At 65.9% G+C, this 53,798-nt stretch carries 42 protein-coding genes and 1 pseudogene; 18 read left to right on the top strand and 25 right to left on the bottom strand.

The window, feature by feature from the left end:
• The first annotated feature begins 177 nt into the window (after positions 1-177).
• From ACIBI6_RS31775 to ACIBI6_RS31755, 5 genes are all read left to right on the top strand, one after another.
• Positions 178-1,029 carry a TIGR02569 family protein gene (locus ACIBI6_RS31775; protein ID WP_364356906.1) on the top strand — a complete coding sequence of 284 codons (852 nt, stop codon included), beginning with the start codon at positions 178-180 and terminating at the stop codon, positions 1,027-1,029.
• A 296-nt stretch (positions 1,030-1,325) separates the two neighbouring features.
• Complete coding sequence (locus tag ACIBI6_RS31770) at positions 1,326-3,170, top strand: SCO2524 family protein (protein ID WP_364356903.1); 1,845 nt, start codon at positions 1,326-1,328, stop codon at positions 3,168-3,170.
• Between the two features lie 3 nt (positions 3,171-3,173).
• Positions 3,174-4,088, top strand: a complete 915-nt coding sequence (locus ACIBI6_RS31765) for an SCO2523 family variant P-loop protein (RefSeq protein WP_364356900.1) — start codon at positions 3,174-3,176, stop codon at positions 4,086-4,088.
• A gap of 47 nt (positions 4,089-4,135) precedes the next feature.
• Positions 4,136-5,152 (top strand): SCO2522 family protein, encoded by a 1,017-nt coding sequence (locus ACIBI6_RS31760; RefSeq protein WP_364356897.1) that lies wholly within the window; start codon positions 4,136-4,138, stop codon positions 5,150-5,152.
• A gap of 1 nt (position 5,153) precedes the next feature.
• Positions 5,154-6,260, top strand: a complete 1,107-nt coding sequence (locus ACIBI6_RS31755) for an SCO2521 family protein (RefSeq protein WP_364356894.1) — start codon at positions 5,154-5,156, stop codon at positions 6,258-6,260.
• Positions 6,261-6,274: 14 nt separating this feature from the next.
• Here ACIBI6_RS31755 and ACIBI6_RS31750 read toward each other — a convergent pair whose 3' ends face one another.
• From ACIBI6_RS31750 to ACIBI6_RS31735, 4 genes are all read right to left on the bottom strand, one after another.
• Positions 6,275-7,117 carry a hypothetical protein gene (locus tag ACIBI6_RS31750; protein ID WP_364356891.1) on the bottom strand — a complete coding sequence of 281 codons (843 nt, stop codon included), beginning with the start codon at positions 7,115-7,117 and terminating at the stop codon, positions 6,275-6,277.
• 67 nt (positions 7,118-7,184) lie between these two features.
• Positions 7,185-7,724, bottom strand: coding sequence for a GNAT family N-acetyltransferase (locus ACIBI6_RS31745; protein ID WP_364356888.1), 540 nt, complete (start codon positions 7,722-7,724; stop codon positions 7,185-7,187).
• A gap of 252 nt (positions 7,725-7,976) precedes the next feature.
• Positions 7,977-9,461, bottom strand: coding sequence for a nitrate/nitrite transporter (locus ACIBI6_RS31740; RefSeq protein ID WP_364356885.1), 1,485 nt, complete (start codon positions 9,459-9,461; stop codon positions 7,977-7,979).
• A 189-nt stretch (positions 9,462-9,650) separates the two neighbouring features.
• A complete protein-coding gene (locus ACIBI6_RS31735) occupies positions 9,651-10,322 on the bottom strand; it encodes an FCD domain-containing protein (RefSeq protein ID WP_364356882.1) in 672 nt (223 codons plus the stop codon).
• A gap of 65 nt (positions 10,323-10,387) precedes the next feature.
• Here ACIBI6_RS31735 and ACIBI6_RS31730 point away from each other — a divergent pair, with 65 nt between their 5' ends.
• From ACIBI6_RS31730 to ACIBI6_RS31705, 6 genes are all read left to right on the top strand, one after another.
• The gene (locus ACIBI6_RS31730) at positions 10,388-11,647 is read left to right on the top strand and encodes an MFS transporter (RefSeq protein ID WP_364356879.1); all 1,260 of its coding nucleotides are present in this window, start codon (positions 10,388-10,390) and stop codon (positions 11,645-11,647) included.
• Positions 11,648-11,935: 288 nt separating this feature from the next.
• The gene (locus ACIBI6_RS31725) at positions 11,936-13,399 is read left to right on the top strand and encodes a nitrate/nitrite transporter (RefSeq protein WP_364356918.1); all 1,464 of its coding nucleotides are present in this window, start codon (positions 11,936-11,938) and stop codon (positions 13,397-13,399) included.
• A 26-nt stretch (positions 13,400-13,425) separates the two neighbouring features.
• Positions 13,426-15,975 carry a nitrite reductase large subunit NirB gene (gene nirB / locus ACIBI6_RS31720; protein WP_364356876.1) on the top strand — a complete coding sequence of 850 codons (2,550 nt, stop codon included), beginning with the start codon at positions 13,426-13,428 and terminating at the stop codon, positions 15,973-15,975.
• Between the two features lie 64 nt (positions 15,976-16,039).
• Positions 16,040-16,486: a nitrite reductase small subunit NirD gene (nirD, locus tag ACIBI6_RS31715; protein WP_364356873.1), complete on the top strand. Its 447-nt coding sequence runs from the start codon at positions 16,040-16,042 to the stop codon at positions 16,484-16,486.
• 2 nt (positions 16,487-16,488) lie between these two features.
• Entirely contained in the window at positions 16,489-17,730 is a 1,242-nt protein-coding gene (locus tag ACIBI6_RS31710) for a uroporphyrinogen-III synthase (protein ID WP_364356870.1), read from the top strand.
• Positions 17,727-18,569 (top strand): sirohydrochlorin chelatase, encoded by an 843-nt coding sequence (locus ACIBI6_RS31705; protein ID WP_396958752.1) that lies wholly within the window; start codon positions 17,727-17,729, stop codon positions 18,567-18,569. Before ACIBI6_RS31710 ends, ACIBI6_RS31705 begins: the two co-directional genes overlap by 4 nt.
• 151 nt (positions 18,570-18,720) lie before the next feature.
• On the opposite strand, the gene ACIBI6_RS31700 is transcribed toward ACIBI6_RS31705, so the two are convergent.
• Positions 18,721-19,065 carry a hypothetical protein gene (locus ACIBI6_RS31700; protein WP_364356864.1) on the bottom strand — a complete coding sequence of 115 codons (345 nt, stop codon included), beginning with the start codon at positions 19,063-19,065 and terminating at the stop codon, positions 18,721-18,723.
• Between the two features lie 199 nt (positions 19,066-19,264).
• Positions 19,265-20,224 (bottom strand): helix-turn-helix domain-containing protein, encoded by a 960-nt coding sequence (locus ACIBI6_RS31695; RefSeq protein ID WP_364356861.1) that lies wholly within the window; start codon positions 20,222-20,224, stop codon positions 19,265-19,267.
• 128 nt (positions 20,225-20,352) lie between these two features.
• Here ACIBI6_RS31695 and ACIBI6_RS31690 point away from each other — a divergent pair, with 128 nt between their 5' ends.
• Positions 20,353-21,264, top strand: a complete 912-nt coding sequence (locus tag ACIBI6_RS31690; protein ID WP_396958751.1) for an NAD-dependent epimerase — start codon at positions 20,353-20,355, stop codon at positions 21,262-21,264.
• Between the two features lie 81 nt (positions 21,265-21,345).
• Here ACIBI6_RS31690 and ACIBI6_RS31685 read toward each other — a convergent pair.
• From ACIBI6_RS31685 to ACIBI6_RS31675, 3 genes and pseudogenes are all read right to left on the bottom strand, one after another.
• Positions 21,346-21,539, bottom strand: a pseudogene (locus ACIBI6_RS31685) (Txe/YoeB family addiction module toxin).
• Positions 21,540-21,875: 336 nt separating this feature from the next.
• Positions 21,876-22,328 (bottom strand): VOC family protein, encoded by a 453-nt coding sequence (locus tag ACIBI6_RS31680; protein ID WP_396958750.1) that lies wholly within the window; start codon positions 22,326-22,328, stop codon positions 21,876-21,878.
• 108 nt (positions 22,329-22,436) lie between these two features.
• Complete coding sequence (locus ACIBI6_RS31675) at positions 22,437-22,856, bottom strand: pyridoxamine 5'-phosphate oxidase family protein (protein WP_396958749.1); 420 nt, start codon at positions 22,854-22,856, stop codon at positions 22,437-22,439.
• 165 nt (positions 22,857-23,021) lie between these two features.
• Between ACIBI6_RS31675 and ACIBI6_RS31670 the strand changes: the two genes are divergently transcribed.
• Positions 23,022-23,147, top strand: coding sequence for a hypothetical protein (locus ACIBI6_RS31670; protein WP_396958748.1), 126 nt, complete (start codon positions 23,022-23,024; stop codon positions 23,145-23,147).
• A gap of 133 nt (positions 23,148-23,280) precedes the next feature.
• On the opposite strand, the gene ACIBI6_RS31665 is transcribed toward ACIBI6_RS31670, so the two are convergent.
• Positions 23,281-23,727 carry a cupin domain-containing protein gene (locus ACIBI6_RS31665; protein ID WP_396958747.1) on the bottom strand — a complete coding sequence of 149 codons (447 nt, stop codon included), beginning with the start codon at positions 23,725-23,727 and terminating at the stop codon, positions 23,281-23,283.
• 287 nt (positions 23,728-24,014) lie between these two features.
• On the opposite strand from ACIBI6_RS31665, the gene ACIBI6_RS31660 reads away from it, so the two are divergent.
• Positions 24,015-25,715 (top strand): metallophosphoesterase, encoded by a 1,701-nt coding sequence (locus tag ACIBI6_RS31660; RefSeq protein ID WP_396958746.1) that lies wholly within the window; start codon positions 24,015-24,017, stop codon positions 25,713-25,715.
• Between the two features lie 3 nt (positions 25,716-25,718).
• Here ACIBI6_RS31660 and ACIBI6_RS31655 read toward each other — a convergent pair whose 3' ends face one another.
• The 6 genes from ACIBI6_RS31655 to ACIBI6_RS31630 form a co-directional block, all read right to left on the bottom strand.
• Entirely contained in the window at positions 25,719-26,057 is a 339-nt protein-coding gene (locus ACIBI6_RS31655; protein ID WP_396958745.1) for a TfoX/Sxy family protein, read from the bottom strand.
• Positions 26,058-26,104: 47 nt separating this feature from the next.
• Positions 26,105-27,091 (bottom strand): alpha/beta hydrolase, encoded by a 987-nt coding sequence (locus ACIBI6_RS31650; RefSeq protein ID WP_396958744.1) that lies wholly within the window; start codon positions 27,089-27,091, stop codon positions 26,105-26,107.
• A 187-nt stretch (positions 27,092-27,278) separates the two neighbouring features.
• A complete protein-coding gene (gene narI, locus ACIBI6_RS31645; protein WP_396958743.1) occupies positions 27,279-28,019 on the bottom strand; it encodes a respiratory nitrate reductase subunit gamma in 741 nt (246 codons plus the stop codon).
• On the bottom strand, positions 28,016-28,696 hold the full coding sequence (narJ, locus tag ACIBI6_RS31640; protein ID WP_396958742.1) for a nitrate reductase molybdenum cofactor assembly chaperone: 681 nt from the start codon (positions 28,694-28,696) through the stop codon (positions 28,016-28,018). Before narJ ends, narI begins: the two co-directional genes overlap by 4 nt.
• Before the next feature lie 25 nt (positions 28,697-28,721).
• On the bottom strand, positions 28,722-30,467 hold the full coding sequence (gene narH / locus ACIBI6_RS31635; RefSeq protein WP_396958741.1) for a nitrate reductase subunit beta: 1,746 nt from the start codon (positions 30,465-30,467) through the stop codon (positions 28,722-28,724).
• Positions 30,468-30,529: 62 nt separating this feature from the next.
• Positions 30,530-34,309 carry a nitrate reductase subunit alpha gene (locus tag ACIBI6_RS31630; RefSeq protein ID WP_364356825.1) on the bottom strand — a complete coding sequence of 1,260 codons (3,780 nt, stop codon included), beginning with the start codon at positions 34,307-34,309 and terminating at the stop codon, positions 30,530-30,532.
• Positions 34,310-35,247: 938 nt separating this feature from the next.
• Between ACIBI6_RS31630 and ACIBI6_RS31625 the strand changes: the two genes are divergently transcribed.
• Positions 35,248-36,042, top strand: a complete 795-nt coding sequence (locus ACIBI6_RS31625; RefSeq protein WP_396958740.1) for a helix-turn-helix domain-containing protein — start codon at positions 35,248-35,250, stop codon at positions 36,040-36,042.
• 49 nt (positions 36,043-36,091) lie between these two features.
• Here ACIBI6_RS31625 and mtnC read toward each other — a convergent pair whose 3' ends face one another.
• From mtnC to ACIBI6_RS31605, 4 genes are all read right to left on the bottom strand, one after another.
• A complete protein-coding gene (mtnC, locus tag ACIBI6_RS31620) occupies positions 36,092-36,775 on the bottom strand; it encodes an acireductone synthase (protein ID WP_396958739.1) in 684 nt (227 codons plus the stop codon).
• Entirely contained in the window at positions 36,772-37,347 is a 576-nt protein-coding gene (locus ACIBI6_RS31615) for a 1,2-dihydroxy-3-keto-5-methylthiopentene dioxygenase (RefSeq protein ID WP_396958738.1), read from the bottom strand. The genes mtnC and ACIBI6_RS31615 overlap by 4 nt, the downstream gene beginning before the upstream one ends.
• A 4-nt stretch (positions 37,348-37,351) precedes the next feature.
• Positions 37,352-39,046, bottom strand: coding sequence for an S-methyl-5-thioribose-1-phosphate isomerase (gene mtnA, locus ACIBI6_RS31610; protein ID WP_396958737.1), 1,695 nt, complete (start codon positions 39,044-39,046; stop codon positions 37,352-37,354).
• 99 nt (positions 39,047-39,145) lie between these two features.
• Positions 39,146-41,458: an arylsulfatase gene (locus ACIBI6_RS31605; RefSeq protein ID WP_396958736.1), complete on the bottom strand. Its 2,313-nt coding sequence runs from the start codon at positions 41,456-41,458 to the stop codon at positions 39,146-39,148.
• Between the two features lie 100 nt (positions 41,459-41,558).
• On the opposite strand from ACIBI6_RS31605, the gene ACIBI6_RS31600 reads away from it, so the two are divergent.
• Positions 41,559-41,738, top strand: coding sequence for a hypothetical protein (locus tag ACIBI6_RS31600; protein ID WP_396958735.1), 180 nt, complete (start codon positions 41,559-41,561; stop codon positions 41,736-41,738).
• A 366-nt stretch (positions 41,739-42,104) separates the two neighbouring features.
• Here the strand turns inward: ACIBI6_RS31600 and ACIBI6_RS31595 are convergent, their stop codons facing one another.
• The 5 genes from ACIBI6_RS31595 to ACIBI6_RS31575 all read right to left on the bottom strand — a co-directional run bounded on the left by ACIBI6_RS31595 (position 42,105) and on the right by ACIBI6_RS31575 (position 46,122).
• Positions 42,105-42,287, bottom strand: coding sequence for a hypothetical protein (locus ACIBI6_RS31595; protein ID WP_364356804.1), 183 nt, complete (start codon positions 42,285-42,287; stop codon positions 42,105-42,107).
• A gap of 92 nt (positions 42,288-42,379) precedes the next feature.
• Complete coding sequence (locus tag ACIBI6_RS31590; protein ID WP_396958734.1) at positions 42,380-44,164, bottom strand: NTP transferase domain-containing protein; 1,785 nt, start codon at positions 44,162-44,164, stop codon at positions 42,380-42,382.
• Between the two features lie 96 nt (positions 44,165-44,260).
• Positions 44,261-45,001, bottom strand: a complete 741-nt coding sequence (locus ACIBI6_RS31585) for a VOC family protein (protein ID WP_364356798.1) — start codon at positions 44,999-45,001, stop codon at positions 44,261-44,263.
• 39 nt (positions 45,002-45,040) lie between these two features.
• Positions 45,041-45,337, bottom strand: a complete 297-nt coding sequence (locus ACIBI6_RS31580; RefSeq protein WP_364356795.1) for an MGMT family protein — start codon at positions 45,335-45,337, stop codon at positions 45,041-45,043.
• Complete coding sequence (locus tag ACIBI6_RS31575; RefSeq protein ID WP_396958733.1) at positions 45,337-46,122, bottom strand: alpha/beta fold hydrolase; 786 nt, start codon at positions 46,120-46,122, stop codon at positions 45,337-45,339. Before ACIBI6_RS31575 ends, ACIBI6_RS31580 begins: the two co-directional genes overlap by 1 nt.
• A gap of 109 nt (positions 46,123-46,231) precedes the next feature.
• On the opposite strand from ACIBI6_RS31575, the gene ACIBI6_RS31570 reads away from it, so the two are divergent.
• Complete coding sequence (locus ACIBI6_RS31570; RefSeq protein WP_396958755.1) at positions 46,232-50,359, top strand: PD-(D/E)XK nuclease family protein; 4,128 nt, start codon at positions 46,232-46,234, stop codon at positions 50,357-50,359.
• On the top strand, positions 50,356-53,798 hold a 3,443-nt coding region (locus ACIBI6_RS31565; protein ID WP_396958732.1), incomplete at its 3' end, for an ATP-dependent helicase. The genes ACIBI6_RS31570 and ACIBI6_RS31565, both read left to right, overlap by 4 nt.

Here is a 53,798-nt window from a genome sequence, read left to right as displayed (position 1 = left end):
GCGGCGGCCCGTCCGGGCGCCCCCCCCGCCCAGGCCCCCGCCCCCAGGGGCGCTGGGGGGGGGGCGGGCCCGCGAGACACCAGGGGGCCGCGAACCCGCCGTGCCGCAGGCGCGGCCAAAGACAGAGCCCACGGCGCGCCGCAGGCGTGCCAAATTCAACACAGGTACCGTACGGCCGTGACTTCTGTGGAACCCCCCGAGCACGTGCGCGCCACGTTCGGACTGCGCGAAGTGACCCCGGTTTCGCTGGGAGACTGGGATGGCGGCTGGCGGCTCGGCGACGTGGTGCTGAGCCCGATCGCCGATCACGCCAGGGCGGCGTGGTCGGCGAAGGTCCGTGAAACCCTGAAGGTGGACGGTCTACGCCTGGCTCGCCCCGTGCGCGCCACCGACGGCCGCTACGTGGTATCCGGTTGGCGCGCGGATACCTATCTGGAGGGTGTGCCCGAGCCACGCTATGACGAGGTCGTCTCGGTATCGCTGCGGCTACACAAGGCCACGGCGCAGTTGGAACGACCACGGTTCTTGGTCCAGCCGCCGGTCGCACCCTGGGTCGATGTCGATGTTTTCGTCGCCGCCGATCGTGCCGCTTGGGAGGCGGTGCCGCTGCGAAGCCTGCGCGCCGGTGGCATCACTCCGGCAACTTCTCCCGACGGCCTGCGCAGCATGGAACTGATCGGCCAACTGGCTACCCTGCGCAAGCCGGTCCAAACCCCTGCGCAATTGGTGCACGGAGACCTGTTCGGCACGGTACTTTTCGCCGGAGTCTTCACCCCCGGCCTCACCGACATCACCCCGTACTGGCGCCCGGCAGCCTGGGCTGCCGGTGTCATTGTCATCGACGCACTCGCCTGGGGCGGCGCCGACGACGGCCTTCTCGACCGCTGGTCCGATTTACCCGAGTGGCCGCAGATGTTGTTGCGCGCGGTCATGTTTCGGCTTGCTGTACATGCGCTGCACCCGCGCTCGACCCCCGAAGCGTTTCCGGGGTTGGCGCGGACTGCGGATATGGTTCGTCTGATGCTCTGAGTTTCGTCTCAACCGCGCGACCGCCCTGTTACTCGATCTGCGTCGTGTGCCGCATCGGCTGCTTTATGCTCGGACGACCGCCATCAGGTGGCGATTGCTTTACCTGCTTTGCGGGCTATCGGATGCTGTGTGGTTGCCCGTGCTCGGACGGCTTTGCGACCGATTCAGGTGATGCCGGAATGGAACCGGATCGGACTCTCGTGGAGCCAGCGTAAGCGTTGTGCCCGTGCTAATTTGACGTTCGTGGACGCGGTGAGGAGCGGCGCGCCTGCGACTTGGGGTGAGGACGGCGGCAGGTGAGAATCCAACCGAGACAACAGATTCTGGATGTGTGGCGCGCCATGCTCGCCGCGTGCTGGGATGGTGAGGAGTGGCGCTGGGGCGGTCGGATGGAGGCCAACTCTATCAGCGATTCCGAACAGTTGCTCTGCCTGCTGTATCCGGCTACCGAGATAGATATCTTCGCACTGGACAATCCGGATCGCATGGAGGACGACGTCAGTTCTGTCCTCGAACCGCTCGGTGGTCCGAAGCAGATCGGCAGCTTCGTTGTGTGGCTGCTCGAGCGTTATATCGAGCAGAACACCCGTGACGACGGGCAGCCGAATTTCTCCGCGGGCAGTTATTTGCGCTCCGCCGATGAGCGCGAACCCAATGCGGCACAGCGCGGCATCGAGGTCGTCGACTCGTATTCGATGTCGCTGACTGTCTGTATGGCGGGCTTGCGCTTCCTGCGCGCCTTCCGCGGTTGGGCGCGACCCGGGGAGCTGACAGAGCGGATCGATTATCTCTCCGGTCAGCTCAGTGCGCGGCTCACCGCGGCGATGACCGGACTGGTCCGCAGCTTCGTCGTCAATACCGTTAAGCCGAAATCGCGTGAGGGACAGGCGATTCTGGGAATGCTGAACCAGACCGGCGAACCCGAGCAGGCCATGGTCGACGGTGTGCGGCGCAGTCTGGAACGGGTGCGGGCGCGGTTGCGCAGCGATGTCACCCTGGGCCAGGAGAAATCGGTCAAGGAGCTCGAGGACGAGAATCTGCTGTTCGAATGCGGGTGGAGTTGGGGGATTGCCAGCGACGCTACCGAGGTCGACTTCGTCGAGGCGCAGATCGCGAGTGAGAAGGGGATCGCCGATCCGCGCCCGTACCTCTATTTCACGGTCGTCGCACTGGACGGCATCAACGACCTGGTCTCCCCGCGCACCGGTGAGCTCGGTCTGCTCGACGAGAAACAGCATCGGCTGGCCCAGGCCTTGCGCACCCGATGGGAGCTGACCCAGCGCTATTGGTCGACGGTCGCGCGCTTCGGCTCCGGCAGTTGGCCACTGGAGGATATTCCGTGGCGTACCTCCGACGACGAGCAGTCGGACTACTTCAGTCTCATCGTCTCTGCGGTACTGATCCAGGATCTGGTCGCGCGCACCGCATCCGATGACGACTTGACAAGGGCCGTGGCCATTTTCGACGAATTGGCCGGCCGGGGCAGGATCATTCGCCGGACCATGCGCGAGGACCCCGCGGTCGCGCTGCACACTCCGGGCGTGCGACTGACCCTGCGGGGCAGTGAGGGCATCGATGACGGACCGACGCTGCAGTGGGAGGTTTCGGACTTCTCGGCGGTGCTGCTCAAGCGAATGCTGCAGGCGGCCAGGCTGTCCAACAATGTCGCGGCCCGTGACAAGCTGATGGAATTGGCCAGATCGGTGATGGAGCATCTGGATCGGCGCATGCTACGGGCCGGAGCGCCCGGACTATGGGACGATCCGGCGGGCGCGTTCGGCGAGAACGGTGATGCCGAGGTCACAAAGCCGTCGTGGTACATGACCGAACGAGTCATCGAATGCCTGGTGGCCGCGGACCGGACCTATCGTGAACCGCCGCCCAACTGGCCGGATCTGCAGGACGTCGCACGGGTCATGCTGAATACCGCCGAGCATCGGTTCGATCAGGAAATGCTCGGTGTGAGCATCGATGACACCTCGGGAAATCGGGCCGCGCTCGATCGCGTGGAGGACCATATCGACCAGGCGAGGCGCTTGGTGCGCGAGGATTCCGCGACCACCTTTGTGCACGCCCTCGACGCCCTGCGGGAACTGGACCGACTGGCCGCCGCCCGCCGCGATGCGACAAGGAACCCCTAGCGCATGATCGTGTTCGCGACCTCCGACAAGGGCGGCACCGGCCGCTCGGTGACCAGCTGCAATCTCGCGTATCGGATGTGTGTGCGGGGTAAGCGGGTCGCCTATCTGGATTTCGATTTCGGTTCCCCGACCGCGGGTGCGCTTTTCGAGATCAGTGGTGCGGAGCGCGGCATCTCCAGCGGCGACGGGCTGCATTCCTATTTGCTCGGTAGGGCAGGTGTCGCGACGCGAATCGATGTGCGCGACAACACCGATCGACGCGAACTACGTAAGATGCGCACGCGCACCGGCAAACTGTTCCTGTTGCCCGGCGATGCCGGTGGCGCGGAATTCACCAAAATCGAGGACCGCACCCTCGACAACTGTGCCAAGCTGCTGCTCGAGCTCGATCAGGACTTCGACGTCTGCATTGTCGATCTCAGCGCGGGGCGCTCGGTGGCGATGGAAATCGCGCTCAAGGCAACGGCCTTGCCGCAGCTGGCTGCGCGAACGGTGCGCTGGTTGGTATTTCATCGTTGGACCCGTCAGCACATCATCGCCGCACACGGTCTGGTACGCGGCCGGTACGGACTGCTCGATTGCGGCGCGGGCGCGGGCCACGATCCCGAGATACTGCTGGACAACATCCGGTACGTGCGCACCGCGGTGCCGCAATTGAACGAGGCGACCGAATCCCCTGGGCCGCAGGCGGCCTGGTTGCATCAACAGGACTCCATGTTGAAACGGCTGGCATCGACGAACAAGGTCGGTGCGAGCGCGATGCTCGGCGAGACCCCGGTCGAGCCGGTATTGCAATGGCGCGAACAGCTGATTCTGGATATCGACGTGCAGAAGGAAATTGCCAACAAGGCAACCGTCGAGGCCTTCGACACGCTCGCCGATCGCGTGCTCGATCCAGCCACCTGGCGCCGAATCTGAATCGACCGAACTCGAGAACACCATCGGAGGAAAGGGATTTCGAGCACATGGAGCATGCCGCAGGCTACAGCGAGGCCACCGAGCACCCGCGCGTCGCCAAGGTGCCGCTTTCCCATGTGTCGATCGAGGTCGGACACTTCTATATGCACGATCTGGCCAATGGTGAGGAGAAGATTCGCGCGCAGTTTCGTCGGATAGTGCCGCTCGTTACGGCATTCACCGAGGCCACGAAAATCGAATTCGGGCCACGTGCCCGGGTGAGCACCTGCTTTCTGGTCGACGACTATTTCCGATCCGATACCAATCCCGGGGAAATCCTCGACAAATTGCTGCGCAATGCCGACGAATGTGGTTTGACCATCGACTATTTGGCGCGCGAGGCGGGCTGCTGGGAGGTGCCGGCCGCCGAATACGGCGCGGTGAGCGCGCCGCGTATCGAACTGGCCGAGTTGGTCCGGGCCCGTATCGTGGCCGAACCGCCCGAGGGTGCGAACGGCCGCAGGCCACCCACCGCGGAATCCGGCTGGCTGTGCAATGGGCGACGCGCATCCGATGATCCCTCGGAGCAGGCCATGCACGACGAACCGTACGAACCGGCCGAGGAGTTCGGGCGGCGCGAGCATTCGATTTTTCTCGATGTCGAAATGTGGAGTAAGCAGTCCCGAAAGGTGAACGGACGCAAGGAAGTCTTCACCAAATGGTCCTGCCCGTATCTGGCCGCCATCTGGCAGTTGCTGCGAATGGGCATGCTGCGTTTCGACGGTATGCCGGTGGTCGAGCCGCAGTTGTGGGAGCCGGATATGCCATGGCCCGGCAGTTGGTGGGAGATGCCCGCGGTGGTCCAGCTGAATCCGCGGGCCAAACCATTTGCCGCATATCGGTCACTTTCGCTGCTGCCGCAGCGATATCTGGGTATCGAGCACGCGGTGCGGGTAATACTCGATCACATCCAACTCGACGACGAAGTGGTCGATCAGATCGTCGCCAGGGGCCATGAGGAGGGAATCGACGTATCGCGCAAGGTGACCGAACGCCTCACCCACTTCCTGCTGGACGGATCCTGACGTGAACGAACCGAACGATGCGGCCGCGCGCCGCATGCGCGCGGCCCGCTCGACGCCGCACCTGCGGCAGCTGCGCCGCGGCCGAGCCGTGCGCCTGCTGGTGCGTGCCGGTGCGGCACAGGCCAGGACTCCCGTCGGCCCGCTCATCGTGTTCGGTGAGGTGGACACCTGCCTGCTGCCCGCGGCGACGCCGCTGTCGCGCGGTGATCTCGAGGAACTGCTCGAATTGGTGCCGGGCCGTCCGATGCTGTGGCGGGAGCGGCCGATGTCGCTCGCGGTTTCGCCCACCACCGCCGAGGGGGTGGATTGCCGGTTGGCGGCGCCGTCGCATACCGATGTGCGGGCGATCGGCACGGTGGCGACGCATGCGGTTGTGGTCGGTGGGCGAGTATTGCAGAGTTCGGCACGGACCAGGGTCGTTCGAGCCGCGGGCGATCAGCGCCGGACGTGGTCGCACTATTTGAGCCAGGTCGGCGTATCCGAGGTGATCACCAAGGTCACTCCGGAAACCGGCGCCCGGCTGGCGGAAGGCTTCCTGGCCGCGGGGCCGCCGCCGGGGGGCACCCTCGATCTCGCGTCGATCGCCAATCGGCTGCTCGGCCGCATCCGGATGGATCATCGCCTGGACCAGAACACGCCGGTGCAATCGGGGGCGACCAGGTTGCGCTGGGCGGCGCGGATCGGCGATCCGGCGCAGCCGGTGGTGTGGTTCCGGTTGCAGAACGATACGGTGCGCACCGCGCTGATCACCGTGCGCACCGAGGCGGAACTGGCCGACGTGCAGCGGTTCTGTGAGGATCTCGCGGTGCACGATTGGCTGCTGTCGGTCACCGCCGCGGCGCTGGAGCAGTCCGATCTGTTCGCACCGGGCAGTCCGGAGTCGGTGGCGGTGCTGGCCCCGGTGCTGCACCACCTGGCACATCTGTGGGTCCCCGGCGTGCATACACCACCGGCGCTGCGTGGACTGTGGACGCAGCTGAACACCGATCCGGATTTCACCGCGGGACGGCGGGCCTTGATCGATCAGCTGCACAATCGGGTGCTGGTGGCGACACTGGATGCGGTGCGCCACACCAGGATCGGCACCGAGGACTACAGCGCGGACTAGCCGCCGCGGCGGCATCAGATCCGGAACCATCGCCGGACCAGCAGCGCGAAGAACAGCGAGTTGAGCACGAGTCCGGCGTAGGCCTCGATGACCAGGAGTGTCCGTCCGGCGCCCCTGATGTCCTCGAGATCGCCGAGACCGAGTGGATTCAGGTAGTTGATCAGGCACATGTGCAGCGCGGTCGGGATGGGCTGGCCGTCGGTGGTCCACAGTACGAAGGTGCCGATGAGTAGCACGGCGGCGATCCAGCCGAGCAGCCGGAACGGCCGAAAGCCATAGCCGCACAGCACTTCCAGGGTCCAATGCGGGATCCGCTTCCAGACCGGGTCGACGGCGCGGCAGCGCGCCTGCGCCAAGGCGTGCCCGCAGCGGTCCTGCGCGTCGAAGTCCTCCTCGACCCGGTGCAGTCCAACCCCGCGTTTGAAGGCCAGTACGGCATGTTGGGGCAGGTCGGCGCCGACCAGCGCGCGGCCGAGATGCTCATAGATCTCGGCGATCCGGATGTTCTGGGTGCGACTCAGCCGTCGTGGTCCGCGGAATTCGACCTCGGCTGCGAGCAGCGCCGTCAGGGCGCGCAGCGCTCCGTCGCCGTCCGCGGCGGGTTCCTGCGCCGCCGCGTAGATATGGGAGAAGACCAGGCTGTCACCGGGCTGAGAGATCTTCACCGGGTCGTAGTCGAGCTCCAATGTCTCGACGTGGGTGTTGAAGGAGTCGAGGAGCCGCTGTTCGGATCCGGCTCCGGCCTGTTGGAAGTATTCGGCGATCTCACCGGCGTACCGGTCGGCGTGTCGATCGATCAGCATGGTCATCGAATTGACCGCAGCTGGTAGTTGGGATAGGCCCGCGTATTCGGTCATCGTGTATTCCCCCGGGAGCAGCCGTCGCCTTCGACGTGATATCCACCATACCAACGTGATTCGACTATCAATCTGGTGCGCGACCCCCCTTGAGCCACCGCTTGTCGTTCGGTCCGGGGAATTGCGAGGTGGTCGGCCAATGATCGATGCGGTGCACCAGCACATCTCGCGGTTCGTTCGCGCCGAAATAGCGCTGTTCATGTCCGGCCCAACGGAATCCGGCGTTCTTGTACAGCTTGACTGTGCGCTGGTCGGTAGGTCGCACCGTGAGGTACACCGAATCCGCCTGTGCGGTGCGGCAACTCGTCACCGCCCGATCCAGCAGCGCGCGGCCGAGGCCGCGGTTGCGGTAGTTCGGTGCGACCGCGAGACCCATTACCCAGCCGCGTCGGCGGGTGCCGACGCCGACGAGTGCGTAGCCGCGCACTCTGCCGCCGATTTCGGCCACCACCCAATCGGGTCCGTGCAGGTCGAACAGTTGCCGCAGCGTCACATATGGGTAGCACAGATCGCCGAAGTGCTCCCGCTCCAGCGCGGCGATATCGTCGAGATCGGCCAATCGCGCGGTCCGGAACACCGGTTCCCCCGCCCCCTCGGATTTGTCCAATGCTCACTCTCCCGGTGTGAGTCTGCTTTCCAGCGTAAAGTGCTGGCGCAGTTGACGGACCGAGACCGCCAAATGCGATCCCTACTCAGTCGCGGGTGGTGATGCGGATGTGTGCCATCTCGCCGGAGCCCCCTCGTGCTGCCTACTGACTTGGCGTGATATCCACCATAGCAATGTGATTCGACACCGACGGCCGAATGCCGCGCTGGGGACCTCTTCCAGCGCGGCATTCGGGTCTTGCGGGTGATGTGGTTATACGTTCGCGTAGGCCAGGGAGGGTACGCGGGTCATGGCGAATGAGGAGCGCAGGTAGAAGAACCAGGTGACCGCGGCCATGACCAGGAAGGCGCCGGCGTAGGCCCAGAAGGCCGGGTTCATGCTGTGGAAGTTGATGTTGGACAGGCGAAGTGCCTGCTGGAGCAGGTAGCCGCCGGACGCGCCGATCGCGCCGATGACACCGATCGCGGCACCGGCCTGACGCTTGGCCGAAGCCGTGGCGTCGGTGAGATCGAGTCCGTGTTCGGAGGCGTACTTCTTGGCCTCGGCGCTGAAGATGGACGGGATCATCCGGTAGGTCGAGCCGTTGCCGATACCGGTCAGCACGAACAGCAGCAGGAAGGCGATCAGGTAGAGCGGGAAGCTCTTGGCCTGCAATCCGGCCATGATCAGCACGCACGCTACCGCCATGCCACCGAAGACATAAATGGTCATCTTGGCGCCGCCGACCTTATCGGATATCCAGCCGCCGAACGGACGGCTGAACGAGCCGACCAGCGCGCCGAGGAAGGCGAGGTTACCGAGAGTGGTGATCCAGCCGATCTTGGCGAGATCCGGGAAGTTGGCCTTGATCAGCGTCGGGAACGCGAAGGAGAAGCCGATGAACGAACCGAAGGTGCCGACGTAGAGGAACGACATCACCCAGGTGTGCTTATTGGTCAGCGCCAGTTTGTAGGATTTGCCGTCGGCCTTGGCGGTGCTGATGGCGTCCATATACCGCAGCGCACCGAACATGGCGATCAGGATGAATGGCACCCAGACCAGCACCGATAGCGTTATACCGAAGCGGTAGCCCGCCGCATCCTTGGCCATGATGTGCGTGCCGAGGGTGATCAGCAGTGGCAGCACCAACTGGGTCTGCGCCACACCGAGATTGCCGCCCGCGGCGTTGATACCGAGGGCCGCCCCCTTCTTCCCTTCCGGGAAGAAGAACGAGATATTTGCCATCGACGAGGAGAAATTGCCGCCGCCGAAGCCGGCCAGCGCGGCCAGGATCATGAACACCCACATGGGGGTGCCGGGGTGGTTGACGAAGTAGGCCAGGCCCAGCGTCGGGATGAGCAGCATGGCCGCACTGAACGCCGTGAATGCGCGTCCGCCGAACTTCGGAATGGCGAAGGTGTACGGAATGCGCAGTGCCGCACCGACAAGCGTCGGGGTCGAGGTCAGCAGCAGGGCATTGCTCACCGCGGTCGGATTGCCCTTGCCGAGCCCGGCCAGGAAGTCGAAGCCCGCCAGACCCATGCTGGTCACCACGGTGCCCCAGATGACCCAGATGCTGAAGCCGAGATTCTCGGCGAAGACGGAGAAGATCAGGTTTTTGCGGGCGGTGAGTTTGCCGCCCGATTCCCAGAATTCGGTGTTGTCCGGCTCCCAGTGATCCAGCCAGCGGCCCCTTTTCTGGTGCGTAAATGCTGGGGTTTCCGACTGCTGGCCGGTGGCAGCTACTGCGGCAGTCATCGGCTTCCTCTCGATCTGGCTCGGTGGGTTCGCCGAGCTGCGGTCGAGACAAAGGTATGAGCTGGTTGTTGCGTGTGAATGGCCCCGAGTGACGTTCCAGGCAAATCCGACTCACATGGTGGCGAGCCGCTCGGTGACCTATTGGTTACCTCGTCGGACGCAAACGTTCTCGGTCGGTTGACCAGAAGTCTAGCGGTCCGGGTATTCGGCGATCAGCGAGGCGAGGAAGCATTGTGCGGCCTGCGCCGCTCGGTCCGGATCGCCATCGATAACGGCCTGCACCAATTCATTGTGCTCGGCGTCGTAGGCATCGTCGGATTTCGCGGACCGTGCCCGGATCACCTGTTCGATAATCGGCAGCAGCGAATCGTAGAACTCGAGATATACCGCGTTGTGGCTGGCGACGACGATCGCGCGGTGCAGTTCCACATCGGCTTCGATGGCCGCGAGATTCTGTTCGTCCCAGTGCTGTTGGCTACGTTCCTCCAGCAGCCGCCGCAGATTCGCGATATCGGTCTCGTCGCGTCGACGCGCGGCCAGTGCCGCGGCATTGGTGTCCAGGGCCATGCGCAGCTCCAGCACATCGCGTTCCTCCGCATCGGCGAAGTACTTCGCGAGGGTGCCGCCGACTTCCGAGGCCGCTATGACATAGGTGCCCGAGCCTTGGCGACGCTCTAGCATCCCGGAGTGGACGAGAGCCTGCACGGCCTCGCGTACCGTATTTCGCCCGGTTCCGGTGAGCTCGGTGAGCTCCGGTTCGGTAGGGATTCGGGAGCCGATAGACCAACGGCCGGAACGGATTTCGGCACGCAGCTGCTCGGTTACCTGGGCAATGAGGCTGGTCCGCCGGACGGGTTGCACGGCATCAGAGTACCGCCCGTCACAAATCCTTGCCTCCTATCATGGGGTCATCCTATGATTTCGCGGTGACTGCAGCTCTCCCGGAAACCACGACTGGCCCGGAATACGTCCGGGTCGAGCGGCGCAAACGCGCACTGACGGAAGGGCGACTGCTCGTCCTCGCCGCCATTGTGATGTCCGCGCTCACCCTCCGGGTCGCCGTCACCGCGTTCTCGCCGCTGGCCGAGCGCATCGGCGCCGATATCGGTTACTCGACGGCCGTCGTCGGTGTCTTCGGCATGATCCCGACGCTGATGTTCGCGGTTTCCGGTCTGCTCACCCCGCTTTTCGTGCGCCGAATCGGGCTGGAGCGCACCGCACTCGTCGCGATGCTGATGGCCGGACTCGGCATGCTGATCCGGGCGGTGGTCGGCGGTACGGCCGAACTGCTGATCTTCTCCGCGCTGGCCCTCGGCGGTATGGGCATCGGAAATGTGGTGATCCCGCCGCTGGTCAAGCGCTATTTCCCGGACCGGCTCGCGGTGGTCAGCTCGCTGTACATCACCATGGTCCAGCTCGGCACCGTGGTGCCCGCGCTGATCGCGGTGCCGGTTGCCGAGGCGCACGGCTGGCGGATCTCGTTGGGGCTGTGGGCGATTCTCGGCTTCGCGGCCGCGCTGCCGTGGCTCGGTGTGCTGCGCGATCGCCGCGGCCACGATCGCGGCGACAGCACCGCGCTGCCGCCGCGGACCAAGGAGCCCAAGGGTGAGGTGTGGCGTTCGCCGGTGGCCTGGGGCATGGCGGGCATGTTCGGCATGACCTCGCTGACCACTTACGCCATGTTCACCTGGCTGCCCAAGATCCTGTCCGAGGCGGGTGCGAGTGCCGCATTCGGCGGGACCATGGTCGGCGTGTTCGCGCTGGTCGGTCTGGTGTCGGCGTTCACCGCTCCGACGGTGGTGGCGCGGTTCCGCAATCCGTTCCCGTTCGTAGTGGGTTGTGCCGTCTTCTTTTTCACCGCGTTCGCCGGTCTGCTGATCGCGCCGATGAGTATGCCGCTGCTGTGGGTCGTGCTGTTGGGCCTCGGCCCGAGCACCTTTCCGATGGCGCTGACACTGATCAATATGCGCACCAGGACCCCGCAGGGTTCGGCCGCGCTGTCGGGCTTCACCCAGGGCGTCGGATATGCGGTGGCCTGCGTCGGTCCGGTGCTGTTCGGCATGTTGCACAGCGCGACCGAGGGCTGGGCCGCGCCCTTCGCGATGCTCGTCGTCGCGGTACTGGTGCTCCTCACCGGCGCATGGCAGGCATGCAAGCCGCGCATGCTCGAAGACACCTGGAATTGAATAGTCCGCCTTCTCACAGCTCGAGTTGCGAGGCTGTGCGGAGGCGGCCATGCTGTGTGCGACAGAGCACACCGTGACGGGTGCGCGTCACCACCTCACCGGCTATTACTTCGAAGATCGGCTGTTTGTGACGTGCGGAAACCGGTGTGTCACCTGCCCGAAACATTTCGTTGAAACTCACCCTGCTTTCCCGGGAATCGTGAGCAACCGTTGATTTGACGGTCATTTGGGGCAGCATTTCGGCAATACCGGTTTCCTACCGTGGGGCTAACCGATTTTGGGAGGCCCCTGTTGAGCACGCTGACGCGTAACCACAACATCGAGCATTGGGATGCCGAGGATGTCGCGGCCTGGGAGGCCGGTGGCAAAGACATTGCCAAGCGCAATCTGATCTGGTCGGTCTTCGCCGAGCATGTCGGGTTCTCGGTGTGGTCCATCTGGTCGGTCATGGTGCTGTTCATGCCCACCGATAAGTTCGGCATCGATCCGGCGGGCAAGTTCTTCCTGGTCGCCATGCCGACGCTGGTCGGTGCGTTTCTGCGCATTCCCTACACCGTGGCCACGGCGCGCTTCGGCGGTCGCAACTGGACCATTTTCAGTGCGACGCTGCTGCTCATTCCGACGCTGCTCACGCTGTACTTCATCAATCAGCCGGGTACCTCGTACACGACCTTCCTGGTGGTGGCTGGATTCGCCGGATTCGGTGGCGGCAACTTCGCCTCCTCGATGACCAATATCAATGCCTTCTACCCGCAGCGGCTGAAGGGTTGGGCGCTCGGCCTGAACGCAGGCGGCGGAAATATCGGCGTGCCCGTCATCCAGCTGGTCGGCCTGCTGGTCATCGCCACCCTCGGCAATGGCTACGCCTCACTGATCTGCGCGATCTACCTCGTGCTCGTTGCGCTGGCCGGTGTCGGCGCCGCGCTGTTCATGGACAACCTGAAGAACCAGAAGGCCGATCTCTCCTACATGATCACGGCGCTCAAGGTGCCGCAGTCCTGGGCGATCGCCTTCCTCTACATCGGCACCTTCGGTTCGTTCATCGGCTACAGTTTCGCCTTCGGCCAGGTGCTGCAGATCAGCTTCAAGGCCGGTGGCGACACCGTCGCGCAGGCCGCACTGCATGCCGCGCAGATCGCCTTCATCGGCCCGCTGCTCGGTTCGCTGGCCCGGCCGTACGGCGGCAAGTTGGCCGACCGGATCGGCGGCAGCCGGGTGACCTTCTACACCTTCGCCGTGATGACCGCGGCCGCCGTGCTGGTCGGTGTGGCGAGTACCGCGGGTGACCGCAGCGGCGGTGTGCCGAGCGGCGCCGCGATGACGGCGCTGGTGGCCGGATTCATCGCGCTGTTCGTGGTGTCCGGTATCGGCAACGGCGCGGTCACCAAGATCATCCCGTCGGTCTTCGACGCCAAATCCAAGAGCCTGGACGCGAGTCCGACCGCCCAGGCCGCCTGGTCGCAGAACACCTCCGGTGCGCTCATCGGTTTCGTCGGCGCGATCGGTGCGCTCGGCGGCGTCGGGATCAACCTCGTCCTGCGCTCCTCCTACGCCTCGACCAAATCGGCGACCACCGCGTTCTGGGTCTTCATGGCCTTCTACGTGGCCTGCGCCGCGGTGACCTATCTGGTGTTCCTGCGCCGCCCACGCGGCGTCGTCGACTCCGAGGTCGTCGCGGAGGCCGAGGCGCTCGTCCTCGAAGCCGAGGCAGGCAGCCCGTCCCAGTCCACCAGCACGTCGGCCCGAGCCTGACGCCGAATCACCAACGGAGGACAGTCATGAACTCGACAGTCGACCCCACCCAGCGCAAGACCGTCGTGGTCGTCGGCCACGGCATGGTCGGGCACCGGTTCGTGGAGGCGCTGCGGTCCCGGGACGAGGCAGGCCAGTGGCAGGTCGTCATCCTCAGCGAAGAGCAGCTGCCCGCCTACGACCGCGTCGGACTCTCGTCGTACGTCGGCAGCTGGGATGCCGCCGCGCTGGCGCTGCCCGGTAACGAATACGCCGGTGACGAGCTGGTCGAGCTGCGCCTGGGCCAGACTGCGCAGTCCATCGACCGCGATGCGCGCAAGGTCACCACCTCGGCGGGCGACACCATCGCCTACGACGCACTTGTGCTGGCGACCGGTTCGTACCCGTTCGTGCCGCCGGTCCCGGGTCACGAGCTGCCGGAGTGCTTCGTCTACCGCACCATCGATGACCTCGACGGCATCCGCGCAGCCGCCGCGGCGGCCGGACCCGGTGCGGCCGGTGTCGTCGTCGGTGGTGGCCTGCTGGGTCTGGAAGCGGCCAACGCGCTGCGCCTGCTCGGCATGACGCCGCATGTGGTGGAGTTCAATCCCCGCCTGATGCCCGCCCAGGTCGACGAGGGTGGTGGCGCCATCCTGGAGAAGCTGGTCACCGATCTCGGACTGCAGGTGCACACCGGTGTCGGCACCTCGTCGATCGAAACCGTGGCGGATGCGGAATCGGCTGAGCGCCTGAAGGTTACGCTCTCCGACGACACGGTGATCGACGCCGGACTTGTGGTCTTCTCCGCTGGTGTCCGACCGCGCGACCAGATCGCCCGCGACAGCGGCATCGAGGTCGGCCCGCGCGGTGGCATCATCACCGACCTCGGTCTGCAGACCTCCGATCCGAATATCTACGCGATCGGCGAATGTGCCGCGGTAGAAGGTGTTTGCTACGGCCTGGTCGCCCCCGGCTACACCACCGCCGAGATCGTCGCGGACCGATTGCTCGGCGGCGCAGGCGAATTCCCCGGCGCCGACATGTCGACCAAGCTCAAGCTGCTCGGTGTCGATGTGGCCAGCTTCGGTGATGCGCACGCCACCACCGAGGGCGCGCTATCGGTCGTACTGCACGACGCCGCCAAGGGTACCTACGCCAAACTCGTCGTCTCCGATGACGCGCAGATCCTGTTGGGCGGCATCCTGGTCGGCGATGCGACCGCGTACTCGGCACTGCGTCCGCTGGTCGGGCGCCCGCTGCCCGCAGAACCGGCCGCGCTGATTTCGCCGGCCGGCGCCGAACTCGGTGCCGACTCGCTGCCCGATGATGCCCAGATCTGCTCCTGCAACAATGTTTCCAAGGGGGCGATCTGCGGGGCCATCGACGAGGGCGCCTGCGATATCGCGGGTATCAAGAAGTGCACGACCGCCGGAACCTCTTGCGGCGGTTGCGTTCCGATGCTCAAGAAGCTGCTCGAGCAGTCCGGTGTCGAGATGTCCAAGGCGCTCTGCGAGCACTTTTCGCAGTCGCGGGCCGAGCTGTTCCAGATCGTCCAGGTCACCGGTATCCGCACCTTCTCCGCCCTGATCGCCAAGTACGGCACCGGCTCCGGCTGCGATATCTGCAAGCCGACGGTCGCCTCCATCCTGGCCTCCACCTCCAGCGAGCACATCCTCGACGGTGAACAGGCCGCGCTACAGGACACCAACGACCACTTCCTGGCGAATCTGCAGAAGAACGGCACCTACTCGGTGGTGCCGCGGATGCCCGGCGGTGAGGTCACCCCGGATCAGCTGATCACCATCGGTCAGATCGCCAAGGAATTCGACCTTTACGTCAAGGTCACCGGCGGTCAGCGCATCGACCTGTTCGGCGCCCGCGTCGAACAGCTGCCGCAGATCTGGCAGCGCCTCGTCGATGTCGGCATGGAATCCGGGCACGCGTACGGCAAGTCGCTGCGTACCGTGAAGAGCTGCGTCGGCTCCACCTGGTGCCGCTACGGTCAGCAGGATTCGGTCGGCATGGCCGTCTTACTGGAGAAGCGCTACCGGGGCCTGCGTTCGCCGCACAAGCTGAAGCTGGCCGTCTCCGGGTGCGCCCGGGAATGCGCCGAGGCGCGCGGTAAGGATGTCGGTGTGATCGCCACCGAGCAGGGCTGGAACCTGTACGTCGGCGGCAACGGCGGTCTGACCCCGAAGCATGCGGTGCTGCTCGCCGGTGAACTCGACGACGAGACGCTGATCAAGTACATCGATCGGTATCTGATGTTCTACATCCGCACCGCCGACCGGCTGCAGCGCACCGCGCCGTGGCAGGAGGCGCTGGAGGGTGGCATCGATTACCTCAAGCAGGTCGTGTGCGAGGACAGCCTCGGCATCGCCGAGGATCTGGAGGCCGCCATGGCCCAGCATGTCGCCGGTTACCGCGACGAATGGGCCGCGGTGCTCGAGGACGAGGAGAAACTTTCGCGTTTCGTGTCCTTCGTCAACGCCCCGGAAGAGGCCGATCCGACCATTTCGTTCGATGAGACCGGGGAGCGGAAGGTCCCTGTGTTGCTCGGCATGCCGGAAATCCCGGTTGCCACACGCGGGCAATAGCCGCTTAACCCCGAAGAAACAGGGCGCCTGTACCAATGAGTAAGGCGTTTGGAGGATGACACCGATGACCGTGATGGATACCCCCGGCATTGCCGCAACTACCACTGTGTTCACTCACCCCGTCGGCTCCGCCGACTTGCCATCCCCTTCGGGTTGGACGCAGGCGTGCCGACTCGACTACCTGATTCCCGGCCGCGGCGTCGCGGTGTTGCTGAAGGGGGGCCGCCAGGCCGCCCTGTTCCTGATGACCGACGGCACGCTCGCCGCCGTCGGCAATATCGATCCGATCGGCCGCGCGGCAGTGATGTCGCGCGGGATCGTCGGTGACCGCGGCGGTATTCCGGTCGTGGCCTCACCGCTGCTGAAGCAGGCGTTCTCGCTGCTGGACGGGCACTGCCTGGACGACAATTCGGCGACGCTGCCGGTATACGCGGTGCGTGTCGAGGACGGCATCGTTTCGGTTTCCAATGAGCCGGTCGATGCCGCTCTCGTCGCCGCGGACGGTGGATAAGCATGACGACAATCGATACGGGCGCCTGTCTGGCCGGTTTCACAGTCGGCGTCACGGCCGCCAGGCGGGCCGATGAGTTCGCCACGCTGCTCACCCGACGGGGCGCCGGTATCGTCGCCGCTCCCGCCATCCGGATCATTCCGCTGGCCGATGACACCGAACTGGAGCGGGTGACCCGCGAACTCGTGGCCGATCCGCCGCAGATCGTGGTGGCCACCACCGGCATCGGATTTCGCGGCTGGATGGAAGCGGCCGAGGGCTGGGGCATTGCCGAGGACCTGCGGATGACGCTGGCATCCACCAGGATGCTGGCGCGTGGGCCGAAGGCCAAGGGCGCTATCCGCGCCGCCGAACTGCGCGAGGAATGGTCGCCCGCGTCGGAGTCCTCCGCCGAGGTGCTCGACCACCTGCTCGCCGAAGGCGTGGAGGGTGTGCGTATCGCGGTCCAATTGCACGGCGCGACAACCGAATGGGAACCCGTACCCGACTTCTGCGAGGTATTGCGTTGTGCCGGTGCGGATGTCGTTCCGGTACCGGTGTACCGCTGGGTGCCGCCGGATGATCAGGGTCCGATGGACAATCTGATCGAGGCCATCATCACCTCCAGCCTGGACTGTGTCACCTTCACCAGCGCGCCCGCCGTGGCCTCGATGTTGATGCGCGCCAAGGAAACCGGGCTGCTGGAGGGTGTGCTGCACGCGCTGCGCGGACGGGTGCTGCCCGCCTGTGTCGGACCGATCACCGCGGCTCCGCTGGAGGAGCTGGGTGTGGCGACCTCGATGCCCGGACGGGCGCGCCTCGGTGCGCTGGCCCGGCACGTCGCCGAGGAATTGCCGCGGCGAGCCAATCGAATTCAGGCCGCCGGACACACCATCAGTGTGCGCGGGGCGTGCGTGGTGGTAGACGGTTCGGTGCGCCAGCTCGCTCCCGCGCCGATGGCCCTGATGCGATCGCTGGCGCGGCAGCCCGGCCGGGTGGTGTCCCGGGAGGATCTGCTCGCGGCGCTGCCCGGCGGCGGTGACGACACCCATGCCGTGGAGACCGCGATCGCGCGGCTGCGCGCCGGGCTCGGCACGCCGAAAGCCATTCAGACCGTGGTCAAACGGGGTTACCGGCTGGCGCTGGACGCCGCGGATTGCGCCGATGACTTTCCGCGCACCGTCGCTACCGGCCGTGCGCCGGTAGCGGGTATCGGTACCCCGGCCCGCGCGCCGAGGTACGCACAGCCTGCGGGGAGCTGGTGACGGCTCCGGCCCTGGTCCTGGTCGCACACGGCACCAGAAGTACCAGGGGTGTGCAGATGATCGCCGCGCTCGCGGAGGCGGTAGTGCAGGAGTTCACGGGGATCGCAGCCAGCGGGGCGGGTGAAATCGGCGCCGCGGTTTCGGGGCGCGACGCCGATACTTCCGCAGCTCCGGTCTGTGAACACCGCACCGTTATTCGCGGGCCGGAGACCGCCGAGAAGCCCTGGGTGCGTACCGCTTTCGTGGACGTGCTGGGTCCATCGCCGTCCGAGGTATTGCGCGATCTGACCGATGCCGAGGGGGAATCGGTTCCCGCCGTTGTGGTTCCGGCCTTCCTCGCCTCCGGATACCACGTGTATCAGGATGTGCCCCGCGAGGTCGCCGAGAGCGGCCATCCCGAGGTCGCGGTGACACCCGCGATGGGACCGGATCCGGCATTAGCCCGGATCATGGCCATGCGACTGCGCGCCGCGGGCTGGCGTCCCGGTGACGCGGTGGTCATCGCGGCAGCCGGATCATCGGATGCCCGTGCGCGCCAGGATGTTCGACGTGCGGCAGGCATGCTGGCCGAGCATCTCGGTGTCCCGGTTCGCATCGGCTACGTCGCGACCGGAGCCCCGCGCGTCCCGGAAGTCGTTGCCGAACTTCGTGAGTCGGGTGCGCAGCGTGTCTTCGTCGCCTCGTACCTGCTGGCCCACGGTCTGTTCCAGCAGCGCCTGCACGAGGCGGGAGCGGACGGTGTCGCCGAGCCGATCGGCGTCCACCCGGCGGTCGTCCGTCTGATCGCCGACCGCTACCGCGCCGCCGCACGCGAGCTGCTCCGTGCGCGTGCCATTTGACTCGGACTTTTGCTCTCGCGCACCGATTCGCACGCCGCGCACGTTTTCGCCCTGCGAATTCGTGCGTGGCGTGCGAAAAGCTGCGCAGCAGCCAGCGTCGGGTTGCCAGATGATCTTCGCCAGTGGCGTTGGGGGAGGGGGTACGGGGTGATCAGTGCGAATCGTCCAGGCGAACACGCACCGTGACTCGCCCGCGCTCGTCACGATGTGCGAGCGCGTGACCGTGACGGTCGCCGCCCTCGAGGTGTAGCGTGATCGGGGCGCCTTCATCGGTGAAGTTGCGCCACCACTTCTTTCGATCCGGGAGTGCAACTCCGATGACGATCGAATCGCCGGAACGGCGGTAGTTCACGGGCGTGCTGAAGGTTTTGCCGGAACGGCGGCCCACATAACTGATCTCGACGAAGCTCTTGCGCATGAGCGAGCCCACCAGGGGTGCATTCGTCAAGGTCAGCGTCACCGAGTTGAAGCCGTTCACGAAAGATTTCGCATTCACCGAATGCCTCCTGGTACAGCCTGGATAGCGGTCGAGCTCACTTTACCGACCATCCATGACACCGGCACTCGGCGGCGGTTGGTATATGGAGGCGGGGCCCCATCGACCGGATTCGGCTGAGCCCCAGCGCGGTTCAGCGGCATTCGCCGACGCGGGCCTGATTCGCTGATCTGGCATTCGCCGATGCCGGATGGCGGGTTCATCTCGCCGATGATGGGGTGCGGGTGAAGGAGGCGCGGTAGGCGCTCGGGGGTAGGCCTACATGGCGGATCATGTGTTGGCGCAGGGATTCCGCGGAGCCGATGCCGCTGTGGCGGGCCACCTGGTCCATGGGCAGTGTGGTGGATTCGAGGAGTTCGCGGGCGCGTTGAATGCGTTGGTGCAGTAGCCATTTCTGGGGGCTGAGGCCGGTTTCCTCGTGGAAGCGACGGGTGAGGGTGCGCACGCTGGTGCGGGCGTGGGTGGCCAGATCGTCCAGGGATAGGGGAGTGTCGAGGCGTTCCAAGGCCCAGGTGCGGGTGGCTGAGAGCGTCAGTCCGTTCTCGGGCGGCAGTGGCGAGTCGACGAATTGGGCTTGGCCGCCTGGGCGTACCGGGGTTACGACGGCGGCGCGGGCCGCGGCATTGGCGACCGTCGCACCGTAGTCGGTGCGAATCAGGTGCAGGCACAGGTCGATGCCGGCGGCGGCACCGGCGGCTGTGGTCACCGGTCCGTCCTCGATGAACAATGCGTCGGTGCGCACGGTCACCTGCGGGTACATCTCGGCGAGTTCGTCGGCCAACGCCCAGTGCGTGGTCGCGGTGCGTCCGGATAACAGCCCGGCCTGGGCCAATACGAATGCACCGCTACAGATCGACGTGACGCGCTTGCCTTGATCGACGGCCCTGCGCAGTGCGGCGATGGTGGCCGCGTCGGCGGTGCCACGACTGCCGGTGCTCGGCACGATGACAGTGTCCGCCTCGTCGAGCGCATCCAGTCCGCGCGGCACCACGACATCGAAACCGCCCAGCGCACCGGGAACAACGCCCGGTTCGGCGGTGCACACCACCATCCGGTAACCAGGCTCGCCATCGACCGTCACCCCGCCGAGCATGGTTCCGGGCATGGCGAGTTCGAAGGGCTTCACCGGCGCGACGGCGACAACGGCCACGGTCTTCATGGCTGGATCCTTGGGATAGCTGGCTGATCGGCCACTAGTCTAGCGCTCCCGCAGCGGGCAATGTTGACGGCACGCGATCGGCGACCCGCCGTTGATGCGTGAAACCTCTTGTCTCAGAAGGGAATAGCATGCCTTCGCATGTCATCATCGGTCGTGGCGCCACCGCCGCGGCAACCGCGATCCGGTTGGCCGAATCCGGCGACCAGGTGCGGATGATCAGCCGCAGCGGCACCGGCCCGCGGCATCCCGATATCGAGCTGATCGCCACCGATGCTGTGGACGCGGCCGCGCTCACCGATCTCGTCAAGGGCGCGGACACCGTATTCAATACCGCGATGCCCGCCTATCACACCTGGCCGGAGGCGGTACCGCCGCTGTTCGGGGCCATACTGTCGGCGGCGGAGCAGTCCGGTGCGAACTACGTGATGCTCGGCAATCTGTACGGCTACGGCCCGGTGGACGGTGTGGTCACCGACGACACACCGCTGGCTGCCACCGGGCCCAAGGGGCGGGTGCGCGCGCAGATGTGGCTCGATGCCAAGGCGGCGCACGATGCGGGCCGGGTGCGGGTCACCGAGGTCAGGGCGGGCCAATTCCTCGGCCGCGGTGCGGTATCGCTGTTCTCGCTGCTGGTGCAGCCGAAAGTGGTTGCGGACCAACTCGCTCTGGTACCGCAGGACCTGGACCTGCCGCACTCCTACACCGCGATCGGTGACGCGGCCGCCGCACTCGTAGCGGTCGCGCGTAGCGAAAACGCTTGGGGACGTGCCTGGCTCGCCCCGACGATCACCAGCACCCTGCGTGCCGCGGCCGAGCGCTTCGCCGCCGCAGCGGATGCCCCCCATCCGCGACTCGAGGTGATGAGCGACCGCGAATTGACTCTGCTCGGCCACACCGACCCGTTCTGGGCCGAATTGTTCGAGACCTACCACATGTCGCATCGCGAGTTCACCGTCGACGACACCACCACCCGGGAGATCTTCGGACTCACCGCGAGCAACCTCGACACTGTGTTCGCGGAGGTGGTTTCGGCATCCTGATCGGGCCTTACGACGGCGGTCGGCGGCGACATTCCGGAGTGCGTCGAATGCGGCGGGCTTCGAAGCCTTGTTGTTCAGCCATCAGTCTTCGTAGTGTGAACCGACTCGTACCACAACGATTTCGGTGTCTGTCACGTAGTAGATCAACCGATGCTCTTGGGTAATTCGCCGTGACCAGTGCCAGCAAGGTGGTGGCGTAGCGGCTCGGGTTTGCCGATCCCCTCGAACGGGTCGCGGAGTGTGGCGTCGACGATTTTGTTCGCGCCGTTCAGCATGGCCCGGTTGGTGGTCAGCCAGTCCGTGTAGGACTTACAGCCTTGAGCGGTGAACGTGAGTTTCCGGTCGGCCATAGGCTCAGTCCTGGTCGGGGTCGATGAGTTCGTGTGCCTCGGTGCGTCCCGCGCGGGCATCCTCGGCGGACTGGAATAGCTTCACGCCGCCATGGGTGCGCGGAACGTATAGCGTTTCCATCAGCGAGTTGTAGTCGCTTTCGGCTATGAGTACGGCGTTCTCGCCGCTCTCGAGTGCGCAGGCGCGGCACACCCCATCCCCTTGCCTTAGCCGGGCACCCCGTATGTTGGGTGCCCGGCTGTCAGACGGGGTGCCCGGTCTCAGGCGTTGTCGTACGCGTCCTGTAGAACCTTGATATCGAGCTTGGACATGGACTGCAGCGCCGCGGCGGCGGCGCCGGTCTTGGTGGGGTTCGCACCGTTCATGAGGGTGAGCAGGGTTGCGGGGACGACCTGCCAGGACAGGCCGTAGCGGTCGGTGAGCCAGCCGCACGGCCCTGGCGCGCCGCCATCGATCAGGGCGTCCCACAGGCGATCGACCTCGGCCTGGGTATCCACGATCACCTGGATCGATGCGGCATCCGTGAATGGATGTCCGGGACCGCCGTTCATCAGGGTGTACGCGTGACCGTCGAGTTCGATCGAGACAATGAACGCCGAGCCATCGGGGTGGCGATTGACATCCACGATGCGAGAGTTGGGGATCAGCGCGGTGTAGCGGGTGGCGGCTTCCTCGGCGTCGCTGTCGAACCAGAAGAAAGTGTTGACCGACATGATGGGCTCCTTGGCTTGGTGATGACCTGCTGTCATCCTTCGGTCGGAGCTGCCTCGACGTCTTCGACATATCTTCGCGAAATTTTCTGAAGAAATTTCTCGCGCGGGTCAGACGCTCGCGACGGCGATGAACCGATCGGGCGTGATCGTGATCAGCACCCGCGCGCGTTCCACCTCACCCAGCACCGGCCCACTGCCGTACTTCTCCCAGATGCGCTGGGTCCACACACCATCCGCGTCGATGGTGAGCTCGGCATCCCCGATCACCCGTACCTGGCGATTCGGCCGCTGCCCACCATCGCGCGATCCCACAACCTCCCGATCGATCACCAAACCGACCCTCGGATTCGCCCGGATCCGCCGCAAATGCGGCCGTTCCGCCCAACTGGTCAGCCGAAAGGCCCGCTGATCCCACAGGAACCACATCGGCGTGACATGCGGATATCCGGCCGCATCGATGGTGGCCAGGTGCGCGACGATATCGCTGGCCAGCAACCCGGCAATCTCGGCTCGACGTAACGACCGCATCCGGCTTCCCCTCGATTCGAACTTATGTTCGATTCTACCTCGCGGCTCCAGGTGCGGGCGACTCGGTCGTTTCAGTACTCTCGGTAGAAATCGGCCAGGGTGTGGAACGCGGCCTTCGGTTCCCATGGCAGGTCCGGATAGATAGCGCCGCCACGGGTCGCCATCGTGGCAATCGTGTTGTTGCGCAACGGATTCGTGCTGCGCGGGGTTCCCGCCGCACCCGATGATGTGCTCATCGAAATCGTCGACGAGGTGTACCTGCCGCTAGTGCGGCAGCGGTGGCCGAGCTGATCAGGTCTTGTCTCGAAGTGACGGGACATGCATCGAGCCGAGTCGGATGGCGGTACCGCACACTGTCCGGAACCGCCTTCCGGCTCGGCTCGACGCCGGATGGTGGCCTCGGAGAGTGACTTCGAGACAGGCCTTAGGCGCAGTCGGGGGCGTCGGCGTCTTCGAAGAGCGGCTTGCCGGTGGGCGGGGCGTAAACGACGTCGAGGACGAGCGGGTCGGGGCCGAGGTTGCGGCCGATGTGCACGTTCCAGGCGCCCTCGGGTTCGTAGATGAAATCGCCGGTGTGGAAGACCGGAGCCACGCAGTCGGGGCCTGGGTGGGTGAGGGTGCCTGAGCGGACGAAGCCGAAGACCGGACCGTAGTGATAGTGCCAGCCGGTGGAACCGCCTGGGGCGATGGTGATTTCGCGGACAACGAGGTCGGTGCCCGCGACGAACGGCAGCAGGCCCGCTGGGATCTGTGCCTGGGCGAGGGTGACCGCGGTGATATCGGTACCGGGCGTCGCATGTGCGGTCGCGGCACCGAATACGGAACCGCCCAAGACGACCGCGGCGGCCGCCGCACGCGTAATTGGCGTCATCGCCGCAGCGTAGCCCCCGAAGGCGCGGTTCGGAAAGGGTGAGATTGCCTCTGTCGCTGGGGTATTCGTTCGTTTTGTGCGAATTGTGCGGCTGTCGTGTCGACCAGCGCTGCGCGCCGGCACATCCGGGCGCCCGTTGTCGTAGCCAGGCGCCGCTGTGTCGGGCGCCCGGCCATCAGACGCGGTCTCGGGCGTTGCCGTACTCCAGACCAGAGTTCATGAACTGTTCGTAGGTGGGAAGCGGTGTCGGGTTGCGTGATATGCCGGGGCCGTAGAGCATCGGTGCCGTGCCGTCGAATCCGATGAACCCCGCTGGCGATCTGCCGGATACCGGAATTCCCGCTGCCAAGGCCGCCCATATGACCATGGACGAGCAGCACGAGTGGCATCGGGACTATCTACGGCGACACACGGTTTCCCGGCGCAATGTGCTGCGTGGTACTGCGGCGGCCGCTGCGGTCGCGGCTGTGGGTACCTCACCGTTCGGTAGGCGCGCCTACGCCGAGGACGTGCAACTCGCGGTCGGCGGTCGACGCGTGGGATACGGGCCGGATGCGACGAGTCAGCTCCGCTTCGCCGGTCAGCTCTCCCGGCCACCGGCCGGTACCAAGGTCTTCCTGGACCACGGCCCGACGCCCGCGCTCGGCGGCACCGTCGAGGCCGAGGTGCGCAATCTGCTCACCCAGGTCCCTTCCGCCGACGGCGGTGTCCTCGCGGCCGAACAGTTCTACGTGCACGCCCCGGTCGACGGCCTACCCGGACGCGTGCCGCATTTCTATCGCTGGCGCACCTCCGACGGATTCACCGGCGACATCCGTGCCGCCGCGCCCGCGATGCCGAGTGCGCGCAGTGCGATCCTGCCGTTCCGTTTCACCATGATGGGCGATCAGGGCACCGACGAGACTCCGGCGCTGCCGCAGGGCACCGTGCCCGGCGATTACGACGACAAGTACTACAAGTCCGATAACGATCCGAACGCACCACACGCGAGCAATGTGCTGCGCCAAATCGCTGCCGCCAAACCGGATTTCCACATTCTCGCCGGTGATATCGCCTATGCCGACCCGTCCGGCGGCGGCAGGCCGAACGAATTCGTGGCCAACGGTGCGAAGCTCGAAACCGGTTTCGACAAGTACAACCCCTACGTCTGGGATGTCTACTTCGGGGCCATCGAACGCAGTGCCGCCGAGACACCGTGGATGTTCGCCACCGGCAACCACGATATGGAAGCGACCTACGGCCAGCACGGCTACGGCGGACATCTGGCGCGGCTGGACTTTCCGGGCAACGGTCCGGCGGGCTGCCCGTCGGCGTACTCGTTCACCTACGGCAATGTCGCGGTGCTCTCCCTCGACGCCAATGACGTCAGCTATGAGATCAAGGCCAATACCGGGTATTCCGGTGGGGCGCAGACGAGTTGGGTGGAGCGCACTCTCGCCGCCTACCGCGCGGACCCGAATATCGACTTCCTGGTCTGCTTCTTCCACCACTGCGCGTACTCGACCACCGACTCCCATGCCAGCGACGGCGGCGTGCGCGACGCATGGGCCGGGCTGTTCGACCGGTATCAGGTGGATCTGGTGCTGCAGGGCCACAATCATGTCTACGAACGCACCGATCCGATCCGCGGTGGCGCCGCGACCAGGATCGCCGCGGACAATTCGATCGTCTATCCCGACACCGACGGCACGGTCTACTACACCGTCGGCGGTGGCGGTCGCCCACGCTACGACTTCCAACCGGGTTCGCAGGAAACCTTCCGCGGCCACGAATTACCGGACACCACGGTCCCGAACAGCTATGTCTGGACCACATCGGGCGGCAAACAGGACGAGGCGGCCCCCTGGTCGCGGGTGCGGTTCCGCAACTACTCGTTCCTGCGCGTGGACGTCCGCCCCGGCATCTTCGCCAGCGAAATGGATGTGGTCGCGGTGGATGAATACGGTCGGGAATTCGACAAACTCACCTTCCGCCGCCTGGTCCACTGACCGCTATTTCTCCTTCGGCGGAAGCGAACGCGCGTAGCTGACGCCGCGGTCGACCCATTCATCGAGCGCTTCGTCGTCGGCGACGGCCGCGCCGTCGACCCGCAGCCAGTTGTTCATTTCGCGACCGCCCATCACCATCGCGCCGACGTATTCGCGGGCGAGCAGGGTGGTGCTCTCCTGCGGGTCGACGCGGACGAGCAGACCGCCCTGCCTGCTCGCCGCGACCGCCATATTGCCGTTGATCAGGAAGGCGAGGCCGCCGAACATCTTCTTCTCGCTCACCTCCGGCGTCGGGTCGATCAGCTCCCGTATCCGGTCGGCGAGCACCTTGTCATATGCCATACCGCATTGTCGACCAGGGCACCGACAAGTTCGTGACGAAACGTTTGTTACGCGCCCAAGGCGGCGGCGAACAGCGGCCAGGACTGGTGGACGTCGTCCTGCCAGTACGCCCAAGCGTGTGTAGCCGCCGGACGCAGATTCAGGGTGGCGGGAACACCTGCCGCGGCCAGCCGGTCTACGAAGGGGCGAGTGCAGCCGTCGATGACGGTCTCCATGACACCGCCGACCAGCATGCGATCGAGCAGGCGGATCGGATTACCGTCGATGCCGACATCGCCGAGGATTTCGTGCGGTCCGGGTGCGCCACTGCCCGACGAGACGTAGAGCGCCAAACCGCGCAGCCGATCGACGTGCAGCATGGGATCGTTCTCGGTCCAGGCCGGATTGTCCGGGGCACCCCACATGTTGTCCGCATTCGCGCCGAAGATCGCGAGTTCGGCGTGCACATAGGCATTGGCGGCGGGGTCACTGGTGCGCGGGCAGCCGCTGTAGGCGCCCACCGCCTGATACAGGCCGGGTGCGTTGATGGCCAGATTCAGTGCCGAGGTCGCCGACATCGACACGCCCGCAATGGCATTGCGTCCGGTCATCCCGAATCGCGAACCCAGCAGCGGCGGCAATTCCTGGGTCAGGAAGGTCGTCCATTTATTGCGGCCAAGGACCGGATCGTCGTTGAGCCAATCGGTGTAGTAGCTCGCGCGCCCACTCATCGGCACGATCACATTGACGTTCTTGTCCGCGAAGAAGTCGGCGACATCCGTGCGGGTCGTCCACGGGCCGCCGTCCTCGCCGCCGTCGGCCGCATTGAGCAGGTACAGCGCGGGCGCACCCGGACCGGGATGCGACATCCACAGCGTGATAGGCCGATTCATCGCCGCCGAATGGACCACGACCTCGAGCTGTCGGCCGCCCAGCGGCCGGACATCGAGAATCTGGGAGCCGGAATCCGCTCCGGCGGTTACGGAGATGGTCGCGGCGCAGACCGCTAACAAGAAAACCAAGCATCGCGTAAGGGCGCGCAGCGAGCGAACCATGGGCACAGCGGAGCGCGGCGAGCGAACCATGGGCACAGGGCGGTACATGGGTCGAATTCCTATCACGGCTGGTGGCGCGTCCTTGGTATTCGCCGGGTGTGTTTGCTGGTAAATAACACAGCCCCGCTCGCCCGATGAGGGCGGACGGGGCTGTGGGGCATCGGGTGAGAGGACCCGAACTCGTGGGTCAGCGCCAGGTTTCGGGCGTGACGGGGGCGTCCCACGCGCGCGCGTAGCGACGCTTGTCCGGTGCGTTGGATTCCTTGGCGCGGTACACAATGTACGGCCGGATCAGGTAGCCGACGGGCGCACTGAACATATGGACCAAGCGGGTGTAGGGCCAGATGGCGATGAGTGTCAACACGACGAGACCGTGCAGCTGGAAGGTCCACGGAGTGCCGACCATCAGCTCGGGCTGCGGATGAACCGTGAAAAGGCTACGGAACCACGGGGATACGGTCTCGCGATAATTGTAGGTGCCCCACAGCAGATTGCTGCCCCAGGTATTGAGCAGACCGGTGACCAGGGCGGCGGCCAGCAGCACATACATGAGCTGGTCATTGCGTGTGGTGGCCTTGCGCACGGCGGGGACGGTGATCCGGCGGTAGAGCAGGATGCCGACGCCGAGGATGACCGCGAGTCCGGCGACCGAACCCGCCGCGACCGCGACCACGTGGTAGGTGTGCTCGGAGATGCCGACGGCATCGGTCCAGGATTCCGGAATCAGCACACCGAGTACATGTCCGCCGATGACCCCGAGCATGCCGAAGTGGAACAGCGGGCTGCCCAAGCGCAGCAGTCGGCTCTCGTAGATCTGGGACGACCGTGTGGTCCAACCGAATTGGTCGTTGCGGTAGCGCCACAGGTGGCCCAGCACGAACGAGGTGAAGGCCACATAGGGCAGCGTCATCCAGAAGGCAGTGGTCATCGGCGGGCTTCCGATCCGTCGAACAGCGATGGGTCCATGGCGAAGGGGTCGAGACCAACCTCTTCCTCGGGCGGTCCCTGGGCGGCGAGTTCGGCTATGCGACGCCGATCGGCAGTGGTCAGCGGCGGCAGGGTGGCAACGACCGCCGCCAGCACCGCGGCGTACGGGGATTGGTTGTCCAGCAGGGAAAGTCGCAGGAGTTCGATCACCGGAACGTGTTCGCCGAGTAGGCGTTCACCGCCGATCGGGTCGACGGTCGCGGCGAATTCCAGCAGCACCGGCAGGTGGTCGGGCAATTCCTCGTCACCGAGTTCGACACCGGCGTGCCGGTAGGCGTGCTTGAACCGCAACAGCGCCATACCGCGTTTGCGGGTGTCACCGTAGGCGTAGAACGTCAGGTGCATGCTGGAACGGCGGCGCATATCGAAGGTTTCGACGTACTGCTGGGCCAGCGTGAGCGGTGGGGTGGCGCGCAGATGGTGGATGAACTCCAGCAGCGGCGCACCTACCGCATCCGGCAATTGCGTTGCGGCATCATCGATCTGGTGGACGGTCGCCAACATCTGCTCACTCGGATAGTCGAGCAGCAGCGCGGCGATCCGCCACACCAGACGGCAATCGCGCTCGGATAGCTGAGCGACGGGTTCGGGCCTGCGGCGCACCTTCAGTAGTGCCATCGTGCGCCTCCGGGTGTCAGCGGATTCATTTGGTCGCTCCGGTCGGCGTCTGCGTGACCGAACCGTTCGTCGAGCCATTCGTGGTCAGTGCCGAATCTTTTGTGGCCGAACCATTTGTGGCCGCACCGCTTTTCGCCGAACCATTGGTGCCGTGCCCGTTGGCCCCGTTGCCGTTGCGCGTGGTGGGCAGCAGGCCGTCGGTGCTGCGCCCATCCCAGTTCAACAGGTTGATCCGATTCGACTTCTCCTCCGGCGTAGCGCCATTGGTATCGGTCAGATGGAACTTCTCCACCATCGTGTCGAATGCCGTCATACCCGGCCCGCCATCGGTATCCAGGCTGCATCCGGTCGCCAGCGAATCCAGTTCGTGTGCCTGCGAAGTCGCGCCGTGCGGAATCACATACCGGTGTTCGTATTTCGCGATGGCCAGCAGCCGGTACATCGCCTCGATCTCCTCCGGCTCCAACCGCACCGACGGTGCGATCGACGGATCCGGCTCCACACCGAGATTCACCGACCGCATGAACGACCGCATGGCCGCGAGCCGCTGCAGTGCGGCCCGCACCGGCCCGATCTCACCGGCGGTGAACAATTCGGCCAGGTATTCGACCGGAATGCGCAGCGCGTCGATGGCGCCGAACAGATTCGACGCGTCCTCGGCATCGTGGCCGGTCTCGGACAGCACATCCACCACCGGCGACAGTGGCGGCACATACCAAACCATCGGCATGGTCCGGTATTCCGGATGCAGCGGCAACGCGATCTGGTAATCGACGATCAATTTATAGACCGGCGAATTCTGCGCGGCGTCGATCCATTCCGGCGAGATCCCGGCCCGCTCGGCCTCCGCGATAACCCGCGGATCATGCGGATTGAGGAACACTCCGAGCTGCGAGGGATACAGATCCTTGGTTTCGGTGACCGAGGCCGCCGCCTCCACGGCATCCGCGTCGTACAGCATGACGCCGATGTAGCGCAGCCGACCGACGCAGGTCTCCGAACAGACCGTCGGAATACCGACTTCCACGCGCGGGTAGCAGAACGTGCACTTCTCCGCCTTGCCCGTCTTGTGGTTGAAGTAGATCTTCTTGTACGGGCAGCCGCTGACGCACTGTCGCCAGCCACGGCATTTGTCCTGGTCGACGAGCACAATGCCGTCCTCGGACCGTTTGTAGATCGCACCCGACGGGCACGAGGCCACACATGACGGATTGAGGCAGTGCTCGCAGATCCGCGGCAGGTAGAACATGAAGGTCTGTTCGAACTCCAGCTTCACCTGGTCCGACAGCTTGGCCAGCAGCGGGTCTTTACCGACCTGCTCCGGTCCGGAGCCCAGGTCGTCATCCCAGTTGGCGCCCCAGGTGATCTTCGTATCCTGGCCGGTGATCAGCGATTTCGGCCGCGCGACCGGACTGGTGTCCATGGCGGGCGCGGACAGCAGGTTGTCGTAGTCGTAGCTCCACGGCTCGTAATAGTCCGAAACCGTGGGCAGATCCGGATTGGCGAAGATATTGAGCAGCCGCTTCAGGCGGGAACCGGACTTGAGGGTCAGCTTGCCGCGCTTGTTGAGCGTCCAGCCGCCCTTCCACTTCTCCTGGTCCTGGTACTGCCGTGGATAACCCTGTCCGGGACGGGTTTCCACATTGTTGAACCACATGTACTCGGTGCCACCGCGGTTGGTCCACGCCTGCTTGCAGGTGACGCTGCAGGTGTGACAACCGATGCACTTGTCCAGGTTCATCACCATGGCCATCTGTGCCATGACACGCATGTCAGTACTCCACTTCTTGGTTGCGCCCATCGAGCGGAGCGTCGTGACCTCGTCGGATCATGTCAGTACTCCACCTCTTGGTTGCGCCGTCGAATGGTCGTAACCTCGTCGCGCTGATTTCCGGTGGGCCCGTGGTAGTTCAGCGCGAAGGACTGCTGCGCATAACCGCCGATGAGATGCGATGGCTTGATCATGATGCGAGTCAGCGCGTTGTGAATGCCGCCGCGCTTACCCTTGCCCGGCTGCTTATCCGGTGCGCCCCAATCGAATCCGCCCGGCGCACCCTCGATGCGCGGGACATCCACCGCCCGGTCCTGGGCGTGATACATGAACACCGTGCCCTCGGGCATCCGGTGGCTGACAATGGCTCGCGCGACAACCACGCCATTGCGGTTGACCGCCTCGATCCAATCATTGTCCGACACACCGATTTTCGCGGCATCCCTATCGGACATCCAGATCGACTGCCCACCGCGCGAGAGCGTCAGCATGTGCAGGTTGTCCTGGTATGCCGAGTGGATGGACCACTTGGAATGCGGGGTCAGGTACCGAACGGTGACGCCGTTGTCACCGACGGACCCCACCCCTGGCTCGCTGAACAGCGCGCTCATATCGAGCGGTGGCCGGAATACCGGCAGTTGCTCGCCGAGTTCGGCCATCCAGTCGTGATCGAGGTAGAAGTGCTGGCGCCCGGTCAGGGTGTGCCACGGCTTGAGTCGTTCGGTATTGATGGTGAACGGCGAATACCGCCGTCCGCCGGTCTCGCTGCCCGACCACTCGGGCGAGGTGATTACCGGTACCGGCCGAGATTGGGTGTCCGCGAAGGTGATTCGCTTACCCTCGTGCTCAGCGGCGAGATCGGCCAACTCGGTTCCGGTGCGCCGCTCCAGCGCTTGGAAGCCTTCGACCGCAAGCCGGCCGTTGGTGGTGCCCGACAGCGAGAGAATCGCCTCGGCCGCGTGGGTGTCCTTGGCCAGCGACGGACGCCCCTGGGCCACACCGGAAACCACGGTGCCGTTCACCCCGGCGAGGTAGGCCACCTCTTCGTTCGGGTGCGTGGTGACGCCCTTGGTGGTGACACCGAGCGTATCGATCAGCGGTCCGAGCGCGGCCATCTTCTCCGCGACTTTCGGATAGTCCCGCTCGACCACGACCAGCTTCGGCATGGTCTTACCCGGAATCGGCTCGCACTCACCGGCTTTCCAGTCCAGTACGCGTCCACCGGCCTGCGCCAGCGCATCCGGCGAATCGTGCTGCAGCGGTACCGCGACGATATCTTTGCGCTTGCCCAGATGCTTCTCGGCCATCCAGGAGAATCCGCGCGCGATCCGGTGGAACGCCTCGAAGTCCGTCTTGGCCTCCCACGGCGGGGAGATCGCGGGGGAGAAGGCGTGCACGAACGGGTGCATATCGGTGGAGGACAGATCGTGCTTCTCGTACCAGGTTGCCGCGGGCAGCACGATATCGGAGAACAGTGTGGTGCTGGTCATCCGGAAGTCCAGCGACAAAAGCAGATCCAGCTTTCCGCTCGGTGCCTCCTCGCGCCAGACCAGCTCCTGCGGCCGCACACCGGCGGCATCGGTGGTCTGCAGATTGGAGTCCGCGCCGAGCAGGTGCTTGTGGAAGTACTCGTTGCCCTTACCGGAGGAGCCGAGCAGATTCGCCCGCCACACGGTCAGGCAGCGCGGAAAGTTCTCCGGCGCATCGGGGTCCTCACAGGCGAAGCGCAGGTCACCGGATTTCAGCCCGTCCACCACATGTTCGGGTGCGGTCTTGCCGGCGGCCTCGGCCTCGTCCACCAGATCCAGCGGATTGCGGTCGAAGGTCGGATAACTCGGCATCCAACCGAGGCGGCTGGCCAGCGCGATATTGTCCGCGGCGGTGCGGCCCGCGAATTTCCCGGTGCCCAGCGGTGAGGCGAAGGACTGCGCGGTGAACGGGTCGTAGCGCCACTGGTCATTGCTGAGGTACCAGAACACCGTGCCCTGCATCTGACGCGGCGGTCGCTGCCAGTCCAGCCCGAAAGCAAGGGTGGACCAACCGGTTACCGGACGACACTTCTCCTGGCCGACATAATGCGCCCAACCGCCGCCGTTGACGCCCTGACAGCCGGTGAGCAGGGTCAGCGTGAAGAAGGAGCGGTAGATCTGGTCGGAGTGGAACCAGTGATTGGTGCCCGCACCCATCAGGATCATCGAGCGGCCGCCGGATTTATCGGCGTTATCGGCGAATTCGCGGGCGATCCGCTGCGCCTGTGCGGCCGGTACGCCGGTAATTACTTCCTGCCAGGCCGGGGTGTAGGGCTCCGCGGCATCGTCGTAGCCGGTCGGCCAGGTGCCGGGCAGCCCGTCGCGTCCCACGCCGTACTGCGCGAGCAACAGATCGAACACCGTGGTGACCCGCCTACCCGCGACGGTGATCGTCGGCACGCCGCGCACCAGCACGCCCGCGGTATCGGTATCGAAGCGCGGCAGCTGCACCGCGACCGGGCGCTGGTCGGCGCGGTCGTGCAGGGTCAGCAGCGGATCGACGCCCTCGAGGTCCAGATTCCACTTGCCCGCATCACCCTCGGTGAAGCGATGTCCGAGTGAACCATTGGGTACCACCGGATTGCCCTGCGCATCGAGCAACACCATTTTGTGCTCGGCGGTCTCGTCGGTGTGGCCGAGGTCTGCGGCGGTGAGGAATTTGCCTGGCAGCGCACCGTCGTGGTGGTAGTTGCCATTGGCGTCCCAGCCCTCCGGATCGTCGAGGCATACCAGGAACGGCAGGTCGGTGTAGCGCTTGACGTAGTCGAGGAACCGGGGCGTGCTGCGCTCGACGAAGAATTCCTTGAGGATCACATGACCCATCGACATGGCAAGGGCCGCATCGGTTCCCGGTCGCGCGGGCACCCATTCATCGGCGAACTTGGTGTTGTCCGCATAGTCGGGCGAGACCACCACGACCTTCTGACCGCGGTAGCGCGCCTCGGTCATGTAGTGCGCGTCCGGGGTCCGGGTCACCGGCACATTCGAACCCCACATGATGAGGTAGCCCGCGTCGAACCAGTCGGCCGATTCCGGCACATCGGTCTGATCGCCGAAGACCTGCGGGGAGGCCACCGGCAGGTCGGCGTACCAGTCGTAGAACGACAGCATCGAGCCGCCGAGCATCGAAATGAATCGTGCGCCGACGGCATGGCTGACCATCGACATGGCCGGAATGGGGGAGAACCCGGCCACCCGGTCGGGCCCGTATTTCTTGATCGTGTGCACGTGTGCGGCGGCCGCGATTTCGGCGGCCTCCCACCATTCCGCGCGCACGAATCCGCCCTTGCCGCGAGCGGACTTGTAGCGCTTGGCCTTTTCCGGATCCTCGACAACCGCTTCCCAGGCCAGTACCGGATCCTTGAGCCGCTCCTTCGCCTCGCGGTACAGCTCGAGCAGCACGCCGCGCACATACGGATAGCGCACCCGCGCGGGGGAGTAGGTGTACCAGGAGAAGGACGCGCCACGCGGGCAGCCGCGCGGTTCGTATTCGGGCTTGTCCGCACCGACCGAGGGATAGTCCGTCTGCTGCGACTCCCAGGTGATCACGCCGTCCTTGACGTAGATCTTCCAGGAGCAGGACCCGGTGCAGTTGACCCCGTGCGTGGAGCGCACCACCTTGTCGTGCGACCAGCGGTCCCGATAGAACTCGTCGGCACTGCGCCCGCCCACCTGGTGCAGGCTGCGCTGATCCGCCGAGACCTCGCCCCGGTGGAAATATTTGCCGAGACGCAGCAATGCGTCACTCGCGTCGGTAGATTGCCGATCGGCCGAATCGGAGGACGCGGAAGCCTGAGTGCGCGAATTAACCACGACGCCCCCTTCGAGCTGTGAAATCGGGCTGTTGCACCGACTGTAAGGAGGTCGCGACGCACGTCCAAACGAATCTCTCACAGCCCGCACCGATCGATCGTGAGGTGTGAGGTCGACGCAACGTGGCGGTCACCGCGCGATTGCCGCGAAATGCCGAAGACATCGATGTGACCAGGGCTGATCCGCCCTGACCGGCCGAAATGCGGCTTGCGGATGGTGTTTCGGGGACTAGCCGGTGATGCTTTGGAAACCACCGGTTCTCAGGCGGTTTACATTTGTTAACACGTCCGGCGGGGGCTCGAGAGGTCGATTCCGCACCCGCGCGCGGTGCTCGAACCGCCTCGCGCAAAGTCATTCTGCGGCCTGCGGATCCATTCGCTGTCGGTTTGCCAATGGTTTCGGCGATGGGGATCTCGCCCGATTATTCTTCGGCGCATGGAGCGCTTCGAGGGGCCATCGAGTACCGCAGCGGCGGCGGTGCGTAGGTCGCGGTGCCCGCGGCGGCGCTCGGGGTGGCCGTCGCATCCCGCTTCACGCGGGTCCGGCCTCAGTACGGCGTCCCGCCCGGTGTGCCGCATCGAGAAGCGGGCGGGCTAGCGCCTTGTCCAGATAGCCTGCTCCGTCACCCGCTTCGGCTGCTCGCCGAGCGTAGTCATGCGGCGGTCGACGCGGCGCGGGCGACCACCATTCGGCTGCGTTCGGAACCCTCCGAACCAAGGCTCGATACGGCGGAAGTTATCTGGAGGCGGCACCAGCTTCGCGGCTGTGGCGTGAATGTTATTGGTGCTCTACGACATTCGCGCTGGGTGTGGCGGTCGGCAAACGGACACCGGGTCGGAAATTAGAGCAAACACGTCGTTTAATATTGGATCGGCTCGCCTTCTGTGCAGACTGCCAACTTTGTTGATACATCTACAGTTTCATGGGAGTGTATTGCTGTGCCAAGCAGGTCGACCGATGGCGCCGACGGGGCTCGAGTGCGCCCGCCCACGTTCGGGGGCGAGTTGCGCAGACTGCGCGACGATCGACGCATTTCTCGGGAAAAGCTGGCATTCGCCGCGGGCGTGAGCACTAGCTATATCACCCACCTGGAGGCCGGCGACCGCGAACATCCCACCAGGACGGTGGTGAATGCGCTGGTCGGATATCTGGATCGGATCGCGCCGCTCACCGATGCCGAACGCAGACTGTTTTTCGATCTGGCCGGATTGGGCGTGGACCGATTTCCCTCCGTACTCGAACTGCGCAATGAGATCGGCGCGGATATGCGCGATGGACTGCGCCTGCACGAGCCGAATGCGGCGGGCTATGTCGATACCCGGTGGAATGTGCTGTCCTGTAATGACTCCTACGCGGCAGCATTTCCCGGTCTGATCGACGATGTGAATGTGCTGCGCTGGTTCTTCGGCAACGAGCTGTCCAAACAGGTCATGGTCGAATGGGAGCGCGAGGCCGCGCTCACCGTCGACTGGCTGCGCGGACTGATCGGTCAGTCCGGCGATACCGCCTGGTCCATCGAATTCCTCGACGAACTCGGCGCGTATCCGGACTTCCGCAGAATGTGGGCCGCGGGCGGCACCACCTACGGTCGGGATCGGCCCATGCATCTGCGGGATCTGGGGTCCGGGGAGTGCCATCGCCTCGATGTCCAACTGTTCCGGGTGGATTCGGGTAATCATCCCGGCAGGATCCAATTCTTCCTCGGCATCCCGAGTCGGTGTGTCGATCACTGACCAGCACGGCGGCCTAGCGTGGTCCTCCCGTTGATCGGCGTGCAGACTCTCAGAATAGAGTCAGTTCCGCGAACGATGAGATCCAATGATGCGGCGGGCGCGCGGGATTCGGTTCGCCGGGCCGGTGGACACCGGTCACCGACCAGCCCGCGGTGACGGCGGCATCGAGTTCGTCGGGATGGTCGGACAGGAACAGGATGCGATCGGCGGGCGTGCCGATGGCGCCGGCGATCTTTTCATAGGAGGCGGGTTCGCGTTTCGGGCCCGCGCTGGACAGGTCGAAATAGCCGCTGATCAGTGCGGCCAGCTCGCCGCCGCGGGCGAAGGTGAACCAATCCTTTTGGTTGCGTACCGATCCCGAGGAGTAGACGTAAAGCCGAACACCAGCGGTGTGCCAGGCGGCGAGGGCGGGCGCGACGTCCGGGAAGAACTCCCCGTGCAGCGCGCCATTGCGGAAACCCTCGGCACAGATGATGCCCTGCGCGGCCTTGAGCGGTTCGGCCTTCACATCGGAGCCGAGCCAGTCGCGCAGGATCGCGGCGATCTCGTCGGTGTCGGCATCGGGGCGGCCGGCGAGTTCGCGGGTGGCCGCGATAATGGGCTCGGCCGCAGCCGTGCGGTTTTCGGCCAGCCATACGGGCAGGCGGGCGCGGGTGTAGCCGTAGAGATCCTCGCGCACCGAACTGGTCGGGCTGGTGGTGCCCTCGATATCGACGACGATGGTGGTGATCACGAGGCCGTCAGCAGCTGATCGAGGGTCGGGAAACCGGAGCTGATGGGGTCACCGGTGAAATCGCCGACCCAGCCGTCTTCCTCCTCGAAGAAGCGGATGGCGATGAAATCGGGCCGAGTGCCCATATCGAACCAGTGCAGCGTGCCCGCTGGGACCGAAAGCAGGTCCCCGCCTTCGCATACCGTCGCCACCACCTCGTCACCGAGATGCAGATAGAAGCAGCCGCGTCCGGCCGCGAAGAACCGCACCTCGTCCTCGGCATGCCGATGCTCGTTGAGGAACTTCTCCCGCGCGCCCTCGGCGATCTGCGGCCACTCCGGATTCGCGTCGTCCGGATGGATGCGGGCGATATCGATATGCTTGTAGCGGCCGGAGGCATTCAATTCGGCCACGCGCTCGTCGTATTCGGCGAGTAATTCGTCCGACGCGGTCTCGGTGGCCTTGTCCAGCACCGGCCAGCGGTCGAAAGTAATACCGCGGGCAGCCAATTCGGCTCCGATCACCGCATCGTCGGTGGTGCACAGCAGTACCCTGTCGGCATCGTCGGCGGCCATAACCTGCAACAACGTCATGATGTCAGTCCAATCTCGCGGATCTCGTTCGGATTGCACGCTGATCGTTTCGAGCGACCTGCAAGCAATCGCTGGCGGTGAAGGCCTGCTGTTGGCCGGTGCGGGTCACCAGCTCGCACAGGGCCTCGAGGCATTCGGCGCGGTCGCGTGCCTGGGAAAGATTGTCTCCCCATGTGGTGACCCCATGACCGGCGATAGCCAATACTGGTGCCGCAGCGGGGTTTTCGAGTAAATATGCCTCGATATCCGCGCCGATGCGCGCGACGTCGGGCCAATTCGGGAAGACGGGCAGGTCGAGGACGGTCGGATAGGTGCCGTCCGGCTCCTTGGCCACCAGCCCTTTGATGAGTTCGTAGTCGGTGATCCGCAGGGTGGTCAGTGCGTCGGGGGAGCCGGAGCGCGTCGCGGCGGTTGTCGCGTAGGGCGGATGAATGTGGACAACGGCCCCAGCATCGGTGGTTCGGTATACCGCCGTGTGAATTGTGGTCTCAGCCGAGGGTTTCCGCTGCTGATTCGGCGTCGGCGCGGAATCAGCAATGCGGACGGTCACCATATCCGCGCTGGTCAATTCGCCCTTGGACAAACCGCTGCCGGTGATCACCGCGGTATCGCCGGTCCGCACCGAGATATTGCCCGCCGTGCCCGGCATCCAGCCCCGCCCATACAACTCGCGGGCTACCTCGGCGATGGCCGCACCTTCGGTGTTCGCGCCATACACGACACCCATCTCGGTGACAACCGCCGTCACCAACTCCGCAGGCGTCACATCGAAGGCCGGATTGAACACCTCGGTACCGACGGGAGCCGTTGTGACACCACCGAATCCGGTCACCTCGGCCGCGGCCCGCTGTTCGACGACGATATCGGCACCGGTCGCCATCTTCGGATCACGCGTCGACTCGGGTGCGACCACAATGAACGGAATGCCATGGTGATGGGCCGCGATCGCGAGCCCGTAGGTGCCGATCTTGTTCGCGACATCGCCATTGGCGCTCACCCGGTCCGCGCCGACCAGCACACAGTCGACCTGACCGGTCGCCATCGCCCAGGCAGCGGCCGAATCGATGGTGAGCCGATGCGGTATACCAGCCTCGGCCAGCTCCCAGGCCGTCAGCCGGGCACCCTGCAATAGCGGTCGGGTCTCGTCGACCAGGACGTTCTCGATCGCACCGCGCTCCGACAGCACCCGCATCGCCCCGATTGCGGTGCCGAAGGCGCTGGTCGCCAGCCGCCCCGTGTTGCAGTGCGTGAGCACCCGCAGCGGCCGGTCCGGGCACAGCCGCTGCACGAGATCGGCGGCATGGGTGGCGGCGGCCCGGTTGACCCTGCCGTCTTCGGCCAGCATGGCCAGGGTTTCAGCGAGTACCGCATCCGCACCCAACGGCACCTTGGTCAGTACCCGCCGCACACCCCAGGCCAGATTGACCGCGGTGGGCCGGGCGTCCGCGATCCGCGCGGCATCCGCCTCGGCGCGCGCCACATCTACGACACCATCGGTGGTATGCGCGGCGGTGGCGATGACCACGCCGAACGCACCGGCGATGCCGATCGCGGGGGCACCGCGGATGGCCAGTGTCTTGATCGCGTCGATGACCTGGTCGACCGTGCTGAGCCGCAGCTCGCGCACCTCGTGCGGCAGTTCGCGCTGGTCGATGGTGACCAGCGCACCGTCGTCCCAGATCAGGGAACTGTCGTCCATCAGGTGCGTCCTTCGGTCGTGCGGAGTGGGGTGTTGTCCCTGGTCAACGGTATCGGACGGGCGGTGCCGCCGGAAATCCGAGTCGTCGGAGCAGCTGGCTCATTCCGCGATGAACTCCGCCTCGCGCTCGACCGCGTCGATGGTCTGCCGGCGCACCTGGATCGGGCCGGGGGTGTAGGTGATCGCGCGCAGGTCGCCGGTGAAGCGGAAGGCGCCGCGGCGTTCGCGCAGCTCCCAGGAGACCGGGCCGCGGGCATCGACGCCGACGGAGATACCGGTCCACGGTGACATGCCGACGAGTTGCACCTGATCGCGCAATTCCGGACCGGGTACGCCATCGATCTCGATGACGAAATCCGAGCGCAACCGGGGACGCACGATGGCGCGCACTGTGATCCGCTGGACACCCGCCGCGAGCGGCTCGCTCGTCACGGCGTTGTAGACGCCATAGCTGTTGAGCCCGAATATGACTCGGCCGTTCTCGAGGTAGAGCACATAGCCGCCGAGCGGATCACCGTGCGCGACGAGCACACCCTCGTCACCGGGGTGGTACCCGCCGATTTCGGCTTCGATCGTGAAGTCGCGGTAGGCGATCAGTCGCTGCGAGCGATAGCGCTCCAGAGTCGGTGTGCCCGGCAGCAGTCGTACCGGCGCGGAGAAGCGCCGCTCTTTCGGTCGGCGCTGTGCGAGATCCTGACGGGTGACAAGCGGAAAAACCGTATTCGCCCAGGCGGATTCGTCCCAAGCGGCGGCGAGTTCGGCGACTTTATCCGGGAACTGCTCCGAAAGATCGTGCAGTTCGGTCGGATCCGTGCGAACGTCGAACAGCTGCCACTGCGGCGCATCGATATCGGTGCCGGGCTCATAGAGCGAGAGCAGTTTCCAGCCGTCGCGGTAGAAGCCCCGATTGCCGACCATTTCCGAGTACTGCTCGGTGTGCTTGGAAATCGCCTGCGGATCGCGCAGCGTCTCGACCGCGGAAATGCCATCGAAATCCTTGGCGGGCAAGCCGTTACGCACACTCGGTCGCCGCAGCCCGGCCAGCTCCAGCAGGGTGGGCGCGAGATCGGTGACGTAGGTGTACTCGTGCCGGATGCCGTCATCGGCCGCGGTGCGCGGCAGTCCTCTCGGCCAGGACAGCAGGAATGGCACCCGTACCCCGCCCGCGAAGGTCTGGCCCTTGTAGAAGCGGAATGGCGTATTGGAGGCCTGGCCCCAGCCGCGCGGATAGTGCACACCCAGTTTCGCGGTGCCGATCAACTCCTCGTCATGCGGTACGTCACCGACCCAGTCCGGATCGGTGATATGGGCGAATTCGGCGAAATAGGTGCGGGTGCCCTCCGGTCCGCCCTCCGCGGTGCCGCCGTTATCCGAGGTGAACACAACGATGGTGTTGTCGAGTTCGCCCAATTGCTCGAGGGTGTCGAGGATGCGGCCCAGGCTCTGGTCGATGCTGTCGACCATGCCCGCGTAAACCTCCATATACCTGGCAAAGCGCCGTTGCTCCTCGGGCGTGAGCGAATCCCATTCCGCGGCTTCGTATCCCGGTTCGGTATTGTGCGGCTTCTGCTTTGTCCCTTCCGGGAAAAGGCCTGCGGCAAGCTGATCGGCGAAGCGGGTCTGTCGCAGTTTGTCCCAGCCCTCGCGGTAGCGGCCGCGGTACTTGGCCAGATCCTCCGGCTTGGCCTGCAACGGTCCGTGCATGGCGACATGGGCAAAATACAGGAAGAACGGTTTGGCTGCATCGTGTGCGCGCAGATCCTTGATATAGCTGATCGCCTTATCGGTCAGATCGTCGGTGAGGTAGTACCCCTCGGGATATTCCTCGATATCGACCACCGAGGAGTCCGAAACCAGCTGATTCGGATAGTAGAAGGAGTTCAGTCCTTCCAGCGAACCGTAGTAGCGGTCGAAGCCGCGCTGGGTCGGCCACGAATCCCGATGTGCCGCAGGGTTCATCGTGGCATCGCGGACCAGATGCCATTTGCCGACCGCATAGGTGGCATAGCCGTTGGCGCGCAGTATTTCCGGCAGGGTCAGCACATCGTCGGCGAGTTCCAGACGCAGACCGGGATATCCGGGATCGGCATTCGCGACGAAGCCGAAACCGGCACGGTGCGCATTGATTCCGGTCAGCAGCGAGGCGCGCGAGGGCGAGCACAGCGGGGTGGTGTGGTAATTGGTGAGCCGAAGACCATTGGCGGCCAGCCGATCCAGAGTCGGGGTCTCGATCTCGGAGCCGAACGGGCCGATATCGCTGTATCCCATGTCATCGATGAGCACCACGATGATGTTGGGCGCACCCTCGGGGGCGGTGGGCGGATAGGTCCATTCGGGTGTGGAGTCAGCGGTGGTGCGCCCGATGGCGCCGGTGAAACCTTCATAACCGCGAGCATGGGATCCGACAGGCATCATGGCAGTCAAAGCCGCCACCCGCCGAGGTCACCAGCCTTTGGCGCACCGTGCGCCTAAACGCTGACCGCATGGTGGGGCGGCTGTTAATTTCGCCAGCGTGTTCGCCGACCTACGCACCGATCATGGCGTCGCCTGCCTGTTCATCAGCCGCGACCGCGCGGTGGTCCACCAGGTCGCCGACCGCGTCGGGGTCCTACGCGAGGGCCTGTCGTCGAAACCGGCCCCGTCGCAGACGTATTCGCCGCTCCCCGCGTCGACTACACACGCCACCTCCTGAAGGCAGTCCGCAGCCCCGATTCCGCCGTCACCCGGCGCTACTGCGCCTGACCCCTCCACCCGAGTTCGCCGAACGTAGTCATGCGATGAGTGCGCACAATTCATGTGGCAAAAAGTAACTTTCCGGGGTGGGCGTCCTTGAGTGCAATTCGAGCCGCGTATGGGCGTTCGATGGGCACTTCGAATTTTATTGGTTGGTCGGCCGAAATGTATGACGCAAATAATGTGCCGGACGATACGGAACTCGGTCCTGGACCGGCCTGAATCGTTCGCAGTCGATCCCGGACGGGAAGCCGAAGTGGAACGAAGCGGGCCACGCACAGCCGGGCCGCCGGCCCACATGGAGGAACCGGCGGCCCGTTTCAGATCAGTGCTGTCCGGTTCGGCGCTGGTCAGCGCCTCGCCGCTCTGAACCCTGGCCTCGCTGATCGCTGTCGCGATCGCTGATCGGGCCGGATCGGTTCATGCCCTGGTCCTGGCGCTGCTGTTGCTGCTGCCGTTCCATCTGCTTGGGCATTTTCTTAGGCGTTTTCTTCGACTTTTCAGCCATCTCCACTCGGTCCTTTCCGAAGTGATGTTGTATTCGCCTAACCATCACACAATAGCGAGCGGACATCTTCAGTGGAAGAAGAAATCGATTCTTTACACCCGGAGCGGGAGGAATTCGACGAGGTCGTCGTCGGTGGCCTCGGCGGGCACGACGACCAGGCCGTCACGGTCGACGAGGCCGCCCAGATGGGTGGTGCGGATCTGCGGATCGCCCAGCCAACCGCCGTAGGGGGCCAGACGCGCCGGGACGATGCGGGGGACGGGTCCGGAGATCGCGCTCGCATTGCGCAGTGGCCCGACCAGTGGTCGCAGCCGATGGCTGCCGGTTCGGCCCTCGATGAGTGCGGGCGACAGCGCCATAAGTACGGCAACCGCCGCGAAGGGATTTCCTGGCAGGCCGAGAACAGTTGTACCGCTGGACAATTCGGCGACAATAGTGGAACCGCCCGGACGTAATTTCAAGCGGTGCACCAGGATTCGAGCCTCGGCGCGGGCGATCGCCGCGCGCAGCTGGTCTGCCGCGCCACCGCCGGTCGCACCGACGATTACCAGCAGATCGCAATCGTCCGCCGCACCGAGCACTTCGTCGAAGCCGCGCGGAGTATCGCGCAGGTGCACCTGATCGACCGCACGAATTCCGTACCCGGACAGCACATCCGGCAGAATCGGCCCGATCGAGTCGCGGGTCTGACCGGTCTGCAGCGGGCCGGTGCTGCGGATCTCGTCACCGGTCATGATGATGCGGGCCCGCACCGGGCCGCGCACCACCGCCTCGGTCACCTCCACACTGGCGGCGGCGGAAATCAGCCCGGCCGTGACCGGTGTGCCCTCGGGAGCGACGAGGTCGCCAGGGGCCCGGTCCTCGCCGCGGCGGCGGATATCGTCGCGCGCCGGGGAATCCTCATGCTGGTACAGCATTTCGTCATCCTCGATCCGCGCGAATTCGTCACGGAGCACCCGCGTGGTGCCGTCGGGCACATGTGCCCCGGTGGCGATCCGCACCGCCTCACCGGGCAGCAGCCCGACCGGCCGCCGACCGCCCGCGAAGCCGACATCACGCCGCAGACGCCACGGTCCGTCACCGGCTACCGCGTATCCGTCCATCGCGGAGACGTCGAAGCGTGGCAGCGATCCGACCGCCGTCAGCGGCGCGGCGAGCGCGGCGCCGCGCACCGAACCCAATTCGGCTCGGTACTCGGTGAGCCGAGAGATATTGGTGCGCAGGATATCCCGTGCCTCGTCCAGCGGCAGCGGCGTTGCGGAAACCGCAGCCGCAGATGCGGGACGATACTCACCGACGGCACCGGCGTCCCAAGCCATCCGGGCCGTTCGCACTTGCTCCTCGGTATCGCAATCGGCGATACCGGCCATGGTGACGGTGACCGTATCGGCCGGGATCAGCGCCTTCATCGGTTGATTGATCAGCGAATCCAGCCGCTGCAATGCAGCCGCCAGCGCCGTCCGTCGCCACACGCCGATCAGATACTGCGGCCGACCGGATTCGTCGGCCGCGAAGACCGCATCCGCACCGGATTCGGAGCCGTGCCGGATCAACTCCGTCACCGTCACCTGCGACAGGAACGGCAGATCCGCCGCGAGCACCACCACCAGCGGGGCGGCGGTCGGGCCGAGCGCGCGGAACCCGGCCCCCACCGCGGCGACCGGACCCGAACCCGGCGGCACCTCCCGCACCTGCACGATCCGCGCGTCCAATTCGGGCCGACGCGGTCCGACCACCACGGTCCGCGCACACCGCGCAACCGCGGCCAGGGCCGCATCGAGCATGGATCGACCGCCGATCACGATGGCGGGCTTATCAACGCCCCCCATGCGGCTGGCGCGTCCGCCCGCGAGCACGATCGCGTCGGCGGTGGTCACCGGTCAGCGCCTGGCGCGAGAGAGGGCATGGCCGACATGCTAATTCGTCGGGTGTACAGATCCGGGGAGGGCGGTCTGGTTCCAGCGGTCGCAGGTCTAAATCGTCGAATAGTCCGGGGCCGGTCGGCGCAGGCAGAACTCGTTCGTCTCCGGATCGGCGAGCACCACCCCGGGCGCGCCGTCCGCATCGACCGGGGTCGCGCCGGCCGCACGTAGTCGGGCCACCTCGGCGGCCGGATCGTCGGTGGGGAAGGACGCCAGGTCCAGGCGCACTCGATTGCGGCCGCTCTTCACATTCGGTGTATGGACGAACTCCAGCCACGAACCGAGCCCCGTCGCCGAGCGCAGGCCGACCACCGGCGCGCCGCCGGAGGCGAGCGGCCAGCCGGAGGCAGTGGACCAGAACTCGGCCAGCCGCGCCGGATCGTGGGTATCGATCACGATGGCGGCGACCGCGCCGGTATCCACATACTCCTCGCGCGGCTCCAGCACGCAGAACTCGTTGCCCTCCGGATCGGCGAGCACCACCCACGGCACCGCGCCCTGGCCGATATCGACGTGACGAGCGCCGAGCGCCAGTGCGCGGTCGACTTGCACCCGCTGATGATCGAGCGAGCGACTGGCCAGATCCAGATGCATCCGGTTCTTGCTGTCCTTGGCGCGCGCGGTGGGCAAGAAGGTCAGGGCCAGATCGAGGCCCTCCGGATCCGGGGCCGCCACATCGACCTCGTCGGGGCGGTCGACCGTCACCGACCAACCCAGCAACTCGGCCCAGAAATTCGCGACGAACCGGGGCCGGTCTGCGTCGAAGACGACACACGCCAGGCGGGTGGACATGATTCAACGTTAACCGCCGATCGAGGGTGGCGGGGGCGTTTACGGGAGCGGAAAACGCGCGGCGCGCAGGTCCACTCGGCCCTCGCGGATCGGCACACCCTCGGCGGCCAGCAGGTGCAACTGCCGATCGGCCAGATGCGCGGCGGGCTTACCGCCCGCGCCTATCACCCGATGCCACGGCAGATCGGCGGAGTCGGTGCGCATGATCCAGCCGACCGTGCGCGGGGTGGACAATCCGGCCGCCGCGGCGATATCGCCGTAGGTGACCACCCGGCCCGGCGGCACGGCCGCGACCAGCGCGCGCACCCGTTCGACCTCGGCATCGGTGGTGGGCATTACAGGACCGATCGGATCAGCGCCGCGGTCTCGGCCGGGCGGGCCTGGGCGACCATGTGATCGCAGTCCCATTCGAGCACGGTCAGATTCGCGCCCATGTGCGCCGTGAGTGCGCCGCGGAACTCCGGAGTGACGAAGGGCGGCACCACCTTCATGGCCTGCACCAGGATCGTCGGCAGATCGACCGGCGGTAGCACATAATGCCTGGCCAGCTGACCCCAGTAGGAGTTGATGGCGGGCAGACTGATCCGCCAACCGACCCGGCCGTCGGCGGTTGGCATCAGATGTTCGGTGAGTTCGGCCTCGAGCAGGCGCGGCTGCACCTCGCCCCAGCCGGTCGCGATCTTGTCCTGGCGGGCGTGCTCGACCGTGTCGTAGTCCGGTGAGGCCAGGCTGGACAATGCGATATCCATCAGGCGCTCCGCCTCCAGCGCGATCGCCGAATCGAGCAGGATCAGCTTGCGCACCAGGTGCGGATGGTGGTGGGCGAGGTGCAGCGCGCAGGCGCCGCCGAAGGAGTGCGCGACGACGACCACCGGTTCGTCGGTCTCCGCGGTGAGCAGTTCGACCAGATCCTCGACGATGGTCTCGAAGTTCCACGGTGGCAATGCGGTCGAGCGCCCATGTCCGCGCAGGTCGGGGGCGATGAGGCGGACCTCGGGCAGATGTCGGGTGGCAAGCTCCTCCCAGCGTTTGCCGTGGCCGGTGACACCGTGCAGGGCCAGGACCTTCGGCCCGTCGTCAGGTCCGAACCGGTACACATTGAGAGGCGACACAGGTCTCATATTGGCGCATCTGGAAATCCGTCGCAGATCCAGGCGTTGTGTCCGACCTCACCGATCGGTGAATCGCCCGCGTGGCGTGTCGGAGGTGTCTGTTGCAATAGCCCGCGTGGTGCGATCGGATAGCGCGGTGCGACTTGTTCGCCGGAATGTGGCGGCACCCCCGGCTCGGACCTGGGGTGCCGATGTTCGCGCGCTGTTCGACGCCGTGGCGGCGGTCGGCCCGATTCGACCGGACTGGCGGCCGTGGCAGGTGCTCGGTGGACCGGGAACCGGCAAGACCGCACTGCTGATCGATCTGGCCGCCGAGCGCATCGCGGCGGGCGCGGATCCGGAATCGGTGCTGGTACTGACCCATTCGAAGCAGGCGGCGAGCACGGTGCGCGACGCCATTACCGCGCGGTTGACCGATCCGAACTCCGCCGAGGGCGGGGTGCCCGGCGCAACCAGGGAACCCCTGGTGCGCACATTGCATTCCTACGCTTTCTCGGTGCTACGCAGACATGCGAGCGCACACGGCAATCCGCCGCCGCGTTTGCTGACCGGTGCCGAGCAGGATGCCGAACTGCGCGAAATGCTGCGCGGCGACCTGATCGATATCGCGGCCGGGGCGAGCGGACTGTGGCCGCAACGACTACAACCAGCTCTGGGCCTCGGCGGATTCGCCGAACAGTTGCGCGATCTCATGCTGCGGGCCACCGAACGCGGACTCGGACCCGAGGATCTGGTGCGGCTCGGCCGCGAGCACGGTCGGCCGGAATGGGTGGCGGCGGGCAAATTCGCGGTCCGGTACGAGCAGTCGATGCTGCTGCGCTGGTCGGTCGGGGTGGAAGCACCCGAGGCGACCGCGCCCGCGCTGGATGCGGCCGAGCTCGTCGGAGCCGCACTGGATGCGCTGGCCGGTGATGCCGAACTTCTTGCCGCGGAACGCAATCGGATCCGATACCTGCTGGTCGACGATGCCCAACATCTGGATCCGCAGGCCGCACTGCTGGTGCGGGTGATGGGCACGGCCGCGCATACGGCGGTCGTGGCGGGCGATCCGGACCAGGGGGTATTCGCCTTCCGCGGCGCGGATTCGCGCTTCGTCGCGGACCTGGCCGCACCCGATGGACAGCGAATCATCCTGCGGGACAACCACCGATCCGGCGGCGCGGTGGAACTGGCCGTCGCGCGGATCGCGGCCAAGTTGCCCGGAAGTGCGCCACAACGCTTTTCGGCACCCGATCACACGGTGGCGCCGAAGGACGACGACACCGAGGTGCGCGTGCGGGTGCTGGCCACTCCCGCGAAGGAAGCAGCCCTGATCGCCGACCATTTGCGCCGCGCCCATCTCACCGATGGTGTGCCGTGGTCGCGCATGGCGGTGATCGTCCGCTCGGTGCCATTGTCACTGGCTCCGCTGCGCCGCGCCCTATTGGCGGCCGGAGTGCCCGTACAACAGCCCGCACTGGACGCGCCATTGGCCCGGCGTCGCGGCGCGGCCTGGATGCTGCTCGCATTGCGCGCGGTACTCGCGGAGGATGCGCAGCGTCGTGGGCGTCGGCGTGCGGCCGAGGCGATGTTCTCGGCCGAAGACGCATTGGATCTGCTGGCAGGGCCGCTCGGCGGTGCCGATCAAATAACTCTGCGTCGGTTGCGTCGTGGTATTCGGCGCAGTGTGCTGGAGTCCGCACGCAGCGAAGCCAAGGCCGCACAGGCGCGTGCGAGTTCCGTGACGGGCGATGAACCCGATTGGACCGCAGAGGGTTTCCCACCGGAGGAGGAAGCGTTTCCGCTGGAGCAGGAAGGCTTCGAGTCAAGAGCGGACAGCTCTGAACGGAACGTGACGACGTCCGAACGGAATATCAGCCGAGTCGAGCGGATTACCGACGATGCCGATTGGTACGGCATCGAGCCGGAATTCAGTAGCCGAGATTTGGAATGGCAGAGTGACCAGTCCGGATCGGACATCGACGATTCCGCTCCGGATAGTGATGACCCTGGACACGGGGGAGCAGTACATCGACGTGCAGATGTCTCCGAACGGGGCCGGGGCGAGTCCGAGTTGGCCGCAGAGGGCGCTGGGCGTGGCGTGGATGCCGCCGCCGAGCGAGGCGCTGATGACGCTGAACCGAGCACGAACCAGGCTGAACTGGGCGCACATGCCTCGGAGCGGGACATCGACCAGACCCGGCGGAGCATGGATGGCGCCGAGTGGGACGTCGACGATGCGGGGCGAAGTACGGATGGCGCTGAGCTGGGTGCGGGCGAGGCCGAACGGAACTCACTGCGAACCGATCGGGGAGACACAGTCGCTTCCGCACGGAGCAGCGGCGACCAGGAAGGGGACTCTTCGGCACCTGAACCGGACGACAGCGATTCGGAATGGCGCGGGTATGTCGATAAATCCTCGGCGGAGGTGTTGCGTGACCTGCTGGTCGGCCGCGCAGATCGCCGAATCGTGGAGCGGCTCACCGATGTCGAGGCGGCACCGCTGAAGCGGGTGTTCGACGCGCTCGATCGGGCAGTCAAGACTCGGCGGCGTGGTGCCGGTCTCGAGGATGTGCTGTGGGCGCTGTGGACCGGGTCGCGGTTGGAGCGCCGGTGGGTGGCGCAGTCCGAACGCGGTGGGGCGGCGGGTATGCAGGCCGATCGCGATCTGGATGCCGCCGTCGGATTATTCGATGCCGCAGCCGCTTATGTGGATCGACTGCCGCGCGCGAGCATTGAGGGTTTTGTCGAATTCCTTGTGCAGCAGGAGATTCCGCATGACACTCGATCGCTGACTGCGCCACGGGAGGCGGTCGCACTGCTCAGCGCGCACGCATCCGCGGGCCGGGAGTGGGATGTGGTCGCGGTTGCCGCTGTGCAGGAAGGTATTTGGCCGAATCCGCGCCCGCGCGGCACCCTGCTGCAGACCGAGGATCTGGTCGACCTCACTGCGGGCATTGTCGACGCGGGTGCGGTGGTGAGCCGGGCGGCCCCGATCATGGCCGAGGAGCGCAGACTGCTGCTGGTCGCGTGCAGCCGGGCTCGGCGCTCGCTACTGGTCACCGCCGTGGAGTCGGTGTCAGGCGAACGCGATCTTGTGCCGTCCCGATTCCTCGCTGAACTTCTCGGCCACGACGATGACAGCGAACCCGGCGCGCTTCCGGTCGCCGATCCGGGCCGCGCCCTGGTCATGCATGCGCTGGTGGCCGAATTGCGCGGTGTGGTCTGCGATTCCGAGGCCGAACCGGAACGCAGACGTCGCGCCGCCCACCAACTGGCCCGGCTGGCTCACGCCGGTGTGCCGGGTACGCATCCCGACGAATGGTATGGCACAGCCGATCTCAGTTCGTCGCGTTCGCTCTGGGATGACGACGACACCGCCGTCGCCCTGTCCCCGTCCACCGTCGAACTGCTGCGCACCTGCCCGCTGCGCTGGGCGCTGGAACGTCACGGCGGCACCGACGGCGATAACCCGCACGCCGTCAAGGGCAATCTGGTCCACACCCTCGTCCAGGCGCTGGCGGGCAAGGTGCCCGAATCGCAGGTCCGCGCCGCACTGGACAAGGCGTGGCAGGCCATCGATCCCGGCACCGGCTGGCATTCCCGCCAGGAACTGCGCCGTACCGAGGCCATGCTGGAGACCTTCATGGCCTGGGTGCGCAATACCCGGGGTGAATTGACCCAGGCCGGTGTGGAGGTCCCGGTCGACTGCGTACTGCCACCGCGCACGGAAGACGAACCCGCCGTGCGGATCCGCGGCCGAGTCGACCGACTGGAGCGCGATGCCTTCGGCCGGTTCGTCATCGTCGATGTGAAGACCGGGAAGTCGCCGGTCACCAAACAGGCCGCCGCCGACCACGCCCAGCTCGCCACCTATCAGGTGGCGGCCGCCGCGGGCGCACTCGACATCACCATTGCCGAGTCCACCTCCGAATCCGGCCGCGCGCAGGATGAATCTGCCGCAGGCGAATCGGGCCCGTACATCAGCGAGACCGGCTCTGGCGAACCGCTCGGCACCACAAGCGAACCCGGCGGTGCGCGGCTGGTCTACGTCGCCAAGCCCAGCAGCAAGGAGGGCGCCACGCAGCGCATGCAACCTCCGCTGGATGCCGAGGCGCTCGACAAATGGCGTGGCACGATTCATGATGCCGCTGCCGCAACCCAGGGCCCGAGCTACCTCGCCATGCGCAACGATGGCTGCAGGCACTGTTCGGTCGCGGGTAGCTGCCCCGTCCAGGACACCGGAAGGCAGGTGACCGACGAGTGAGCGTATCGCCGAACCGGCTCGCGGAGGCGCTCGGCCTGCCACCACCTACCGGGGAGCAGGCCGCGGTGATCGCGGCCCCACCGGGACCGACCCTGGTCGTCGCCGGTGCGGGTGCGGGCAAAACCGAGACCATGGCCGCCCGCGTGGTGTGGATGGTCGCCAACCGCTTGGTGCTGCCCGACGAGGTACTCGGCCTGACCTTCACCCGAAAAGCCGCCCAGCAGTTGACCTCCCGCATCCGCACCCGGCTGGCCCGGCTGGCCGGTTCACCGCTGCTGCGCGACATCGACACCGGTGGTGAGCTGCGCGCCCAACTTTCCGGCGCGGAACCCGAGATCAGCACCTACCACTCGTACGCGGGCCGCCTGCTCACCCAGCACGGCCTGCTGCTGCCGGTGGAACCCGCCGCGACGCTGCTGACCGAAACCCAGCTGTGGCAGCTCGCCCACCAGGTGGTCCGCAACTGGGACGGCGACCTCGACACCGACCGCACCCCGGTCTCGGTGACCGAGGCGGTTCTCGCGCTGTCCGGCCAACTCGCCGAACATCTGGTGGAACCCGAACAACTCGCCGAGGCCCACACCGAACTCGAAAAACTGGTCCACACCCTGCCCGCGGGGCCACGCCAACGCGGCGGACCGAGCCAGGCCCTGCAGAACATCGTCCAGGTGCAGCGCGAACGTGTCGCCCTGCTGCCCCTGGTCAAACAGCTCGCCGAGGCCTTACGCCGCCGCGGCGCACTGGATTTCGGTGCGCAGATGTCGCTGGCCGCCCGTCTCGCAGCCGAACATCCCGAAGTCGCCGACGCCGAACGCGCCCGCTTCCGCCTGGTCCTACTCGACGAATACCAGGACACCGGCCACGCCCAACGCATCCTGCTCGCCTCGCTTTTCGGCGGATTTTCTGCGCAACCGCAGGCCAGGCGCTCACCCAAGGCCACCGGCCCATCGAAGTCCACCGCTGACACCGGGGTCGACCGGCCCCCGTCGTCCCATACGCCGATCGACCCCGACGTTCGCCGGGAACCTCGCTCCGACGACGGTGAGTTCGATGCCGGTGGGGGCGAGTTCGGCTCCGAACGCGGTGCGTTCAATCCTGGCGGAAGCGACCCCGGCCCTTATCGGAGTGTGCCCGACGGTGGCGCAAGCGGCTCCGGCTCCCATCGGGCCGACTCCGAGGATCGCCGCAGTGACGGCGATGCGACGCGCGGGCGTCGGTCGGATGCCGAGCAAAGGGCAACCAGTCGTGGCGAACAGCGACTGGCGGTAACCGCGGTCGGCGATCCGATGCAGTCCATTTACGGCTGGCGCGGTGCGTCGGCAGCCAACTTGCCCAGGTTCGCCACCGATTTCCCGAGCGCTCCAGGCATTCCCGCGCCGATCCTGCCGCTACTGACCAGCTGGCGGAACCCGCCGGAGGCATTGGCTTTGGCGAATCTGGTCGCCGAGCCATTGCGTCGCAATGCCATCGATAGCGGCGGCGTAACCGTTGACGCACTGCGCGCGAAACCCGATGCCGAACCGGGCATTGTCGCACTGGCACTCACCGAAACCGTTGCCGACGAACGGAATTGGGTGGCCGTCCGGATCGCGGCGGAATGGTCGGCCAAACGCGAAGCAGGGGAGCCGTCGCCGACCTCGGCCGTACTGGTGCGTCGCAATGCCGATGCCGCCCCCCTTGCCGAAGCGCTACGCGAACAAGGCCTTCCGGTGGAAATCGTCGGCCTCGGCGGTCTGCTCGCCACCCCTGAGGTCGCCGATATCGTCGCGACGCTGCGGCTGATCGCCGAACCCGGTGCGGGCAGCGCCGCCATGCGCATACTCACCGGTGCCCGCTGGCGCGTCGGCGTCGCCGATCTCGCCGCACTCGCTCGCCGCGCCAGAGATCTGTCGATCGGCCGTCTGCACGGCAATGAAGTCAACGAGATCACCGATTCGACCGCACTGGCCGAGGCGCTGCGCGAGGTGGCTCCCGAACCGGCCGAACAGGCGGGCCTGGCCGATGCGATCGCCGATCCCGGTCCGCCGGAACAGTATTCGTTGTCCGGATTCAAACGCATCGTCGCATTGGGCCGAGAACTCGCCGCATTGCGCGAGCGCAGCGGTCAGCCGCTCGCCGAACTGGTCTCGGATGTGGAGCGCACCATCGGCGTCGGCGTGGAAACCCAGGCCCGCCGCGCCATGCTCGGCGCCGGTGCCGGACGCGAACATCTGGACGCCTTCGCCGAGGTAGTCGCCGGTTACGCCAGCGATTCAGGCGCCTCGCTCGGCGGCCTGCTCGCCTTCCTCGCCGCCGCCGAATCCGTCGAAAACGGCCTCGAACCGGGCGAAGTCGAGGTCGCACGGGATCGCGTCCAGGTGCTGACCGTGCACGCGGCCAAGGGGCTGGAATGGGAGATCGTCGCAGTACCGCATGTGACCCGCGGCGTCTTCCCTTCCGGTGCGGCCTCGGGCACCTGGCTCGGCGCGCTCGCCGAACTCCCAACCTCCCTGCGCGGTGACCGCAGACAGGACGATGCCGCCGAGGGCGTCCCCGTACTCGATCTCGCCGACCTCTACGACCGCGCCGATCTGGAACGAGCGATCAAGTCCCACAAGGAATCCCTGGACCGCCGCCGCATCGACGAAGACCGCCGCCTGTTCTACGTCGCTCTCACCAGAACCGAACGCGTCCTGTTCGTCTCCGCCCACCACTGGGCCGAAACCGGCACGACCTCGAAGGGGCCGTCGGATTTCCTCCTGGAACTCAAACTCGCCAGCGAAACCCCCGACAGCCCGGCCCATGGCGCGGTCACCATCGACCGCTGGGACGATGCCCCCGACGTCGACGCCGTCAACCCCTTCACCGATAACCCCGCAACCGCCGAATGGCCCCGCGACCCTCTCGGCAACCGCCGCGACCCCGTCGAACAGGGTGCGGCCCTTGTCCGCGCCGCCCTCGCCGAACTCGCGGCACAGCCCGCGGCGACGAATCGTGCGGGCCCGCCGGCAACCCGCGACAAGGCAAATGCCGCAGCCGATTTCGTGGACCGCGCGCCCCATGATCTCGACATGACACCGACTGTAGACCCTGCCACCGACAACTTGGCCGATCCGAGAACAACGGTCGACCATCCTGCCGCGGTCGCGCTGTCGGCCGATCCGTATGCCGACGTTCCCCCGCCCGACTACCCCGACGCACCCGCACCGTTCGACGACTACGAACCACCCGCGAGCGCCCCCGGTGCGCCGAATCCGTATGGCCAGCCCGAATTCCCGTCGCCCACACCCGACTTCGAGCCACCCCTCGACGACTTCGAGCCGCCGTCAGACGGCTTCGCGCGGACGCTCGACGACTTCGAGCCGCCGTCAGACGGCTTCGCGCGGACGCTCGACGACTTCGAGCCGCCGTCAGACGGCTTCGCGCGGACGCTCGACGACTTCGAGCCGCCGTCAGACAG

This window comes from Nocardia sp. NPDC050412 (assembly GCF_044458825.1).
GTDB lineage: Bacteria > Actinomycetota > Actinomycetes > Mycobacteriales > Mycobacteriaceae > Nocardia.
Note: the sequence above shows the minus strand (reverse complement) of the source record. Positions and strands in the feature narration are given on the sequence as shown.

Bases quoted from the DNA above. Each gene is read 5' to 3' on its own strand.
- narI (WP_396958743.1), bottom strand. From the start codon at position 28,019: ATGACCACTGCCTTCTGGATGACGCTGCCCTATGTGGCCTTCACCTCG.
- ACIBI6_RS31690 (WP_396958751.1), top strand. From the start codon at position 20,353: ATGCCTTCGCATGTCATCATCGGTCGTGGCGCCACCGCCGCGGCAACC.
- ACIBI6_RS31655 (WP_396958745.1), bottom strand. From the start codon at position 26,057: ATGGCATATGACAAGGTGCTCGCCGACCGGATACGGGAGCTGATCGAC.
- ACIBI6_RS31580 (WP_364356795.1), bottom strand. From the start codon at position 45,337: ATGCCCACCACCGATGCCGAGGTCGAACGGGTGCGCGCGCTGGTCGCG.
- nirD (WP_364356873.1), top strand. From the start codon at position 16,040: ATGACCGTGATGGATACCCCCGGCATTGCCGCAACTACCACTGTGTTC.
- ACIBI6_RS31680 (WP_396958750.1), bottom strand. From the start codon at position 22,328: ATGTCGGTCAACACTTTCTTCTGGTTCGACAGCGACGCCGAGGAAGCC.
- ACIBI6_RS31760 (WP_364356897.1), top strand. From the start codon at position 4,136: ATGGAGCATGCCGCAGGCTACAGCGAGGCCACCGAGCACCCGCGCGTC.
- ACIBI6_RS31605 (WP_396958736.1), bottom strand. From the start codon at position 41,458: ATGCCTGTCGGATCCCATGCTCGCGGTTATGAAGGTTTCACCGGCGCC.
- narJ (WP_396958742.1), bottom strand. From the start codon at position 28,696: ATGGCACTACTGAAGGTGCGCCGCAGGCCCGAACCCGTCGCTCAGCTA.
- narH (WP_396958741.1), bottom strand. From the start codon at position 30,467: ATGCGTGTCATGGCACAGATGGCCATGGTGATGAACCTGGACAAGTGC.
- ACIBI6_RS31665 (WP_396958747.1), bottom strand. From the start codon at position 23,727: ATGACGCCAATTACGCGTGCGGCGGCCGCCGCGGTCGTCTTGGGCGGT.
- ACIBI6_RS31650 (WP_396958744.1), bottom strand. From the start codon at position 27,091: ATGGTTCGCTCGCTGCGCGCCCTTACGCGATGCTTGGTTTTCTTGTTA.
- ACIBI6_RS31595 (WP_364356804.1), bottom strand. From the start codon at position 42,287: ATGGCTGAAAAGTCGAAGAAAACGCCTAAGAAAATGCCCAAGCAGATG.
- mtnA (WP_396958737.1), bottom strand. From the start codon at position 39,046: ATGGACGACAGTTCCCTGATCTGGGACGACGGTGCGCTGGTCACCATC.
- ACIBI6_RS31615 (WP_396958738.1), bottom strand. From the start codon at position 37,347: ATGACGTTGTTGCAGGTTATGGCCGCCGACGATGCCGACAGGGTACTG.
- ACIBI6_RS31575 (WP_396958733.1), bottom strand. From the start codon at position 46,122: ATGAGACCTGTGTCGCCTCTCAATGTGTACCGGTTCGGACCTGACGAC.
- ACIBI6_RS31740 (WP_364356885.1), bottom strand. From the start codon at position 9,461: ATGACTGCCGCAGTAGCTGCCACCGGCCAGCAGTCGGAAACCCCAGCA.
- ACIBI6_RS31765 (WP_364356900.1), top strand. From the start codon at position 3,174: ATGATCGTGTTCGCGACCTCCGACAAGGGCGGCACCGGCCGCTCGGTG.
- ACIBI6_RS31675 (WP_396958749.1), bottom strand. From the start codon at position 22,856: ATGCGGTCGTTACGTCGAGCCGAGATTGCCGGGTTGCTGGCCAGCGAT.
- ACIBI6_RS31585 (WP_364356798.1), bottom strand. From the start codon at position 45,001: ATGTCCACCCGCCTGGCGTGTGTCGTCTTCGACGCAGACCGGCCCCGG.
- ACIBI6_RS31695 (WP_364356861.1), bottom strand. From the start codon at position 20,224: ATGAAGACCGTGGCCGTTGTCGCCGTCGCGCCGGTGAAGCCCTTCGAA.
- ACIBI6_RS31710 (WP_364356870.1), top strand. From the start codon at position 16,489: ATGACGACAATCGATACGGGCGCCTGTCTGGCCGGTTTCACAGTCGGC.
- nirB (WP_364356876.1), top strand. From the start codon at position 13,426: ATGAACTCGACAGTCGACCCCACCCAGCGCAAGACCGTCGTGGTCGTC.
- ACIBI6_RS31750 (WP_364356891.1), bottom strand. From the start codon at position 7,117: ATGACCGAATACGCGGGCCTATCCCAACTACCAGCTGCGGTCAATTCG.